54 protein-coding genes and 1 tRNA gene (1 of these 55 cut by a window edge) are annotated in these 57,671 nt (G+C 56.5%); 26 read left to right on the plus strand and 29 right to left on the minus strand.

Annotation, left to right across the window (positions count from 1 at the left end; translation table 11 throughout):
- Positions 1-159: 159 nt before the first annotated feature.
- Together PH7735_RS09310 and PH7735_RS09315 are read right to left on the minus strand one after the other, a co-directional pair.
- Positions 160-1,512 (minus strand): TRAP transporter large permease, encoded by a 1,353-nt coding sequence (locus PH7735_RS09310; protein WP_058310969.1) that lies wholly within the window; start codon positions 1,510-1,512, stop codon positions 160-162.
- Positions 1,509-2,093, minus strand: a complete 585-nt coding sequence (locus PH7735_RS09315) for a TRAP transporter small permease (RefSeq protein WP_082645167.1) — start codon at positions 2,091-2,093, stop codon at positions 1,509-1,511. Before PH7735_RS09315 ends, PH7735_RS09310 begins: the two co-directional genes overlap by 4 nt.
- A gap of 189 nt (positions 2,094-2,282) precedes the next feature.
- Here PH7735_RS09315 and PH7735_RS09320 point away from each other — a divergent pair, with 189 nt between their 5' ends.
- The gene (locus PH7735_RS09320; RefSeq protein ID WP_058310971.1) at positions 2,283-2,861 is read left to right on the plus strand and encodes a YqaA family protein; all 579 of its coding nucleotides are present in this window, start codon (positions 2,283-2,285) and stop codon (positions 2,859-2,861) included.
- Positions 2,858-3,334 (plus strand): disulfide bond formation protein B, encoded by a 477-nt coding sequence (locus PH7735_RS09325; protein WP_058310972.1) that lies wholly within the window; start codon positions 2,858-2,860, stop codon positions 3,332-3,334. The genes PH7735_RS09320 and PH7735_RS09325 overlap by 4 nt, the downstream gene beginning before the upstream one ends.
- Before the next feature lie 27 nt (positions 3,335-3,361).
- Here PH7735_RS09325 and PH7735_RS09330 read toward each other — a convergent pair whose 3' ends face one another.
- Positions 3,362-3,787 carry an Lrp/AsnC family transcriptional regulator gene (locus PH7735_RS09330; protein ID WP_058310973.1) on the minus strand — a complete coding sequence of 142 codons (426 nt, stop codon included), beginning with the start codon at positions 3,785-3,787 and terminating at the stop codon, positions 3,362-3,364.
- A gap of 118 nt (positions 3,788-3,905) precedes the next feature.
- Between PH7735_RS09330 and rocF the strand changes: the two genes are divergently transcribed.
- Genes rocF through ocd form a run of 3 tightly spaced genes read left to right on the plus strand, consistent with a single transcriptional unit; the run spans position 3,906 to position 6,801 of the window.
- Entirely contained in the window at positions 3,906-4,829 is a 924-nt protein-coding gene (gene rocF, locus PH7735_RS09335) for an arginase (protein ID WP_058310974.1), read from the plus strand.
- Complete coding sequence (ctlX, locus tag PH7735_RS09340) at positions 4,829-5,758, plus strand: citrulline utilization hydrolase CtlX (RefSeq protein WP_058310975.1); 930 nt, start codon at positions 4,829-4,831, stop codon at positions 5,756-5,758. The genes rocF and ctlX overlap by 1 nt, the downstream gene beginning before the upstream one ends.
- Positions 5,758-6,801 (plus strand): ornithine cyclodeaminase, encoded by a 1,044-nt coding sequence (gene ocd / locus PH7735_RS09345; protein WP_058310976.1) that lies wholly within the window; start codon positions 5,758-5,760, stop codon positions 6,799-6,801. The genes ctlX and ocd overlap by 1 nt, the downstream gene beginning before the upstream one ends.
- Positions 6,802-6,843: 42 nt before the next feature.
- On the opposite strand, the gene PH7735_RS09350 is transcribed toward ocd, so the two are convergent.
- From PH7735_RS09350 to PH7735_RS09365, 4 genes are all read right to left on the minus strand, one after another.
- Positions 6,844-7,428: an HNH endonuclease gene (locus PH7735_RS09350; protein ID WP_058311220.1), complete on the minus strand. Its 585-nt coding sequence runs from the start codon at positions 7,426-7,428 to the stop codon at positions 6,844-6,846.
- A gap of 266 nt (positions 7,429-7,694) precedes the next feature.
- The gene (locus PH7735_RS09355) at positions 7,695-9,332 is read right to left on the minus strand and encodes a hypothetical protein (RefSeq protein ID WP_145865290.1); all 1,638 of its coding nucleotides are present in this window, start codon (positions 9,330-9,332) and stop codon (positions 7,695-7,697) included.
- Between the two features lie 134 nt (positions 9,333-9,466).
- Entirely contained in the window at positions 9,467-10,135 is a 669-nt protein-coding gene (locus tag PH7735_RS09360; protein ID WP_058310978.1) for an alpha/beta hydrolase, read from the minus strand.
- Complete coding sequence (locus tag PH7735_RS09365; RefSeq protein WP_058310979.1) at positions 10,132-10,761, minus strand: DNA-3-methyladenine glycosylase family protein; 630 nt, start codon at positions 10,759-10,761, stop codon at positions 10,132-10,134. Before PH7735_RS09365 ends, PH7735_RS09360 begins: the two co-directional genes overlap by 4 nt.
- Before the next feature lie 224 nt (positions 10,762-10,985).
- On the opposite strand from PH7735_RS09365, the gene PH7735_RS09370 reads away from it, so the two are divergent.
- Entirely contained in the window at positions 10,986-12,194 is a 1,209-nt protein-coding gene (locus tag PH7735_RS09370; protein WP_058310980.1) for an MFS transporter, read from the plus strand.
- A gap of 29 nt (positions 12,195-12,223) precedes the next feature.
- Here PH7735_RS09370 and PH7735_RS09375 read toward each other — a convergent pair whose 3' ends face one another.
- From PH7735_RS09375 to cysS, 4 genes are read right to left on the minus strand one after another with little or no spacing between them, the layout of a single operon-like run.
- The gene (locus PH7735_RS09375; protein ID WP_058310981.1) at positions 12,224-12,994 is read right to left on the minus strand and encodes a squalene/phytoene synthase family protein; all 771 of its coding nucleotides are present in this window, start codon (positions 12,992-12,994) and stop codon (positions 12,224-12,226) included.
- Positions 12,984-13,967, minus strand: coding sequence for an alpha/beta hydrolase (locus PH7735_RS09380; protein WP_058310982.1), 984 nt, complete (start codon positions 13,965-13,967; stop codon positions 12,984-12,986). The genes PH7735_RS09375 and PH7735_RS09380 overlap by 11 nt, the downstream gene beginning before the upstream one ends.
- A gap of 11 nt (positions 13,968-13,978) precedes the next feature.
- The gene (gene cimA / locus PH7735_RS09385) at positions 13,979-15,610 is read right to left on the minus strand and encodes a citramalate synthase (protein ID WP_058310983.1); all 1,632 of its coding nucleotides are present in this window, start codon (positions 15,608-15,610) and stop codon (positions 13,979-13,981) included.
- Positions 15,610-17,025, minus strand: a complete 1,416-nt coding sequence (gene cysS, locus PH7735_RS09390) for a cysteine--tRNA ligase (RefSeq protein ID WP_058310984.1) — start codon at positions 17,023-17,025, stop codon at positions 15,610-15,612. Before cysS ends, cimA begins: the two co-directional genes overlap by 1 nt.
- Positions 17,026-17,249: 224 nt before the next feature.
- On the opposite strand from cysS, the gene PH7735_RS09395 reads away from it, so the two are divergent.
- Positions 17,250-17,597, plus strand: coding sequence for an MmcQ/YjbR family DNA-binding protein (locus PH7735_RS09395; protein WP_058310985.1), 348 nt, complete (start codon positions 17,250-17,252; stop codon positions 17,595-17,597).
- A gap of 79 nt (positions 17,598-17,676) precedes the next feature.
- Here PH7735_RS09395 and PH7735_RS09400 read toward each other — a convergent pair whose 3' ends face one another.
- Positions 17,677-18,051, minus strand: coding sequence for a VOC family protein (locus tag PH7735_RS09400; protein ID WP_058310986.1), 375 nt, complete (start codon positions 18,049-18,051; stop codon positions 17,677-17,679).
- Positions 18,052-18,129: 78 nt separating this feature from the next.
- On the opposite strand from PH7735_RS09400, the gene soxR reads away from it, so the two are divergent.
- The 4 genes from soxR to PH7735_RS09420 all read left to right on the plus strand — a co-directional run bounded on the left by soxR (position 18,130) and on the right by PH7735_RS09420 (position 22,337).
- The gene (gene soxR / locus PH7735_RS09405) at positions 18,130-18,600 is read left to right on the plus strand and encodes a redox-sensitive transcriptional activator SoxR (protein WP_058310987.1); all 471 of its coding nucleotides are present in this window, start codon (positions 18,130-18,132) and stop codon (positions 18,598-18,600) included.
- Between the two features lie 164 nt (positions 18,601-18,764).
- A complete protein-coding gene (locus PH7735_RS09410; RefSeq protein WP_058310988.1) occupies positions 18,765-19,934 on the plus strand; it encodes a pyridoxal phosphate-dependent aminotransferase in 1,170 nt (389 codons plus the stop codon).
- Positions 19,935-20,167: 233 nt separating this feature from the next.
- On the plus strand, positions 20,168-21,706 hold the full coding sequence (locus tag PH7735_RS09415) for a trimethylamine methyltransferase family protein (protein WP_058310989.1): 1,539 nt from the start codon (positions 20,168-20,170) through the stop codon (positions 21,704-21,706).
- An 88-nt stretch (positions 21,707-21,794) separates the two neighbouring features.
- The gene (locus PH7735_RS09420; protein WP_058310990.1) at positions 21,795-22,337 is read left to right on the plus strand and encodes a CatB-related O-acetyltransferase; all 543 of its coding nucleotides are present in this window, start codon (positions 21,795-21,797) and stop codon (positions 22,335-22,337) included.
- Between the two features lie 206 nt (positions 22,338-22,543).
- Here the strand turns inward: PH7735_RS09420 and PH7735_RS09425 are convergent, their stop codons facing one another.
- The 5 genes from PH7735_RS09425 to pdxH all read right to left on the minus strand — a co-directional run bounded on the left by PH7735_RS09425 (position 22,544) and on the right by pdxH (position 28,828).
- Positions 22,544-26,218: a vitamin B12-dependent ribonucleotide reductase gene (locus PH7735_RS09425; protein ID WP_058310991.1), complete on the minus strand. Its 3,675-nt coding sequence runs from the start codon at positions 26,216-26,218 to the stop codon at positions 22,544-22,546.
- A gap of 765 nt (positions 26,219-26,983) precedes the next feature.
- A tRNA-Pro gene (locus PH7735_RS09430) sits at positions 26,984-27,060 on the minus strand.
- A gap of 28 nt (positions 27,061-27,088) precedes the next feature.
- Positions 27,089-27,568, minus strand: a complete 480-nt coding sequence (locus PH7735_RS09435) for a DUF192 domain-containing protein (RefSeq protein WP_058310992.1) — start codon at positions 27,566-27,568, stop codon at positions 27,089-27,091.
- A gap of 11 nt (positions 27,569-27,579) precedes the next feature.
- Positions 27,580-28,104: a cold-shock protein gene (locus PH7735_RS09440; protein WP_233488285.1), complete on the minus strand. Its 525-nt coding sequence runs from the start codon at positions 28,102-28,104 to the stop codon at positions 27,580-27,582.
- 118 nt (positions 28,105-28,222) lie between these two features.
- Complete coding sequence (gene pdxH, locus PH7735_RS09445) at positions 28,223-28,828, minus strand: pyridoxamine 5'-phosphate oxidase (protein ID WP_058310993.1); 606 nt, start codon at positions 28,826-28,828, stop codon at positions 28,223-28,225.
- A gap of 93 nt (positions 28,829-28,921) precedes the next feature.
- Here pdxH and fabI point away from each other — a divergent pair, with 93 nt between their 5' ends.
- From fabI to trpE, 5 genes are all read left to right on the plus strand, one after another.
- Complete coding sequence (gene fabI / locus PH7735_RS09450) at positions 28,922-29,740, plus strand: enoyl-ACP reductase FabI (protein ID WP_058310994.1); 819 nt, start codon at positions 28,922-28,924, stop codon at positions 29,738-29,740.
- A complete protein-coding gene (gene gpt / locus PH7735_RS09455) occupies positions 29,741-30,259 on the plus strand; it encodes a xanthine phosphoribosyltransferase (protein ID WP_058310995.1) in 519 nt (172 codons plus the stop codon).
- Positions 30,260-30,391: 132 nt separating this feature from the next.
- Positions 30,392-31,570, plus strand: coding sequence for an aminotransferase (locus PH7735_RS09460; protein ID WP_058310996.1), 1,179 nt, complete (start codon positions 30,392-30,394; stop codon positions 31,568-31,570).
- Positions 31,571-31,777: 207 nt separating this feature from the next.
- Positions 31,778-33,622 (plus strand): peptidylprolyl isomerase, encoded by a 1,845-nt coding sequence (locus PH7735_RS09465; RefSeq protein WP_058310997.1) that lies wholly within the window; start codon positions 31,778-31,780, stop codon positions 33,620-33,622.
- Between the two features lie 36 nt (positions 33,623-33,658).
- Positions 33,659-35,170, plus strand: a complete 1,512-nt coding sequence (gene trpE, locus PH7735_RS09470; protein WP_058310998.1) for an anthranilate synthase component I — start codon at positions 33,659-33,661, stop codon at positions 35,168-35,170.
- Positions 35,171-35,254: 84 nt separating this feature from the next.
- Here the strand turns inward: trpE and PH7735_RS09475 are convergent, their stop codons facing one another.
- Positions 35,255-36,718, minus strand: coding sequence for a divergent polysaccharide deacteylase family protein (locus tag PH7735_RS09475; RefSeq protein ID WP_058310999.1), 1,464 nt, complete (start codon positions 36,716-36,718; stop codon positions 35,255-35,257).
- 186 nt (positions 36,719-36,904) lie between these two features.
- On the opposite strand from PH7735_RS09475, the gene PH7735_RS09480 reads away from it, so the two are divergent.
- From PH7735_RS09480 to lexA, 7 genes are all read left to right on the plus strand, one after another.
- Positions 36,905-37,492, plus strand: a complete 588-nt coding sequence (locus PH7735_RS09480) for an anthranilate synthase component II (RefSeq protein ID WP_058311000.1) — start codon at positions 36,905-36,907, stop codon at positions 37,490-37,492.
- Between the two features lie 3 nt (positions 37,493-37,495).
- Positions 37,496-38,518 (plus strand): anthranilate phosphoribosyltransferase, encoded by a 1,023-nt coding sequence (gene trpD / locus PH7735_RS09485; RefSeq protein ID WP_058311001.1) that lies wholly within the window; start codon positions 37,496-37,498, stop codon positions 38,516-38,518.
- Positions 38,519-38,542: 24 nt separating this feature from the next.
- Positions 38,543-39,187 (plus strand): uracil-DNA glycosylase, encoded by a 645-nt coding sequence (locus PH7735_RS09490; protein ID WP_058311002.1) that lies wholly within the window; start codon positions 38,543-38,545, stop codon positions 39,185-39,187.
- Complete coding sequence (gene trpC, locus PH7735_RS09495) at positions 39,184-39,999, plus strand: indole-3-glycerol phosphate synthase TrpC (protein ID WP_058311003.1); 816 nt, start codon at positions 39,184-39,186, stop codon at positions 39,997-39,999. The genes PH7735_RS09490 and trpC overlap by 4 nt, the downstream gene beginning before the upstream one ends.
- Positions 39,999-40,475 carry a cyclic pyranopterin monophosphate synthase MoaC gene (moaC, locus tag PH7735_RS09500; RefSeq protein WP_058311004.1) on the plus strand — a complete coding sequence of 159 codons (477 nt, stop codon included), beginning with the start codon at positions 39,999-40,001 and terminating at the stop codon, positions 40,473-40,475. Before trpC ends, moaC begins: the two co-directional genes overlap by 1 nt.
- Positions 40,472-41,647, plus strand: coding sequence for a molybdopterin molybdotransferase MoeA (locus tag PH7735_RS09505; RefSeq protein ID WP_058311005.1), 1,176 nt, complete (start codon positions 40,472-40,474; stop codon positions 41,645-41,647). Before moaC ends, PH7735_RS09505 begins: the two co-directional genes overlap by 4 nt.
- A gap of 122 nt (positions 41,648-41,769) precedes the next feature.
- Complete coding sequence (gene lexA, locus PH7735_RS09510; RefSeq protein WP_058311006.1) at positions 41,770-42,483, plus strand: transcriptional repressor LexA; 714 nt, start codon at positions 41,770-41,772, stop codon at positions 42,481-42,483.
- Here the strand turns inward: lexA and PH7735_RS09515 are convergent.
- Positions 42,480-44,501: a ComEC/Rec2 family competence protein gene (locus PH7735_RS09515; RefSeq protein WP_058311007.1), complete on the minus strand. Its 2,022-nt coding sequence runs from the start codon at positions 44,499-44,501 to the stop codon at positions 42,480-42,482. The genes lexA and PH7735_RS09515 overlap by 4 nt on opposite strands.
- Positions 44,502-44,580: 79 nt before the next feature.
- Between PH7735_RS09515 and gltX the strand changes: the two genes are divergently transcribed.
- The 3 genes from gltX to PH7735_RS09530 all read left to right on the plus strand — a co-directional run bounded on the left by gltX (position 44,581) and on the right by PH7735_RS09530 (position 48,517).
- Positions 44,581-46,005 (plus strand): glutamate--tRNA ligase, encoded by a 1,425-nt coding sequence (gene gltX, locus PH7735_RS09520; RefSeq protein WP_058311008.1) that lies wholly within the window; start codon positions 44,581-44,583, stop codon positions 46,003-46,005.
- 73 nt (positions 46,006-46,078) lie between these two features.
- Positions 46,079-47,374 carry a citrate synthase gene (gene gltA, locus PH7735_RS09525; protein ID WP_058311009.1) on the plus strand — a complete coding sequence of 432 codons (1,296 nt, stop codon included), beginning with the start codon at positions 46,079-46,081 and terminating at the stop codon, positions 47,372-47,374.
- A 207-nt stretch (positions 47,375-47,581) separates the two neighbouring features.
- Positions 47,582-48,517, plus strand: a complete 936-nt coding sequence (locus PH7735_RS09530; protein WP_058311010.1) for a calcium-binding protein — start codon at positions 47,582-47,584, stop codon at positions 48,515-48,517.
- A gap of 96 nt (positions 48,518-48,613) precedes the next feature.
- Here the strand turns inward: PH7735_RS09530 and PH7735_RS09535 are convergent, their stop codons facing one another.
- The 10 genes from PH7735_RS09535 to PH7735_RS09580 form a co-directional block, all read right to left on the minus strand.
- Positions 48,614-49,390, minus strand: coding sequence for an enoyl-CoA hydratase-related protein (locus PH7735_RS09535; protein WP_058311011.1), 777 nt, complete (start codon positions 49,388-49,390; stop codon positions 48,614-48,616).
- Positions 49,391-49,466: 76 nt separating this feature from the next.
- Positions 49,467-49,919, minus strand: a complete 453-nt coding sequence (locus PH7735_RS09540; protein ID WP_058311012.1) for a cytochrome c-type biogenesis protein — start codon at positions 49,917-49,919, stop codon at positions 49,467-49,469.
- Positions 49,916-51,889 (minus strand): heme lyase CcmF/NrfE family subunit, encoded by a 1,974-nt coding sequence (locus PH7735_RS09545; RefSeq protein ID WP_058311013.1) that lies wholly within the window; start codon positions 51,887-51,889, stop codon positions 49,916-49,918. Before PH7735_RS09545 ends, PH7735_RS09540 begins: the two co-directional genes overlap by 4 nt.
- A 77-nt stretch (positions 51,890-51,966) precedes the next feature.
- Complete coding sequence (locus PH7735_RS09550; protein WP_058311014.1) at positions 51,967-52,488, minus strand: holin family protein; 522 nt, start codon at positions 52,486-52,488, stop codon at positions 51,967-51,969.
- Positions 52,479-53,087 carry a holin-associated N-acetylmuramidase gene (locus PH7735_RS09555; RefSeq protein WP_058311015.1) on the minus strand — a complete coding sequence of 203 codons (609 nt, stop codon included), beginning with the start codon at positions 53,085-53,087 and terminating at the stop codon, positions 52,479-52,481. Before PH7735_RS09555 ends, PH7735_RS09550 begins: the two co-directional genes overlap by 10 nt.
- Before the next feature lie 151 nt (positions 53,088-53,238).
- Complete coding sequence (gene ccmE, locus PH7735_RS09560) at positions 53,239-53,682, minus strand: cytochrome c maturation protein CcmE (RefSeq protein WP_058311016.1); 444 nt, start codon at positions 53,680-53,682, stop codon at positions 53,239-53,241.
- 8 nt (positions 53,683-53,690) lie between these two features.
- Positions 53,691-54,719: an N-acetyl-gamma-glutamyl-phosphate reductase gene (argC, locus tag PH7735_RS09565; protein ID WP_058311017.1), complete on the minus strand. Its 1,029-nt coding sequence runs from the start codon at positions 54,717-54,719 to the stop codon at positions 53,691-53,693.
- Positions 54,720-54,822: 103 nt separating this feature from the next.
- Positions 54,823-55,635 (minus strand): glutamate racemase, encoded by an 813-nt coding sequence (locus tag PH7735_RS09570; protein WP_058311018.1) that lies wholly within the window; start codon positions 55,633-55,635, stop codon positions 54,823-54,825.
- A 19-nt stretch (positions 55,636-55,654) separates the two neighbouring features.
- The gene (locus tag PH7735_RS09575; protein WP_058311019.1) at positions 55,655-56,536 is read right to left on the minus strand and encodes a lysophospholipid acyltransferase family protein; all 882 of its coding nucleotides are present in this window, start codon (positions 56,534-56,536) and stop codon (positions 55,655-55,657) included.
- Between the two features lie 118 nt (positions 56,537-56,654).
- Positions 56,655-57,671: the end of an indolepyruvate ferredoxin oxidoreductase family protein gene (locus tag PH7735_RS09580; protein WP_058311020.1), read on the minus strand. 2,403 nt of this gene lie beyond the right edge of the window; 1,017 of the gene's 3,420 nt are visible here — the last part of the coding sequence; its start codon lies off the right edge, out of view; it ends in the stop codon at positions 56,655-56,657.

A 57,671-nucleotide genomic window follows, 5' to 3' on the forward strand; every position in this document is an offset into this window, starting at 1 on the left:
TTTGAGTTCAAAGGCTTGCATCGAGGTGTTGATGCGATTTGCAGCGACGTAGTAGATTCCGTTCGCCTCGCCAACGCCGCGGAACTTAGCTGCAAACTTCACCAGTGAAAAGATCGAAAACGCACGGTTTTGCATTTTTCCGAAAGTCACCAAGTCTGCCTAGAACATCACCGCGACCAACCATAGCGTGACCGATGGAAACAGCAGCAAGATGACCACGCGTACCAGGTCTGAAACGACAAACGGCGCCACGCCCGCATAGGTGCGCGACATTGGGATGTCACCCGCTACGCCATTGATGATAAACAGGTTTAACCCAACTGGCGGGGTGATCAGACCGACTTCGACCACGATCAATGCCAGAATTCCGAACCAGATTGCGGTCTGTTCCGCACCAAGGCCAAAGTCCAGCACTTCGATCACGGGCAGAAAGATCGGCACCGTCAACAGGATCATCGACAGGCTGTCCATGACACAGCCGAACGCAAGATAGGCCAGCAACATCACGACCAGCACCATCATCGGCACAAACCCTGCCTGAGACACCCAATTTGCCAAAAGGTCGGGCGCGCGCGTCAATGCGAGGAACCCTTTGAAAAGCTCTGCGCCCAGCAGAATGAAAAAGATCATGGCCGTCGCTTTGGCCGTTTCCAGAATGGCGCTTTTGAAGCCCTCCAGATCAAGCCGACCTGCCAGAATGCCGTATAGAGCGGTCGCAACCGCCCCAAAGGCCGCGGCCTCGTTCGGTGTGAACAGGGCCTGTGGCCCCGGCTTGGCCCAGTTCCAGTCGCCGACGATGCCACCCATGGTCAATCCGAAGATAACGATCACGGGCCATGTCGCACCAAGCGTGCGCAGCCTTTCGCGAAACCCGACACGTGGCGCCGTTGTGGCGCTGTCTGGTCTCAGCCGCACATAAACCGCAACGGTGATGATATATCCCAAAGCCGCCAGAAGCCCCGGTATCAGGGCAGCCATGAACATTTTCACGATATTCTGCTCGGCCATGATGGCGTAAATCACCAGAATGATTGACGGCGGGATCAGAATGCCCAACGTGCCGCCAGCGGCCAAAACCCCCGTCGACAGAGCATCGGAATAGCCGCGCTTGCGCATTTCCGGCAGGGCCACCTGCCCCATTGTCGATGCGGTTGCCAGAGATGAGCCGCAGATCGCGCCAAATCCGGCGCAGGCCCCGACCGATGCCATGGCAATCCCGCCCTTGCGGTGGCCTAACCAATCGCTGGCCGCGCGAAACAGGGCCGCAGACATACCGGTGCGCGTTGCAAACTGCCCCATGAGCAGGAACAGCGGCACAATCGACAGGCTTTGTGTTGAAAACGTTTCATATGTCATGGTTTTCAACTGGGCCATCGGCGCATTTGGCGTGCCCAGAACGTACCAGCTTCCGAAAAAGCCCGTCATGGCCATGGCAAGCGCGATGGGAACGCGCAGGAAAATACCCACCAACATGAAGCCAAAGGCGGTCAACGCCAGCAAAAGACCACTCATACCGTGCCCTCCTGCCCGTCCAGCACCCAATTAAGGCTGCGCCATATCGTGTAAAGGGAAACGATCACAAACAGACCGGCCGCAACCAGCGCAGCGCTGTAGAGAATCCAGACTGGGATTTGCAGCTCGTAGGTGGTTTCGGGATAAAATGGTTTATAGCCCATGCCCAAAGCATCGCGCAGCGCATCACTGCCATAGGGGAACTTTTCCCCGAACCCGAGCCACAGCTGGCGCAGGATGATGACAGAGGCAATCGCAATCAGACAATCCCCAACACCCCCCAGCACGGCCTGCACACGCTTTGGCAAATGAGAGGTCAGGATATCGACGGTGACATGTCCACGTTTCAACTGACACAGCGGAAGAAACGAGAAAACCGCCAAGGCACAGCCATTGGCGACCAGCTCGTAATCCCCGGGCACCGGCCCCAGCCCGTAACCGGTAAACATACGTCCGACAATCGAGACAACGGTCATGACAGCCATCGCCGTTAACACAAGGCCACCGCCATAGGCCAACCACCGGCATGCCGCCTCGATGACGCGGCCCACTGTGTGTTCTGCTCGTTTTGCGAGTGCCATTTTCGAATTTACCCGTGCGCGACTGGCGTTTTTATGCGTTTACAGGGGGATCATCCAAGGCTGCAACCGTCTTGTGCCCATATTCAGGGCTTTGCCTTTCTCGGGGAACATGAGAAAAGCCTCGATAAGACTGTGATCCGGGGGCATCCCCGCTTTGTCCCCAACCTTCTCGAGGCAGGCACGAGAGAGATGATACAACGACTTTATAACTGGACCATGAGTCTGGCCGAGCATCCCAACGCGCTTTGGGCTTTGGCACTTGTAAGCTTTGTGGAAAGCTCATTCTTTCCCATTCCACCAGATGTGTTGATGATCCCGATGATCATTGCCCGCCCGAACCGGGCCTGGTTGATTGCGACCGTTGCATTGGTGGCGTCTGTCTTGGGCGGATTGCTGGGCTATGCGATTGGCGCCTTTGCCTTTGAACAAATTGGCCAACCTATTCTGGAAAGCCTTGGCAAAGGCGACGCTGTTGCAGAGTTCAACACGCGGTTTAACGACTTTGGTTTCTGGGCCGTGCTGGGTGCAGGCATCACGCCCTTCCCGTTCAAAGTCATCACGATCATGTCGGGGTGGACTGGTATGCCTTTGGGCGTGTTCATCGCTACATCGATTATCGCACGCGCCATCCGGTTTTACCTTGTAGCCGGTTTGTTGTGGAAATTCGGCTCACCCATTCGTGATTTCATCGAAAAACGTCTTGGGCTTGTCACCACCATCTTCTTGGTGCTTTTGTTCGGCGGATTTCTGTTGGTGAGGTACCTATGATCCTTTCGCGCCGCTTTATGATTCTTTGCCTGACCGGGTTTTCAGTTTTTTCGATCCTCGGGGCATGGTTCTTTCAATACGGCATGGGGCTCGCGCCTTGCCAGATGTGTTTCTACCAGCGCTATCCCCATTGGGTGGCGGCGTTTTTTGGGGCCTTGGCCTTTGCTTTTGGCAATCGCGTCTGGTGCTATCTGGCGGGTTTGAGCGCGCTGGCCACATCGCTAGTCGGGTTTTATCACTCTGGCATTGAACGCAAATGGTGGCTGGGGCCGGAATCCTGCACCAGCCGCGGCCAGCTCGACACCTCTAACCTGTTGAGCATGGATGGTGGCGGCGTTGCGCTGTGTGACGAAATTCCGTGGGATATTTTCGGGATCACAATGGCCAACCTCAATGCGGTTGGGTCCCTGGTTGTGGCCGGTCTCTGGATTTGGGTGGCCCATCAACCAAAAGAAGGCCGCAAGGTCTTTTAACGCCTGTAAGGCGGTCTGAACCCCGCCTTACCCTGCTTTGCGCGTGGCCAGCAAAAGGTTCGTTTCGCTGGTGCTGACGCCTTCGAACTTGCGGATGCGGCCCAGAACATCATCCAGCTCTTCCAGTGTCGCCGTTCCCAGTTCGACAATAATGTCCCAACGACCATTCGTCGAATGAATGGCGCGCACGGCTGGCAATCCGCTCAACTGACGCGTGACACGGTCTGCGCCGCGCCCTTCGATGCCGATCATCATCAGACCGCGCACCGCGTCTCGATGGGCATCCTCTTTCAATACCACGGTAAAGCCGACGATATCCCCCCGCTCGCGCAGGCGTTCAATCCGGCCCCGCACCGTTGTGCGCGACACGCCCAGAAGAATCGCGAGATCCGACAAAGACGCACGTGCATCGTGCCGTAGTGCCGAAATCAATTTTCGATCCAAATCATCCATTTTGAAACTTTACCCGTTCACTTTGATCAATTCACACCCGTAATGGACAATTTGAGGGGTGCAAATCAACACATTTCGAAATCATTTTTGTGATGACACATAATGCGGCGGACAAAACATGACCTCAAATACCTGTATCTTGATCGGAGCACCGGTGGATTCCGGCAAACGGCGTCGGGGCTGTCTGATGGGGCCAGATGCCTATCGCACGGCAGGTCTCGAAGAAAGCCTGACATCGCTTGGGCACACTGTCATCGACAAGGGCAATGTCTTCCCTGCCCCACACGACAAAGACGCGCCGGACCATCCTTTGCATGCGCTGAACGAAACCATTGGCTGGACCAAAGCGCTGAGCGATGCGGCGAATGATGCCATGTCCGAGGGATTGCCGATTTTCCTTGGCGGGGATCATGTGCTTTCGGCCGGCACAGTGCGCGGCGTGTCACAGCACGCGGCCAAGGTGGGCCGTCCTCAGTTTGTTTTGTGGCTTGATGCGCACAGTGATTACCACACACCGTCCAGTTCGGATTCCGGCAATCTTCACGGCACGCCTGTGGCCTATTTCTCGGGTGTTAAAGGCTTTGACGGGTTTCCGGATGTTCCGCATCCCGTTCCACAGGAAAACATCTGCATCATCGGCCTGCGTTCGGTCGATGACGCCGAACGGGCCGCCCTGCAAAACAGCCAGATCAATCGCCACGACATGCGCGAGATCGATGAACACGGGATCGCCCGCCCGCTGGCCGCGTTTCTGGAAAAGGTCGCTGCTGTTAACGGCATGCTGCACGTCAGCCTTGATGTCGACTTTCTGGACCCTGATGTTGCGCCCGCTGTTGGCACAACCGTTCCCGGTGGCGCAACCGTACGAGAGGCCCACCTCGTGATGGAAATGCTGCATGACTCGGGGCTTATGACATCCATGGATCTTGTGGAGCTGAACCCGTTTCTCGACACACGCGGACGTACCGCAAAAGTCATGGTCGATCTGGCAGCAAGCGCGCTGGGCCGTCGCATCTTTGATCGTCCAACGCGGAGCTATTGATGAAAACGCTTCAGGCGCCAGATGCGGTCGTGATGATCCGCCCGCATCATTTCTGTTCAAATCCGGAAACGCGCGATGACAACGCATTTCAAACCCTGTCGAACCACACGGCGACGGCCACTTCCGAGGCTGCGCGCGGAGAATTCGATATCGCCGTAAAAGTGCTGCGCAAAGCAGGCGTTCGGGTACATGTGTTTGACGACACGGGCAAAACCACACCTGACAGCGTTTTTCCGAACAACTGGTTTTCAACGCACACCGGCGGGCATGTCGCGATCTATCCGATGTTTGCACCCAACCGCAGGCTGGAGCGCCGGACCGACGTGATCGAAATGCTGAAACGCGACTATCGCGTGCAGGATGTGATTGATTATTCTGGCTTGGAACAGGATGGGCTGGCGCTGGAAGGTACCGGCGCCATGGTGCTCGATCATATTGGGCGCATTGCCTATGCGGTCCAGTCGAACCGCGCCGACCCTGTTCTGCTGGAACGGTTTTGCACCCATTTCAACTATGAGCCCATCGCCTTTGAGGCGCGCGACGCCCAAGGCAGAGATGTCTATCACACCAATGTGCTGATGGGCATCGGGACGGACTATGCCCAGATCTGTCTGGACATGATTGTGGATGCGCACCGACGCGCCACCGTCGCCCAGCGTCTCGAAGAAAGCGGGCGGCAGGTCATCGATCTGACCCACGCGCAAATCGGCGAATTTGCAGGAAACGCAATCGAGCTGACCGGAGACCGGCGCGTTTTGGCTTTATCCTCGCGTGCACTGCGATGCCTGCGGCCCGAACAATTGGCCGTGATTGAAAAAACAGCCCAGCCCTTGCCGCTGGACATTCCCACGATTGAAACTGCAGGCGGCTCTGTCCGCTGCATGCTGGCGGGCATCCATCTGACCCGTCGCACCGAAAGGAGCCTCTGATGAACACCCCCTCCGAAAAAGCACTCGTCCCTTTTGTCAGCGTCGACAACATGATGCGCCTGATTCACCACATCGGCGTGGAACAGATGCTTCGTGATCTGGCCGACTATATCGAAGATGATTTCAAACGTTGGGAGCTGTTCGACAAAACCCCGCGTGTGGCATCGCATTCCGATGTGGGGGTTATCGAGCTGATGCCAACATCCGATGGCGAGGCCTATGGTTTCAAATATGTGAACGGCCACCCCAAGAACACAGCAGAAGGTCTTCAAACGGTGACGGCCTTTGGCCTGCTGGCAGATGTCTATACCGGCTATCCCGTGTTGTTGACCGAGATGACAATCCTGACCGCGCTGCGCACGGCGGCCACATCAGCAATGGTGGCTAAGCATCTGGCCCCAAAGGGATCTGATACAATGGCCATGATCGGAAACGGCGCACAATCCGAGTTCCAGAGCCTCGCCATGAAGGCCATTCTCGGGCTCAAGACAGTCCGGCTATATGACAAAGACCGGGCTGCTTCGGAAAAATGTGCTGCGAACCTTGCGGGCAGCGGTCTTGAAACCGTGATCTGCGCATCGCCGGAAGAAGCCATCGAGGGCGCGCAGATTTTGACAACCTGCACCGCAGACAAGCAATGCGCGACGATCCTGACCGACAACATGGTCGGAAGCGGCGTGCATATCAACGCCATCGGCGGTGACTGTCCTGGCAAAACCGAACTTGCAAAGGGTATCCTTGAACGCTCGGATGTCTTTGTTGAATTCCCGCCTCAAACACGCGTCGAGGGCGAGATCCAGCAGATGGACGATGACTTCGCGGTGACCGAGCTTTGGCAGGTTATTCTGGGGCAAAAGGACGGCCGCACCAGCGATCGCCAGATCACCCTGTTCGACAGTGTCGGTTTCGCCATCGAAGACTTTAGCGCGTTGCGCTATGTGCGCGACAAGGTCCGCGATACAGAGTTCCATTATGATCTGGATCTGCTGGCCGATCCGGATGATCCACGCGATCTGTTCGGTATGCTGCAACGCGCAGGCTAGGACGTGGGGGCACCGCCCCCACATTTGCCCCACTCACATGATCTAGGCATCAAGCACGGCGTCCCAATACAGGAAATCCACCCAGCTTTCGTGAAGATAGTTCGGGGGGAACCGGCGCCCCATGTTGCGCAACTCTTCCGATTTGGGTTGGCGCGGGGGCTTGCGAAGGTTCATGCCCGCCCTGCGCAGGGATTTCGAACCTTTTTTCAGGTTACAGGGGCTGCAGGCCGCCACTACGTTTTGCCAGCTGGTAATACCACCCGCGGCACGCGGCACCACGTGATCAAAGGTCAAATCCCCCTTGCTGCCGCAGTACTGACAGCGAAATTCATCCCTCAAAAATAAATTAAAGCGCGTGAATGCCACGCGCCTTTGAGGTTTTACATAATCTTTGAGGACAACCACGCTGGGGATCCTGATTTCGGTCGAGGGGCTTCGGACCACATGGTCATATTCCGCAACGATATCGACCCTGTCCATATAGGCCGCCTTGACCGCATCCTGCCATGGCCAAAGCGAAAGCGGGTAATAAGATAAGGGTCGGTAATCTGCGTTCAGCACCAGCGCCGGGTGATGTCGGGCTCCGGCGGGTTGCCTTACGAAATCTGTCCTGAAGTCTCCGTCCATAGTGCGAGTCGTCCTCTGCCTCGTCTGCCTGATTGTGAGCATCGAGGCGGGTTCCCGCCCCATCCTGTATCTTTCACTATATATCGTGGCTTACGTCTGGCAAGCCTCACGATATATGCACGCAAGAAAAGAGCTAGGATGATTCCGTAACGCACATATGACAGGCGCTGGTGTTTGAGGCGGACACAGGATCAGGGGCGAATACAAAAAAGCCGGTCGCTTTTCTCAAGCGCCGGCCCTGTTTGTTTTATTGACTTCAGAAGGGTTTAGAACTTCACACCCTTGGTGCCAAATGTTTTGGACAGTGCAATGGTGACCCGTGGATCATCCTGCGCAATCATGGTGCCAATGCCAAAACGGCCTATGGCATTGCTTACGTTGGCATCCACCGAAAATCCGGAGTTGCCAAAGTTATAACGCACGCCAGCCGCCCATGTCGGCTCGTCATTGTCCATGCCGACAGGTGTCACCTCACCGATCAACTCGAGATCCTCGGTCACGGCATAGTTCAGGCCAAGACCCAGTCCGGCCAACTCGGTATTACCCCATGTGGCAACTTTGGGAGAGACGTTCAAAGTCATCCGGCTGTTGGCTTTGTAGGACCCAAGCAGGTCAACAAAGAACACCCCGATGCCGCCAACGCCGCTCTCGATCTGACGACCGTACAACATACGCGCGCTCAGCGAGAAAGGATCACCGTTGTTTTGATCCATAAAGCGCAGCTTTGGACCCACCATATAGCGGGGCTTGGTTGTTGGAACGATCCCGCCTGGCGCAGTTGTGTTGTCCGAATATTGCTCAAACGCCAGCTGGATTTCGAAATCACGATCCGGGCTAAACGACAGCAGGCCACCTGCGTTACTGTCCTGTCCGCCCCAAGCGCTAAAGTGGAATGTGCCGGGCTCCAGAACATCCGCAGTTCCAAGCGTAAAGCCGTCTTTTTGCAGGTTGGCCTGATGCTGTGTTACAGGGTTCGGTGTGCCGCGATAGGTATCGGGCTTGTTCGCACCCGGCGTATACACAAGGCGCAAACCTGCGAGAACACGGTCCCCGTCGGGCCAGTGAGTCAGAATGCTGGTGGCGGGCGTATAGCCAACACCGTTGGTGACATAGCCTTCCAGCCCGACCTTGGGAGATACGTTATACCGTCCGCCCACGGTCCATACCGGTGTCGATTCATAGGTGGCGGTATTGGAAATGGTGTTTTCGCCGCTGACTGGAGTGTCGACCGACCCAAAGAACGCCAGTCGCTCGGAAGGCTTATAGCTCACACCCGCGCCAATGCTCGCGATTGTGCCATAAAACTGCGCGCCGTTCACAGTGTCGGGAAACACCGAAACCGACGGTGTCAGGTGAAACTGCAGCTGGTTGGAAGCGCGGAACGTGATTGGCGCCTTGATCGACCCCGCCAGTACGTTGTTGCTTTTGCCGCCCCAAAGCTGGGACTCGAGGGTAAAGAAGTTCTCAATCGAGGCTTGAGCCGCAATCGCAACCCGTCCGCTGTCATAAAGTTGGTATTTGCCCCAGAGCGCCCCCAGATGGGTGATGAAATCAGGGAAGCTGCCGTTAATCGGGTCAACGGTGGGATCCTGATAGGAATGGATATCCAGACCAAAGCTGAAGCGATCATTCAGAGCATAGCTGCCACCGCCAAAATACAGCTGGTTACCCGTTGCAACACCGCCGCTTGGGTCGGTTTGAATTGTACCAACGTCTAGCTCGATCGTGCCTGCCGGATTCATGTTGGCGGTTTCAAACGAGAAGATACGCGTCGGGTGGTTATGAAGCGGCACGGTAGATTGCTGGGACACCGCCTGTGTTGCACTGGCGCCCCCGAGCAGCAATGCACCCAAAGGGGCTGCAAAACGGGCCTGCTTAATGAATTCTTTTGAAAAAGGGGCCACATCGAACTCCATTTTGTAATAACGTTGGTTTGAAATGTTTATAGGGTCATCAACGGGTTTCTGCGAAAACCTATTTTGAAAAAAGCCCAGTTTTTGCAATCTGGGCTTTCAATTGTGCACAAAATACCACGCAATTACAGGCCGAGCTTGTCCCGCATAAAGGCAAGAGCCACAGAAAGACCGTCCGGTGCGATACCGTGCGCGGTGCCTTTCATGATGTGGGCGTAAACATCCGTGAACCCTGCGTTTTGAAGGGCTTCGGCGGCTTCCGGCAAGGATTGCGGCGGTACGACGTCATCCGCGTCACCATGAACCAGCAGCACGGGCGGCTTGCTGATCGCTTCGTCGGCCAGAAGATCGGGATGCAACAAACGCCCCGAGAAGGCAACAATACCGGCAACTTCGTCTTCGCGGCGCGGTGCCACATGCAGGCTCATCATTGTGCCCTGGCTGAACCCGAACAGGACAACCTGTTCCGGCAAAACATCCTCGTCCACCATCACCGCATCAAGAAACGCATTCAGGTCTTCGACGGCTGATTGCATGCCGCGCATCGATTCTTCTTCTGACGATCCATCAATCCAAGGGATCGGGAACCACTGGTATCCCCCGAACGGCATACCAGGAACGCTTTCGGGTGCATCGGGCGACAGAAACAGCGTGTCCGGCAAATGTTCACTCAGAGGGTCGGCCAGACCAAGAAGATCCGCGCCATTGGCCCCATAGCCGTGCAGAAAAATCACCACGGAACGGGTGGTGCCGGATTTTGGCTCTTTGCGGCCTGTTGTTAAAACGCGAGTCATCGGAGTCCTTCCCTGTCCTTTGCCACTCTGTAGTAGGCCCAGAGCGCACGCGCCGCAACCGATCGCCACGGCGACCAGTCTTCGGCCATTTGACGCAGTTCCTTTTCGGAAGGGCGTTTGTCCATTTCAAACAGGATGCGCGCCGCCTCTTGCAAGGCCAGATCCCCCGGCGCAAACACGTCTGCCCGTCCCAAGCTGAACATGGCATAAACTTCTGCGGTCCATGCTCCGATGCCCGGAACTTCGGTCAAGATCCTGATGACCTGATCGCTGGGCAGATCACGCAAGGCTTTGAAATCAATGCGCGCTTCTGCCAGAGCCCGTGAATAGCGGATTTTTTGACGACTCAAACCACACGCGCGCAACTCGTCATCGCTGGCCCACATGATTTTGCGCGGGCCGGTCAAACGCGCCTCTTTCAAACGGCCCCAGATCGCGTTTGCCGACGCAACGCTGACCTGTTGACTCATGATAGCGCTTAAAAGTTGGGCAAACCCGTCAGGCCGCAAACGCAAGGGCAACGGCCCCGTCGCCCCAAGCGCAGGCCCAAATCGCGGGTCATGTGCGACCAGCCATTCAGCGCCTTCTGCGACGCAGTCTGATGTTTCGATAACGCGCCCGATCATAAGGATCTCCTTTCAGGCCACACAGCCACAGCCAGAGCCGACTGGCAAGATACAAACCCGGCAACGGCGTCCCGTCAGAAGTAAACATGTGCAGTGTACGATGCCGGATTAGAAACCGGTCTCAGAGCAAAGATTTCAATGATTAGTGAAATTGTGAAGTAACTTCGCAACAAATCGTCCCCGCGCCTCTTTCCTTCCCCTGAAAACGGGACTAGCCATTTCGCATGATCCATGCCGTTGATGACACCCGCGCCAAACGCACCGTAATCATTCTTGTGCTTGCACAAGCGTTTCTGGGTGCGCAGATGCCCATGATTTTCACCATTGGTGGGCTTGCAGGACAATCGCTTGCGTCCAATATCTGTTTCGCGACGCTGCCGATATCGCTGATCGTTGTGGGATCGATGCTTACTGCGACACCTCTGTCGACGTTCATGCAGCGTTATGGCCGGCGCGCCGGTTTCATGGTCGGCACTCTGGGCGGTGCGCTGGGCGCGGCGATCGGGGCTTATGGTCTGTATCTGAACAGTTTTCCCGTCTTCCTGCTCGGCAGTCTTTTGACCGGCGTCTATATGAGCGCGCAAGGGTTTTACCGTTTTGCAGCGGCTGACACGGCCTCTGATGACTTTCGCCCAAAGGCGATTTCCTATGTGATGGCTGGCGGTCTTGCATCTGCCATCATCGGACCACAGCTGGTCAAAGTGACGTCACAGGCCATGGTGATCCCGTTTCTCGGGGCCTATCTGGCTGTGATCGTGATCAACGTCATTGGCTCGGCTCTATTCCTGTTTCTGGACATCCCCACACCCGAAGCCCCAAGCGAAGACGCCCCCAAAGGACGCAGCCGCTGGGAGCTGATCAAGACGCCGCGCATTGCCGTGGCCGTGATCTGCGCGATGGTGTCTTATGCATTGATGAACCTTGTGATGACCTCGACCCCGCTGGCGGTTGTCGGATGCGGGTTCGAACAAAACAGCGCCGCCGACGTGGTGACCGCGCACGTCTTGGCGATGTTTGTACCGTCGTTCTTTACCGGCCACCTGATCGCGCGTTTCGGAGTAGAAAAGATCGTTGCAGCGGGTCTTTTGATCCTTGCCAGTGCGGGGGCCGTGGCGTTGCAGGGTGTCGAGCTTGAGAACTTCTTTATCGCGCTGATCCTGTTGGGCGTGGGCTGGAACTTTGGCTTTATTGGCGCAACAACCATGTTGGCCGGGGCGCACGAGCCGTCCGAACGCGGCCGCATGCAAGGCATGAACGATGTGATTGTCTTTGGTGGGGTGACTTTTGCATCGCTCGCATCGGGTGGATTGATGAACTGCTCGGGTGGGGATGCGGCAACCGGATGGGCCTCGGTCAATCTGGCGATGGCCCCTTTCCTGATGCTGGCCGGTGGCGCACTGATCTGGCTGGTCCTGCGTCCTGAAGAAGACTAGGCAGCGCGCCTGTCAAAGGCAATCACGGCTCACCAGCGGCCTGTGAGGGTACGGCCCGCCAAACCCAGCTTTTGTGCAAAGTCGCTTGCGCCCAACGCCCCTTCTTTTACAAGTTCCGGAGATTTCACCGCTTGCTTGAGAATGGTTTCGGCCTGCCAGCCACAGAGCAACGCCTGACCTGCGGATTTGTCCACCTTTGCGCGTCCCTTGCGGGCATTTCGCAAACGGTCCAAAGCCTTGGCCGCCAATTCTGCAACCGCTTCTGGTCGGCCATCGACCAATGGCACACGTTGATGGGATTCCAGTTCGGGAATGGCACGCAGCCAGTTTGAAATGCCAACCCCGTAGGCAAAGTCGCGCACCACGTTTTCATCGCCCTGCCCCAATGCCCGAACCGCCACCCACAGCAAGTTGCCTGAGGTCTTGTCGATAAAGTCATCAAAGGCCGCGTCATCCTCAAACGGATCGCGGTAGATATCCCATCGTCGCGCCAGAACAAGATCATCCAGCAAAACCGATGCCGGTGCATCCAGAACGTCAGCAAGCGGCGTAACAACCTCGTGACGCCGGACCTGACCACCCTGCCCGATCTCGTCCAGCGCATCGCGCCACCATTGCAGTCGCATCTCTGCAATCATGCTTTCCTGTGTCACCCAAGGCGCGCGCGCGACCTCGAGATTAAAGGCAAACAAGGGAAACAGGATGTCGCGCGCAGCGGGCTGTGCCGCCATGATCGCGGCGAACCTGTCCGGGTCTCCACGATGAACAAGTTCTGCACAGGCGGCGATATCATCTGACATTTTCGAGGAATCCCCGCAACCGGGCCACGGTTTCATCCGCGTGCACCACGCCCAGATGATTGGCCCCCTCGACAACGACATAGGTCCCGTTTTGCGTCACTTCGGACATCAAGGGTTCATAGCCCTCTGCAACAAAGCTTTCGTCCTCTGATCCGACCAAAAGAAGAAAGTCCGGCAGCTTCGCCACATCCACCAAATAGTCGGCGCGTGGCGCAAAGGATTGGTTCAGCCGCCACGAATAGGCCAATGTCGCCTCGTGCCCTTTGGGACCGTTCCGGATTTCCGCGGGCATCGCAAACTGGATCACCGTCAAATGGTCCAGAACGTTGATCCGCGCCATGTTCAACATCGAAAGCCCGATCACACGACGGGTCAGAACATGTGCCCATCCGCCGGAATTTTCGCGCGTTGTCGGGGCGTTATACTTCAGGAACGGCGCCATCAGAACGGCTGCATCAATCAGATCCCGATGCGCGCCCCCTGCGAAACGCACGACAAGCCCGCCTCCCGAACTGTGACCGGCTAGCACGACCTTTTGCCCGTCCTGGCGTCGGGCTTTGATCACGTCGGCCAGATCGTCTTCGAACTGTCCAAGGTAGTCGACATCTCCGCGTGTGCCGGGACCGTTGAAGTGGCCGCGCAGGTTCACGGCCAGCACCTCTGCGGTGCCGTCCAGTTGCGCCGCCAATTGATCAAACTGTGCCCCGTGCCACCCCGATCCGTGCACAAGCACCAGAAGCGGCGCGTTTTCAACGCGCGCCGGAACATGCCACGCCGTCAAAGTGGCGCCATCGCGTGCCGTGTCCTTGACCAGTTGCGCGCTGGCCAGACGTGGGGCGGTGGCCACATCGTCAAAAGACATCGGGCCTTCGGGCAAATCCGTTACCGGGCGCTGCGACAGGATAAGTCCCAAGGCGATGCTTGCGGAAATCCCGACACTGATGGCCGCGAAGGTGATCACTTGCTTCCACATTGGTTTGCCCCTCAGGCTGCGCGCACTGCTCCGTCGCGCAAAAGCTTCCAGTTCAGCGCCTCGAGCAATGCTTCAAAGCTGGCATCCACTATGTTGGCCGATACGCCAACAGTGGCCCAACGACGTCCGGTTTCGTCTTCAAAGTCTATTATCACGCGGGTCACGGCCTCGGTGCCGCCATTGGTGATCCGCACCTTAAAGTCGACCAGCCGCACATCATTGATGATGTCCTGATACGGCCCAAGATCCTGCCTCAATGCCTGCCAAAGGGCGTTCACCGGCCCCTCGTCATTCATCTCGGTCGCGTCTTCATTTTTGAAATACGACGTCATTTTCCGCCCACTGGGCAGCTGCACGGTCACAACGGCTTCGGATTCAACTACAAGATGGCCCCGCGCGTTGCGACGGCGCTCGGAAATCACGCGGTACCGTTCGACATCGAAAAAGCTCTCGGCCATGCCAAGCTCTTGACGCGCCAACACCTCAAAGCTCGCCTGTGCGGTGTCATAGCTATAGCCTTCGGCCTCGCGGTCCTTGATCCGGTTCAGGATACGTCCCAAAGCCGGATCGCCTTTTTCAACGCGCAGCCCCGCATCCGACAGGCGTTTTCGCAGATTGGACTGCCCCGCCTGATTTGACATGGGAATGATGCGCTCGTTGCCAATCACCGACGGGTCAACGTGTTCATAGGTGCTCGGATCCTTGAGGATCGCACTGGCATGCAAGCCCGCCTTGTGCGCAAAGGCCGAGGCCCCGACATAGGCGGCCTGTTTCATCGGCACGCGGTTGAGGATATCGTCCAGCAACCGGCTTGCCCGTGTAAGCCCCTGCAACGCCTCGAGAGATACACCGATTTCGTATTTGCTGGCATAAGGCTCTTTTAGCAGCAAGGTCGGGATCAGGGTTGTCAGATTGGCATTGCCACAGCGTTCCCCCAACCCGTTCAAGGTGCCTTGGATCTGGCGGGCCCCTGCATCAACGGCAGCCAGTGAATTGGCCACGGCATGTTCCGTATCGTTGTGCGTGTGGATGCCCAGATGTGTTCCGGGAATGCCCGCCGCGATCACCGCCTTGGTGGTCTCATACACATCGCGGGGCAAAGCACCGCCATTGGTATCACACAGCACGATCCAGCGCGCGCCAGCGGCATAAGCCGCCAAAACAGTTTCCAAGGCATAGTCAGGATTTGATTTATACCCGTCAAAGAAATGTTCGGCATCGAACAGGGTTTCACGCCCCTTTAAAACCAAATATTCCATTGTTTTCGAAATGTTTGCCGTATTTTCTTCAAGCGTGATGCCAAGGGCCGTATCGACGTGAAAATCATGCGTTTTGCCGACCAGGCAGACCGCTGGCGTGTCCGCATTCATCACCGCAGCCAGAACATCGTCATTCTCGGCTGACATGCCCGCGCGTTTGGTCATGCCAAAGGCCGTAAAGGTCGCGGCCATCTTGGGCTTGGTCTCGAAAAACTCGCTGTCGGTCGGGTTTGCCCCCGGCCAGCCGCCTTCGACATAGTCAATGCCCAGCCCGTCCAGAACCGCAGCAATCTGCGCCTTTTCCGGTGTCGAGAATTGCACGCCTTGGGTTTGCTGGCCGTCTCGCAGAGTGGTGTCATAAAGATAGAGGCGTTCTTTGGTCATCACAAAAGCCCCTCAAGTTTGGTCACATCAAAGCCAAACGCAGCCAACAACTCGACGCCCGCCTTGCTCATTCTGACTTCGACGCCGGCCTCAATCAGGGCGGTCTTGATCCGGTCCACGTCCGAGAAATCTTTGGTTTCCATTGCCTTGGCACGAGTGTCGGCCAGCAGGATTTCATAAGCCGAAAGGTCCACGCCTTTGGCCCATTCTCCCAGTTCATCGGTCAGAAGGCCGACTAGCTTTGCACCTGCCAAGAAGTCTTCGAGTGAGTAGAATGAGGGCCCTTCAATGTCTAGCATTTGGAGAGGCGTACGAGACGCAATTGCGTGAAGAATCATGAGGGCGAACGAAGTGTTCAAGTCATCAGCCAAGGCGTCCACCACTGGTTTGGGCGGAGTTGACGATGGCTCAATGCCATCTGTCAGCGTCCGCCACTTGCGCAACGTCGCCTCGGCCTCGGCCGCCTTTTTCGCGGTCCAATCCATCGGCTTGCCGTAATGGGTCGACAGGAACACAAACCGGATCACCTCGCCCGGAAAGCCCTGATCCAGCAGGTCGCGCACGGTAAAGAAGTTGCCCAGAGATTTGGACATCTTCTTGCCCTCAACCTGCAACATCTCGTTGTGCAGCCAGTAGTTGGCGAACCCGCCGCCGTCTTCGGCATGGCCTGAGGCACAGCAACTTTGGGCGATTTCGTTCTCATGGTGCGGGAATTGCAAGTCGTTGCCACCACCATGGATATCAAAAGTTTCGCCCAGCAGATCCTTGGCCATGGCCGAGCATTCAATATGCCAGCCCGGACGTCCCCGCCCCCATGGGCTGTCCCAACCGGGCAGATCATCCGAGGACGGCTTCCACAGCACAAAATCCATCGGGTCTTCTTTATACGGGGCCACTTCAACCCGTGCGCCCGCGATCATGTCGTCAACCGACCGACCCGACAGCGCGCCATAGTGTTTATACGCCCGCACACGGAACAACACATGCCCGTCCTTGGCATAGGCATACCCGTCGGCGATCAGCCCTTCGATCATCTCGACCATTTGCGGAATATACTGCGTCGCGCGGGGCATGTGATCAGGTTCACGCGCGCCCAAGGCGGCCATATCATCCAGAAACCACTGTGTTGTTTCGCCAGTGATCTCGGCAATCGAGCGTCCACTTTCAGCGGCGCGGGCGTTGATTTTGTCGTCAACGTCAGTGAAATTTCGCACATAGGTGACGTGATCTTCGCCATAAACATGGCGCAACAACCGGTTGAGCACATCAAACACCACCACGGGACGCGCATTGCCGATATGGGCGCGGTCATAGACCGTTGGTCCACAGACATACATCCGCACATTGTTGGCATCGATCGGCTCGAAAACTTCTTTCTTTCGGGTTTTCGAATTGTGCAGCTTAATCGTTGTCATGTCTCGTCCTCGGGCGGCCAAAAGGCACAGTTATGCTCGTGGCGGGCTTAACAACTTCAAGTCATGTTTGGAATAGAAGAACGGCCCGCCAAGTTGTCTTAGCAGGGAATGCAGCAAATAATAATGGTGCGTACAGTGTTCATGGCGCCGACCATAGGCAGCACGATGCCAGCGGTCAAGCGGACAAACTTGCAACGACAATCGCCATGTGAAAAGCTGTGGTCATGTCGCGTGAACTGGTAAATGAGATCTGTGCGCCCTTGCCCGGTGCGGAATGCAACGACCCTTGGGGCGGCGGGCACGACGCGTGGAAAATCGGCGGCAAGATGTTCGCAACAATCGGGGCCAATGGCGTCGGGGTTTCCGTAAAGACGGCCAATATCGAAACGGCGCAAATGCTGATTGACGCCGACGTGGGCATCAAAGCCCCCTATTTTCACAAAAGCTGGATCCTGATACCGTTTGGCGGCGACGCAGAAGAACTGCGTCACCGCATTTTGGTGTCATACGATACTGTGCGGGCAGGTCTGACAAAAAAGTTTCAGGCCAGCCTCGCGCCCCGAGTGGAGTGAAGACATTCTGGCGCGGGTTGCCCGACCTATCGGATAGCCCTGCCCGTTGACGACCCAGGTCGCGACTTTCTCGGCATATCTACGCATAGCTCACCACCTCGAATTCAATGCCATCCGGCCCGTCAAAATAGAACCTCAGACCAGGCTCGTAATCTCCGTGGCTGTGCGGCGTATATCCCGCCTGCTTCACCTTTTCTTCAACGACTTCAATATCTTCCACGACGACACCAACGTGATTGAGGCCCCCAATCCGGCTATAGGTATTTCCGGTCGGCACAAGCGCCAGATTGGGCGCATAAAGGGCAAGATAGCTGTCCTCGTCCCCGACATGCACGGTAAAGCCGTTGTCTTTGGCTTCGCCTTCCCAGCGGACGTGCCATCCAAAGAGATCACACAGGATGGCAGCGCTGGCTTTGGGATCGGGGACGGTGATGTTGACGTGTTCCAGTTTCATCAGATTTCCTTTCACTTGAATCACTGTTGAAACCGTTCTAATTGTTCAAGTTAACTTGAGGTCAAACGGTTTTTTCCTATGCCTAACAATTTTCTTTCCAAAGGCGGACTGACAATCGGGGATGTTTCCGAACGCACCGGTCTTGCCCCGTCCGCAATCCGGTTTTACGAAGAGAAAAAGCTGGTCTTCCCCCTGCGCAATGAGGGTGGTCAACGCAGGTATGACCGATCCGACATTCGCCGCCTGTCCTTCGTAATGATCGCACAGGGGTTGGGCTTTACCCTGCCCGAGATCCAACAGGCGCTGCAAAACCTGCCCGAAGGGCGCACGCCTACAAAACGCGACTGGGAACGTATCTCGACCCGGTTCCGGCGGGACCTTGATGCCCGCATTGACCAGATGCAGGCGCTGCGGGACAAGCTTGATGGTTGCATCGGGTGCGGATGCCTGTCGCTCAAGACCTGCAAGCTCTACAATCCCGAAGACAGGGCCCGCAAACGTGGCTCGGGACCACGGTATCTGATGGGGGACGCGCCAACCGGCAACTAGGGCGGCCTGATGATATTCGGCGAAACCTGATCTGCCCCCCTGTGCCCTGACGGGAACCTACCGAATAGCATTCGAAAGATTTTCGGCCTTTGGTTTTTCGTTTGACCCTGCCCGAAACTTTTGACCACTTTCCGGAAACCAACACGCATCACGGGAGACGGAACATGCAGCTTTCCAATCGGATTACCCACATTACGGGCGGTGGCTCTGACGGATGGGACGTCTTTTACAAGGCCCGCCGCATGGTGGGCGAAGGCCAGCCGGTGATCGAGCTGACTATTGGCGAGCATGACATTCGCACCGATCCGGTAATCCTGTCAGCGATGGATAAGGCAGCCAAAGGCGGCCACACCGGCTATGCGATGGTGCCCGGCATCCAGTCCTTGCGCGAAAACGTTGCCAAACGCATTGAAGAGCGCACAGGCGTGGAAACAACCTTTGAAAACATCATGATCACACCCGGAGGTCAGGCCGCGCTGTTTGCGGCGCATCTGGCCGTTTGTGATGAAGGCGAAACCGCGCTGTACCTTGATCCCTACTATGCCACCTACCCCGGAACGATCCGCGGGATTGGTGCGGTTGCGAAAGCGGTGCAAACCCACGCCGAAGATGCGTTCCAGCCCCGCGCAGAAGACATCGCCGCCAAGGCCAAAGGCGCGGCGTCGCTGTTGATCAACACCCCCAACAACCCCACCGGCACAGTCTATAGCCGCGAAACGCTGGAAGGCATCGCGCAGGTTTGCAAGGACCATGAACTGTGGCTGATCTCTGACGAAGTTTACGACACGCAGGTTTGGGAAGGCACGCATTTGTCGCCCCGCGCCCTGCCGGATATGGCCGAACGCACACTGGTGGTGGGCTCAATGTCCAAATCCCACGCCATGACAGGAAGCCGCGTTGGCTGGATTTGCGGCCCCAAAGACGCCATTGAAAACCTTGTTAACCTTGCGACCCACACGACCTATGGTGTGGCCGGTTTTATTCAGGATGCCGCTGACTTTGCCTTGAACCAAGGGCAGGATCTCGAAGACAAAATCGCCGAGCCCTTCCGTCGTCGCCGCCTGATTGCAAAAGACATTCTGGACGGACAGAACACGGTCGGTCTTATTCCCGCGCAGGGGGCGATGTACATCATGCTGGATATCCGCGCGACGGGCCTGTCTGGCGAAGACTTTGCCAACCGTCTTTTGGACGAACATCTGATTGCCGTTATGCCCGGCGAAAGTTTTGGCCAGTCTGCAGCGGGGCATGTGCGTGTGGCCATGACCGTCGATGACGAGTCGTTTGCGCGCGCCCTCACGCAATTATGTGAGTTTGCGGCAAAAATTGCATGATTTTCCCGCATCTGGACCAAAAACGACCATTTGTCGTTTTTGGTCCAGAAACGTCTCATTTTTGGGGCAAAGATTCCTTGTGAACAGGAGTCGCGAAATGCAGGGCATTCGTAGCAAAATCAAATTGGTCATCGTGACCATAGGAGCCGAACGCGGCCGCGCCGCGCGAGGACGCCCCTCTGTTTAATCTCTGAACCGACCATTTCAGAAATCAAAACAGGACCTTAGAATACATGACTGATGTAATTTCCCGCCGTTCCGGCGGACGCGCGGCGCGTCGCGCTGCCCGAGCTGCCCCCGTCGCTGCCGAAGCACGCTCTATCAAACCCGGCATGTCCGGTGGCCAATACCGCCCCTTGAGCGACGATCAGGTTAAACAAATCCACGAAGCCGCTCTGGAAGCGCTTGAAACCATTGGCCTGTGTGATGCGCCACAAAGCGGGATCGATTGTCTTGTCTCGGCGGGATGTATCGCGGGCGATGATGGCCGTATCCGGTTTCCACGCGCTGTGGTGGAAGACGCGCTTGGAAAGGCGTGCCGTGACATCACCCTATGCGGCCGTGACCCGCAGCACGACCTGCATCTGAACGGAACCCGTGTGCATTTTGGCACCGCTGGCGCCGCCGTGAACATGGTCGACGTCGAGGGACGTGAATACCGTGAATCAACCGTTCAGGATTTGCACGATGCGGCCCGCATCACCGACGTTCTGAACAATATCCACTTTTTGCAGCGCCCGATGGTCTGTCGCGACATTCTGGACAACCGCGAAATGGACTATAACACCGTTTACGCAACGGTTTCCGGCACAACCAAACATATCGGCACCTCTTTTACCGAGCCCGATTTCGTAGGTGATGCCCTCGAAATGCTGCACATGATTGCAGGCGGCGAAGCAGAATGGCGCGCCCGTCCTTTTGTCAGCAATTCCAACTGCTTCGTGGTCCCTCCTCTGAAATTCGCGACCGAAGCATGTCAGGTGATGGAACAGTGTATTGCGGGCGGCATGCCCGTTCTCTTGCTATCTGCCGGTATGGCTGGCGCAACCGCGCCGTCCACGGTTGCGGGCGCGATTGTACAGGCCACGGCAGAGTGTCTGGCCGGTCTGGTCTATGTGAATGCGATCAAACCCGGACACCCCGCGATCTTTGGGACATGGCCCTTTGGTCTTGATCTGCGCACCGGCGCCATGACCGGCGGGTCCGGCGAACAGGCCTTGCTGACGTCGGGGTGTGCCCAGATGCACAATTTCTATGGGCTGCCCGGTGGGGCGGCTGCGGGCATGACCGATGCCAAACTGCCCGACATGCAGGCCGGATGGGAGCAGATGTGCTCAAACGTTCTCGCCGGGGTTGCCGGTTTGAACATGGTCTATGAATCCGTTGGCATGCATGCGTCGCTTTTGGGGTTCTGCCATGAATCCCTCATTCTGGGGGATGATTTGCTGGGCCACGCACAACGCGTGTTGCGCGGCATCGAAGTGGACGAGACCACCCTCGCCCTCGCACAGATGCGCGAAGTCTGCCTTGGCGGGCCCGGACATTATCTTGGCACAAGAGAAACCCTTGCACGGATGGAAACCGACTATGTCTATCCAACGCTTGGGGACCGGTCTTCGCCCAAGGAATGGAACGAAATCGGCAAGCCGGATCTCAATAACAGGGCAATCGCGCGCAAAGAAGAGATTCTTTCGCAGCCGTCCGGAGCGCGGTTTGATCCCGCGCTGGATAAGGCCTTGCGCGAACGCTTCAACATCCACCTCAAACCTTAATCCAGGTCCGGACTTAACAAACACAGTTCAAATCCGGACAAAAACATCCTAAGCAGGAAGCTCTCAGCTTCCTGCCGCGGAAACATCCATGCTCAAGCACTATAAAATGCGAAAACGCTATCCTGACGTCAAAATCGGGCGGCACTCTCAAGTGAGCAAAGACACAACAATTGGCGCCCATTCCTATATTGGGCTGAATTGTTTTGTGACCAAGGCGCAGATTGGCCGGTATGTTTCGATCGGGAATTTCGCGTCAATTGGCAACGGGGAACATGATCTCAACCGTGTTTCAACTGCAAGTATGTTTTACGAAAATGGCTATGACGTTCTGACCAAGGGCGACTGTATCATCGAGGCAGATGTCTGGATTGGTGTTGATGCCATTATCCGGCGCGGCGTGCGCTTGGGTCATGGATGCGTTGTGGGCGCCAACTCATTCGTAAACAAGGATATTCCGCCATTCGCGATTGCGGTTGGATCACCGGCCAAGATCGTTGGATACCGGTTTGACGATGCAGAAACGCGCGAGGCGATTCTTGCCTCGCACTGGTGGGAGAAAGAGCCCGACGCAGCCCGCGCGATCATTGAAAAACTGGAAACCGACCTCGGCCTTTCCGAGTCACCTGCCTAGAAAAAAATTGGGGGGCGCATAGCCCCCCAGTTTCGCCGCTCAGGCTCACTCTTTATGTACCGCCCGTGGTTTATGCCTGCGGCCTGAGCGTCGTATCGGAGCAAGCGCACCCGCTCCGCGTCTGATGGGTATGACATGTCATCCCCGTTTTCATGCGGGAAACTCTTTTCAAAGTTCCCCTGAAACCAATCCCTTACGAGACAGGCTTAACTGCATCCGCTGGTGCCACCACAGGTGTTGCATTTCATGCAAGTCCCGTTCCGCACCAAGGTATAGTTCCCGCAATCGCCACAAGGATCACCTTCGTATCCCTGCATCTTGGCTTTCACGCGGGCATCCATTGCCACCGCACCGCTGGTCACTGCTGCGGCCGACGTTGCGACCTGTGCCACACCCAAAGAACCCGTTTCGGGAACAAGGGTCTGCAAGGTGGCGACCGGATCGCTGCTTCCCAGATCAACACCGCCAGCGTTGCCGCCGTTCATGACGACCAGTTCTTGAGGGACGCGTTTGCGCAGATATCCAGTCGACGAAATCTGCTTCAACACTTCCAACGACCGGTTCGCAGCCGTTTCGGACAGTTCCTTAACGTTGGAAACGCCCTCTTCTTCGCCGCGTCCCAGATCATCAAAGGATGCGCCTTCTGGTTTCACATGCGCCAGATCGGTCCGGTCCAGATAGCTCACCGCGAGTTCACGGAAGATATAGTCAAGGATCGAGGTGGCGTTCTTGATCGAGTCGTTGCCCTGCACCATGCCAGCCGGTTCGAATTTGGTGAAAGTGAAGGCATCTACAAACTCTTCCAGCGGCACGCCGTATTGCAAGCCTACCGAGACCGCGATGGCAAAGTTGTTCATCATCGCCCGAAAGCCTGCGCCTTCTTTATGCATGTCGATGAAGATTTCGCCCAAGTTACCGTCAGAATATTCGCCCGTGCGCAGATACACCTTGTGGCCGCCAACAACCGCCTTTTGAGTATACCCCTTGCGACGTTCGGGCATCTTTTCGCGATGACGTTTGACGATCTCTTTGATGACGACCTTTTCGATCACCTTCTCGGCAAGAACCTGTGCTTTTTCCTGCGGATTCCCTGTTTCCAGGGTCTCGGCGGCTTCTTCGTCATCTTCAACAAGCGCAGCTGCCAAAGGCTGGGACAGTTTGGAACCATCACGATACAGCGCGTTTGCCTTGATGCCCAAGGACCAGCTGAGTTCATAGGCCTTCTGGCAGTCTTCGATCGTGGCGTCGTTTGCCATGTTGATGGTCTTGGAGATCGCACCGGAAATAAACGACTGGGCTGCGGCCATCATTGTGATGTGGCTTTCAACACTCAGATAACGTTTGCCTTTTTTACCGCACGGGTTGGCGCAATCAAAGATCGAGTAGTGCTCTTCTTTGAGGAAAGGCGCCCCTTCGAGGGTCATAGTGCCACATACGTGATCATTTGCGGCATCAATGTCTTTGCGTGTGAAGCCAAGATGCGACAGCAGATCAAAGGTTGGGTCGTTCAGCTTTTCGGTCGGGATGCCCAATACATTGGTGCAGAACTCTTCGCCAAGGGTCCACTGGTTGAAAACAAACCGGATATCAAAGGCCGACGCCAAGGCGGCTTCGATCTTGTTCAGTTCATTTTCGCCAAATCCGTGACCAATCAAGGAAGTATGATTGATGCCGGGCGCATTGCCCAAAGATCCATGACCCACCGCATACGAGACGATCTCTTCGATCTGGGCAGAGCTATAGCCCTGCTTTTCCAGAGCCGCGGGAACGGACCGGTTGATGATCTTGAAATAGCCACCGCCGGCCAGCTTTTTGAACTTCACCAGTGCAAAGTCAGGCTCGATCCCAGTGGTGTCGCAATCCATTACCAGACCAATCGTACCTGTCGGCGCAATAACCGAGGTCTGCGCGTTGCGGTACCCGTGCGTTTCACCCAGCTTGAGGGCTTCGTCCCATGCCGATTGAGCCAAGGCGACAAGGCGCTGATCAGGACAGCTTGCATGGTCAAGTGCGACAGGTTTGATATCCAGACCTTCGTAACCGGAAGTCTCGCCATAGGCCGCACGACGGTGGTTGCGGATCACACGCAGCATGTGGTCGGCGTTGCGTTGGTATCCGCTGAACGCGCCCAACTCGCCCGCCATCTCGGCCGAGGTGGCATAGGCCACACCGGTCATCATCGCCGTCAGGGCACCCGCCAAAGCGCGCCCTTCGTCGCTGTCATAGCTGTGGCCCATGTTCATCAACAGACCACCGATGTTGGCATAGCCCAGACCCAAGGTGCGGAAGTCGTAAGACAGCTGTGCAATTTCCTTGGACGGGAACTGTGCCATGGTCACCGAAATTTCGAGTGTGATCGTCCACAGGCGCGTGGCATGCATGTAATCTTCGGCCTGAAACTCTCCGTCCTTATAGAAGGTCAGAAGGTTCATAGAGGCAAGGTTACACGCCGTATCATCCAGGAACATGTATTCGGAACAAGGGTTTGAGCCGCGAATCTCACCGTCTTCGGGGCATGTGTGCCACGCGTTGACCGTATCGTGGTACTGGATGCCGGGATCGGCGCATGCCCATGCCGCGTGTCCCACATCTTCCCACAGTTTGCGCGCCTTGATGGTTTTGGCAACGCTACCGTCGGTCCGGCGGATCAACTCCCAATCGTCGTCGTTTTCGACGGCTTTCAGGAATGCGTCTGTGACGCGGATCGAGTTGTTCGAGTTTTGGCCCGACACCGATGCGTAGGCTTCGGAGTCCCAGTCTGTGTCATATGTCGGGAATTCGATGCTGTCATATCCCTGCTTGGCATAATCCAGCACGCGTTTGACATAGGTCTCTGGGATCGCAACCTTTTTGGCTTCGCGGATCGCGGATTTAAGACTGTCGTTGGCCTTGGGATCATAGGCATCTTGAGCAGCGCCATCCCACTGGCGGATCGCTGCGAAGATACCATTCAGCTTTTCTTCGTGCATCTTCGAGCCAGCCACGATTGACGCGACCTTTTGCTCTTCTTTGACCTTCCAGTTGATGTATTCCTCAACATCGGGGTGATCTGCATCAACAATCACCATCTTGGCCGCACGACGTGTTGTGCCGCCGGATTTGATGGCGCCTGCTGCGCGGTCACCGATCTTGAGAAAGCCCATCAGGCCCGAAGATTTGCCGCCGCCGGACAAAGATTCGCCATCTGCGCGCAAGGACGAGAAGTTGGTGCCAGTGCCCGAGCCATATTTAAACAGGCGGGCTTCACGCACCCACAAATCCATGATGCCGCCGTCGCCAACCAGATCATCACTGACCGATTGAATAAAGCAGGCATGCGGTTGGGGATGCTCATAGCTTGATTTCGACTTGGTCAGCTTGCCGGACTTGTAGTCGACATAATAGTGACCCTGAGCGGGGCCATCGATGCCATAGGCCCAATGCAGGCCGGTGTTGAACCATTGAGGAGAGTTCGGCGCGGCGCGTTGGGTCGCAAGCATAAAGCGCATCTCGTCAAAATAGGCGCGCGCATCGTCGGTGTCTGTGAAATAGCCACCTTTCCAGCCCCAGTAGGTCCATGCCCCTGCAAGGCGGTCAAACACCTGTTTCGCGGATGTTTCGCCGGAAATCTCGGCGTCTTCGGTCGGAACCGAGCGCCACAAGAACTCTGGAACACCTTTTTCGCGTACTTTCTTCAGTTTCGAAGGCACGCCGGCTTTGCGGAAATATTTCTGGGCGATGACATCACTTGCCACCTGGCTCCATTTTGCGGGGACTTCGATTTCGTCCAGCCGGAACACGATGGTCCCGTCCGGGTTGCGAATCTCGGATTCGGTCGTGACGAAATCCAGATCCGAATATGCACACTGCCCTGCCTTGGTGAATTTTCTTTCAATTTTCATTGTTGCCTCTAAGTCCCGAACTTTTTGTCTTTCCCCTTCCGCCCGTCATTGCGGGCGGCGCAGGTCTCAAGAGTTCCCTGAGCAAAGAAGACAATCCTAAAGGCGCGACCGAATGAGCTTTCGTTCGCTGATGCCAAGACGTTGACGTCTGGAGTGATATTGTAATCTGTCCCTGCCCAGATCATGGCCTAACCACTATATGTTGTGGACTTCCTGATCTGCCCGCACAATCTGGCGTATCGAGCCTTGTCGGGTCAAACCATTTATTTACCCAATATCGAGATTTTTGGAGTTGACGGTGTGGCCCAAATTGAAGCCGCAGGCCCCATAATGATTCCTTTCCGCAGGTGCGAAATACCGATCTGCCGCCAGCAGGATAAAGTGGTCACCGGAAGGTATTAGAAAATAACAAAAATTCAGAAGAGGTTAATTTTCGCGTCAGTTATCCACAACATGTTGTGGGTAAAATTGCAATTTACGCAAGGGAAACACAATATATGTGCATTTGTCATCACACCGACACAAAAACCGAATCGAACCTGCCGAATCCGGAGCGGTGCATTGCAGTCAGATGCCGGGGTGGCACTCAAAGTGGCACGGCGAGGTATGGGAACTGAGAGTAGGTGAAAAACCCACCGGTCGTGATGGCCGGGCCAGATCTGCCCGTTTATTACACGATGTGCGTTGCCTTTTAGGCAAACGCCGAATGACTGTCATGCCGCTTGAAGCAAGCGGCATCGTCATATCGAAGTTGGGAAATTTAAGTGGTCGGGACGGCAAGATTCGAACTTGCGACCCCCTGTACCCAAAACAGGTGCGCTACCAGACTGCGCTACGCCCCGGACCGTGGGGGTGATTTAGCGATAATGTTCACGGGTCACAAGGCCAAACCGCAACTTCTTTTAAAATAGATGAATGTTGTACTTCGCTGCCTGCCACAATCCCCATGCGTTCGGCCAGTCCGCCCTTAATTTCAAGGACATAGCGCACGGGTGAGCCGCTGGGAATGGGGGTCCGGTCCAGTGGTTGGGCATTCGAATGGATACGTGAAACCACGCCATTTTCCGCGATAAAAAGCATGTCGAGGGGAATCAGTGTGTTTTCCATCCAGAAAGAAACCGGTTCCGTTTGTTCAAAAACGAAAAGCATTCCGGCACTGCTGGACATCTGGTCGCGATTCATCAGACCAACGGCACGTTCCTGTGCATCATCCGCAACTTCGACAGAAAATCGGGCCTGTCCCCAATCACCACGCAAAAAAACAGCGTCTTCGCGGCAGTCTTGCGCAAAAACAACTGTACCAGACAGAGTGGCCACCGCCACCGCTGCACCCCTCAGGGGATTAATCATGAGTAAACTTCCTAGATCAAAGCACTTTCCCAGGCGGACACTTCGGTCGCCATGCATCCACGCTTACCTTGGATCACGCGAACGGCCAAGGCTTCTCCGGGTTGCAGATCGGACAAGCCGGACCGGCGCAGTACTTCGATATGGACAAACACATCTTCAGGGCGACCAAAGATATTGGCAAACCCAAAGCCCTTTCCCTTGTCGAACCATTTCACCCGCGCAGGTTCAAGAGGTGCATTGCGCATCTCTGTTTCATCAAGATCTTTAAAATCTTCCAAAGTCGCAGACAGAGCCGTTGCAGGTGCATCAATGCGCAGGATTTCTACGGCCTGCACCCCCCGGTCTGTTTCCTGCACGACGATTTCCACCCGCGCTGAATCTGCAACAGAGCTTTGCCCAAAATTGCGAAGTACATTCGCATGTAACAGAATATCCGGACCGCCATCGTCGGATAGAACGAAGCCAAATCCCTTAACCGGATCGAACCACTTCACCTCTCCGGCGATTCGGACACTCACTTTTTCGTTTTCACTCAACAGATTACCCTTACGTAACATCATCCCCATGACATTAAGAGATTCTGCGACAATTATTACTGCACAGCAAGCGAAAATGTACGTTTTTCAGAGACTTGCTTTTCACGTGACGTGAAAACTAGGGATTCAAACGGTTAATTTTCCATTCTGTTTCGGCTGAATCGCGACGCCAGACGAACCGGTCATGCAGGCGAAATGCACCGTCTGCCCAGAATTCTATTTCAACAGGATCAATGCGATAGCCCCCCCAGAATGGCGGGCGCTTGGGCGATGGTCCCTGTTGTGCGGTGACTTTTGCGACTTCGGCCATCAGGGCCGTGCGCGACGAAAGCGGTTTGGACTGGTCCGAGGCCCAGGCACCTAAACGGCTCTTTAAAGACCGCGAAGCATAATAGGCATCGGCCTGTGGCCCCTCTTCACGGGCCACGGTGCCGCGCACCCGAATTTGGCGACGCAATGATTTCCAGTGCATGACAAAGGCCGCTTTGCCGCCCTGCTCTACTTCCTGTGCCTTAGCGCTCCCGTAATTGGTGTAAAACACAAAGGCGTCATCCTCGATATCCTTGAGCAGCACCATGCGTGCATTCGGCAGGCCATCGGCGTCCACAGTCGACAATGCAATCGCGTTGGGATCGTTGATTTCGGATTTTTCCGCCTCGGCCAGCCACAAACGTGCGATGGAAAACGGGTCGTCCCCTGCAAAAATTCCAGTTCTGTCTGACATATCTTTCCCTTTGTCTGCGTTTTATGCCGCTCTTGATGCGATCTGTTGTATCGCCTAAACGTCCTTCAACCGAATTTGGACGGAGATGACGGAATGTCAAACAATCTGATGGCAGGCAAGCGCGGCCTCATTATGGGCCTAGCCAACGACAAGTCGATTGCCTGGGGCATCGCAAAGGCCTGTGCAGATGCAGGCGCAGAGATGGCTTTCTCTTACATGGGGGATGCGTTCAAGAAACGTGTCGAACCCCTGGCCGAGAAGCTTGGCGTCGAAACACTGATCGATTGTGATGTTTCTGACCCGGACTCGATCGACAAGGCATTTGCAGAAATCGAAGCCAAATGGGGCAAGATCGACTTTCTCGTGCACGCCATCGGTTTCTCAGACAAGAACGAACTGCGCGGCCGCTATGTGGAAACGTCGAAAGACAACTTCCTTATGACTATGGACATTTCGGTCTACTCGTTCACGGCTGTGATGCAGCGCGCCGAGAAGCTGATGAAAGAAGGTGGCTCTGCCCTCACCCTCACCTACTATGGTGCGGAACAGGTGATGCCACATTATAATGTCATGGGTGTGGCCAAGGCCGCCCTCGAAGCGTCGGTCATGTATCTTGCCGAAGATCTGGGCAAAGATGGTATCCGTGTGAACGCGATCTCGGCCGGCCCCATCAAAACATTGGCGGCTTCGGGCATTGGTGACTTCCGCTATATCCTGAAATGGAACGAACTGAATTCGCCCCTGCGTCGCAATGTAACAATTGATGATGTCGGCAACTCGGCGCTTTATCTGCTGTCCGATCTGGGTTCGGGTGTCACGGGCGAAAACCTTCACGTTGATGCGGGATATCACGTGGTCGGAATGAAAGCCGTCGACGCGCCCGATATCGACGCCGTGACCGGGAGAAAATAAATGACCGATCGTTTGCCTCATGAAAAAGGGTTCCACATCAGCTGGGATCAAATCCACCGCGACAGCCGCGCCTTGGCGTGGCGTCTGGACGGGCACGGCCCCGACAATGGCGCATGGAGAGCGGTTGTTGCGATCACACGCGGCGGCATGGCCCCTGCCATGATCGTGAGCCGTGAACTCGACATTCGCACGGTTGATACGATCAGCGTGAAATCCTACCACTCGGGCGGCGGCAAACAGGACGAGCAGCGCGACGCGCAGGTTCTCAAGAGCCCTGACGCCGAACTGATGGGCGACGGCGAAGGGATCCTCATCGTGGATGACCTTGTCGACAGCGGTAAAACACTCGAGCTGGTGCGCGAACTTTACCCCAAAGCGCATTTCGCAACCGTTTACGCCAAACCCAAAGGCGAGCCCATGGTGGATACGTTCATCACCGGCGTGAGCCAGGACACATGGATTTTCTTCCCGTGGGACATGGCGCTGCAATACGTCGAACCCTATCGCGGCACAGATTAATCCCTGCCCGCTTCGAATGGTCATGGTTTCTCGGGGAACATGAATTTCGAACAGAACACGACTTGGCGGATTGCCTTGAGCGAAAGCGGCCCCTAGGGTCGCTTTTGTCGTTTTAACGTTCAGGAGAAATCCATGACCCTGCCCCGCACCGCCACAACCTTTGCCCCCCCTGTGATGGAGGCACGACGCTGGCTTGAGGGCGTGCAGTTTACGCAGGACATGCCCCTGATCAATGTCAGCCAGGCGGCTCCGGTTGATCCGCCCCCCGAAGCATTGCGGCGCCACATCGCCGAAACGGCACTGAATGTGCCCGACGCCCATCTCTATGGGCCGGTTCTGGGTTTGCCGGAATTGCGCGCGGAAGTGGCAAGCCAGTTCTCGGCGGCCTATGGCGGTGACATCGCGGCGGAACAGGTTTCCATCACGTCCGGCTGTAATCAGGCCTTCTGTGCCGCGATCATGAGCCTGTGCGGCGAAGGGGATGAGGTGATCCTGCCAACGCCTTGGTATTTCAACCATAAAATGTGGCTGGATATGTTGGGTGTCACGGCTGTGCCCCTGCCAACTGGGCCAAACCTGTTGCCCGATCCTGATCAGGCTGCAGCGCTGATGACGGACCGCACACGTGCGGTTGTACTTGTCACCCCGAACAATCCGGGCGGCGTCGAATACCCCTCCGATCTGGTTCAGAGCTTTTTCGATCTGGCCCGCGACAAGGGCTGTGCCCTGATCGTTGACGAGACCTACCGCGACTTTGATTCGCGTACAGGGGCCCCGCACAATCTGTTTGCTGATCCCGATTGGCATGACACGCTGATCCAGCTTTATTCCTTCTCCAAGGCGTACCGGCTAACCGGCCATCGGGTTGGCGCGATGATCACCAGCGCCGCGCGTCTGGCCGAAGCCGAAAAGTTTCTCGACACGGTCACGATCTGTCCAAACCAGCTGGGCCAGCACGCAGCCCTTTGGGGCATGCAGAACCTTGGGCAATGGCTTTCGGGGGAACGTGCCGAAATCCTTGACCGTCGCGCCGCCATTTCAGACCATTTCCCGATGCTCGAACCCGAAGGTTGGAAACTGATGGGCGTGGGCGCCTATTTCGCCTATGTGGAACACCCCTTTGACATGCCCTCGGATCAGCTTGCCCAGTCATTGGTGCGCAAGGCACATGTTTTGACACTGCCCGGAACAATGTTCACCCCCACCGGCGATCCTGACGGCAAGAAACAGATGCGCATCGCCTTTGCCAATGTGGACCGCGCGGGCATTCAGACACTGTTCGAACGATTGCAGGGCGTGGGAGCGCTCTGATCCTTCCGACTTATCCCGAGAACCTTGCCGTATCCCCGATACCAACACGATCGGGGGCACGGGGAATGGCGTGTTTGCCCGCAAAACCCGCGCAAATGTGATGCTCTGCGCCCTTGGGCCGCCCGTCACCTCTTGCGACCCCAAGCCATGCAGCGTAGACATCCCCGAAGGGTCTTTTTCACGACCGCCAACGACGGGGAAATACATATGTCCAAGGGAAAAACATCAAGCATTCTGGTCTGGATCCTGATGGCCATGCTCATCGTCGGTCTCGGCGGTTTCGGCGCCTTGAATCTTTCGGGAACCGTGACCACGCTTGGCACTGTTGGCGATGAAGAAGTCACGCTCAATGAATATGCGCTCGAGCTGCAACGCGAGATTGGTGTCATCGAGGCCCAAGCCGGTCAGGCGATCAGCTTTGCCGATGCGCGCGCGGGTGGATTGGATCAGGCGGTATTGGCCAATCTCATTGCACAACACGCAATGGATGCCGAAAACCGGCGCATGGGTCTGTCGCTTGGTGACGAAAACCTGGCGCAAGAGCTTTTCAGCATTCCGGAATTCCAGAACGCGGACGGATCTTTTAACCGTGATGCCTATAGCTATGCCATGGAACAGGCCCGTTTGAGCGAAGCGGAATTCGAAGAAAGCGTACGTGACGAAACCGCCCGCCGCTGGTTGCAAGCCGGTCTGATCACCGGTGTTGCGATGCCTGAAACCTATGCAAACACTTTGTTGAACTATGTCGGCGAAGAGCGTGATGTCACCATTGCACGCCTTGATGCAGATATGCTTGTCGTGCCCACCCCTGCAGCCGATGATGTAACACTGCGTGCGTTTTATGATGCAAACCTCGACAACTACATGCACCCGGCCACACGCAATATTTCCTATGCATGGCTCACGCCGGACATGTTGATCGACACTGTCGAGATCGACGAGACCACCCTGCGCGAAACCTATGAGGCACGCAGTGGCGAATACAATCGCGCCGAACGCCGCCTTGTCGAACGTCTTGGGTTTGCAACCGAAGAAGACGCCCAGCTGGCCCTTGACCGGATGAACCGCGGCGAAGCTTCTTTTGAGACGATTGTTGACGAACGCGGCCTGCAACTGGCCGATGTCGACATGGGCGACGTCAGCCAGAACGAACTGGGCGGCGCGGCTGGAGAAGCGGTTTTTGTTGCGCCAAGCGGATCGATTGTTGGACCGGTCAACTCTGATCTGGGCGCAGCCCTGTTCCGCATCAATGGCATTTTGCCAGCACAGTCGACCACCTTTGAAGACGCCCTGCCCGTCCTGCGCGAAGAACTGGCAGCGGAACGCGCACGCCGGATCATCGACACCCAGATCGGCGATATTGACGATCTGCTGGCAGCTGGCGCCACAGTTGAAGAACTGGCCAAAGAAACCGAAATGGAATTCGGCACGCTGGGATGGCACGCAAATGCGCTGGAACCCATCGCGGGATATGAAGCCTTCCGCGCCGTTGCGGCTCAGGTCAAAACATCCGATTTCCCACAGGTTGAACAGCTTGAGGATGGCGGCATCTTTGCTCTGCGTCTGGATGATGAAACCGACGCGACACCAAAACCGTTTGAAGAAGTGCGCCCTCAGGTTCTGACCGACTGGACCAACTCGGAAACGGTTCGCCGCCTGCAAGAGATGGCAGACGGTCTCGTGACACAGCTCGAAGGCACTGCAGCATTTGATGCCTTTGGTCTGGAAGCGCGTTCCGAAGCCGGTATTCTGCGTGACGGTTTCGTGGCCGAGGTTCCCGCCAATTTTGTGAGCCAGATCTTCGGCCTCGAAGCAGGCAAAGTCATCGCCATTCAGGCACAGGATCACGTTATTCTTGCCCGTCTGGATGCGGTACGCGCACCTGATCTCACCAACCCCAACACGCAACAGATGCGGCAGCTGGTGCTCCAGCAGGCATCAGAAGCGTTGGCGCTGGATGTCTATCAGGCCTATGCCGCCGATCTGCAAAACGTCTATCCTGTCACCGTAAACCAGCAGGCGCTGAATGCGGTGCACGCCCAATTCCAGTAAGACCGGCGTAACACCCGGCCGCAAAAGGTAACTATCGTGGAACTGACACCCTCTTTTGACAGCTTTGCCGCCGCCTATGAGGCTGGTCGCAATCAGGTCGTCTATACCCGACTGGCGGCGGATCTGGACACGCCTGTGTCCCTCATGCTCAAACTGACCGGCGCCCAGAAAGACGCATTCATGTTGGAATCCGTCACCGGAGGCGAGGTCCGCGGGCGTTATTCGATCATCGGAATGAAACCCGATCTGGTCTGGCAGTGTCACGGCACCCAATCTCGCATCAACCGCAGTGCGCGGTTTGATCCCGATGGATTCGAAGATCAGGATATCGAACCACTGACAGCCCTACGCGCCCTGATCGAGGAAAGCCGGATCGACCTGCCGGAAGACCTGCCTCAGGCAGCGGCCGGGCTGTTCGGGTATCTTGGCTATGACATGATCCGTCTTGTCGAACATTTGCCCAATGTGAATCCCGACCCTCTGGGATTGCCGGACGGATGCATGTTGCGCCCCTCTGTTGTGGCGGTTCTGGACGGCGTCAAAGGCGAAGTCACCGTGGTAAGCCCAGCATGGGCGAACGACGGCATGACCGCCAAGGCCGCCTATGCACAGGCCGCAGAGCGCGTAATGGATGCGGTGCGCGATCTGGAACGGGCGATGCCACAGGCCGCGCGTGATCTGGGCGATGCGGACGAGATTGCCCCACCGGTCAGCAACTTTACCAAGTCCGGCTATATGGCGGCTGTGGAAAAGGCCAAAGACTATATCCGTGCCGGTGACATCTTTCAGGTGGTGCCAGCGCAACGCTGGACACAGGATTTCCGCCAGCCTCCTTTTGCGCTTTATCGCAGTTTGCGGCGCACCAACCCGTCGCCGTTCATGTTCTATTTCAACTTCGGCGGATTTCAGGTTGTAGGCGCGAGCCCCGAAATTCTTGTGCGGGTCTTTGGGGACGAGGTCACCATTCGTCCGATCGCCGGCACCCGCCCTCGCGGTGCCACGCCCGAAGAAGACAACGCGCTGGAAGCAGATCTGCTGGCCGACAAGAAAGAACTGGCAGAGCATTTGATGCTGCTTGATCTGGGCCGGAATGACACCGCACGTGTGTCCAAAGTTGGCACGGTACGTCCAACCGAAAAGTTCATCATCGAACGCTACAGCCATGTGATGCACATCGTGTCAAATGTGGTGGGTGAGCTGTCCGACGACAAAGATGCGCTGGATGCGTTTTTTGCAGGCATGCCCGCAGGCACGGTTTCCGGTGCACCCAAAGTGCGCGCAATGGAAATCATTGACGAACTCGAGCCTGAAAAGCGCGGTGTCTATGGCGGCGGTGTCGGGTATTTCAGCTCGGGCGGTGATATGGATATCTGTATTGCCCTGCGCACAGCCATCGTGAAAGATGAAAAACTCTATATTCAGGCTGGTGGCGGTGTCGTTTACGACAGCGATCCAGAGGCCGAATATATGGAAACCGTGCATAAATCGAATGCCATCCGACGCGCAGCGGCAGATGCGGCACGATTTACCGGATCCGGCAACAGCTGACCAACAGTCTGTTTTGCAAAGAAAAAGCCCCGAAACCGGATTCTGGTTTCGGGGCTTTTCTATTTTGGAAGGACCTCTATCGGATCAGAGTTCTTTCTGGCGCAGCAATGTGGACACCGGTGCCAGAGACACGGTGTTGGCCCGGTCTTGCAAGCCCCACAGCAACAATGCGGAAACGGTTTCGTCGCGGACACGGCCAACCATGATCACGCCGCCTTCCTGACCGGCTTTGAACGCCGCCTGATCAAGGAAGCGCCGGATGACGGTTGCGTTCTGGCCTTTGCCGTCAAAATCGCGAAACACAGTTGCGGCAGGAACCCCGTCGCGAGAGGCCAGTTTTTGCGCCGTGTTCAATCCTTTGGGGAACATCACGAGCCCATGCCCCGACCCAAGCAGCACGGCGCGAGTCTGGTCAGAGACCACTTTGGAACCTTGCAGGCCGTCTGCGACACCCTCAAGCACGCCGACGGCTTCGGGTATGGCGGACAGGTGGGCATCCAGAGCCACTTCAACATCGCCCGCTGCCGCGCCCGCAGGAAGGTCAATCATGGCCAAAACTTCGAACCCCATGCCGCGATACTGTGCAACACGGTCAGCAACATCCGGTGCGAGGGTGTTTACCGCGAAGCTCAGCGGATAAGGAAAGCTGCCGAGTGCCTGAACATCGATGTTTGCAGTGCCATCGTCGATCAGCACGATAGACATCACAGGCTTGCCCGGGTCGGCCTCAAACGGTTCGGCGTTGACATCAAACGGGCGCGTCTTTGCCATTTCTTCAACGGCATCCGCGCCTTCGCCCTCGTCAGAAACAGTCGGCAGTCGTGAGGATTCAAGCTGTGGGAAGGTTTCTTCCAGATTGCCTGCTGGCTTTAGCATCGACTCGCCATCTGCCGACGCTTCTGCTTGTTGCATTTCGGCTTCTCCCCCTTCGGCCGAGGGGGTCACATCCTGTTCGGGCGCAGGGTCTGGCGTTTCAAATGCGCCTTCCTCGGTCAACAAGGCTTCGCTGTCACTTTGTGGGGCTTCCATGCCCTCTTCGTCCGTAACGCCGTCAGCAGAGGAGGAAAACGCGCCTTCGGTCTCGGGCACGGCTGGGGCCATTGGCTGTGCGGGGTTGGTGGTGATCGACAACTCATCCGCCCCAACGGGCGCCGACGGCACCTGTGCCTGCGTTTCGGGCAAGACGGGATCGGACATGGCATCACTGCTCATTTCAGACGAGGACGCACCGGTATCGGGCGCAACCATCCCTGTTCCGGGTGTCGAAATCTGGGGCTGGGGCGCAGATTCGGTGTCCGCAAGCGGGGGCTGATCGCCATCTGCAGAGGCCGAAACCTCTGGCAGGTCTGCTTCGGGAACAGTTTCATCTGCCTGTGATCCGGTACCCATTGCGGCGCCTTCAGAAGATTCTGTGCCGGCCACGGGTTCTGTTGCATCCGTTTGAAGTGTGACCGTCGCAGGCAGCGGTGCCAGCAAAGACGCAAGCCCCACAACAATTGCCACGATGATTGCGCCCCAGAAAACGCCGGATATCAAACCTCTGAACATGCTTTTCGCCCCCTTGCCTGCTCTTTTCGACCCTTCTGGTCGCCTGTTTCTCGTGCGATTGACGGGTTTGCGGGGTGTGAACCTGTCCACACCCTCTTGACCCTACGCGCCAAGCCTGAACATGTATACCGCGACCATGGCCAGGGTCTCTACCCTGTTTCTCATCTTTGGACAAAGAACTGTAACATGCTGCTCCTGATCGATAACTATGACAGCTTCACCTACAATCTCGTGCATTATCTGGGCGAGCTTGGCGCGGATGTGAGCGTTTACCGCAATGATGCCCTGACGGTTCAGGACGCAATGGGATTAAAACCCGCCGGGATCCTTTTATCTCCGGGTCCTTGCGATCCGGATCAGGCCGGAATTTGTCTGGCCCTGACCGAAGCGGCCGCCGAAACCAGGACACCGTTGATGGGTGTGTGCCTCGGCCACCAGACCATTGGTCAGGCCTTTGGGGGCAACGTGGTGCGCTGTCATGAAATCGTACATGGCAAAATGGGCACGATGCATCACCACAACAAAGGCCTGTTCAAGGGGCTGCCCTCTCCGTTTGAGGCCACGCGGTATCATTCCTTGATCGTGGAACGCGAAACCCTGCCTGAGTGCCTTGAAATCACCGCAGAACTTGAAGATGGCACCATCATGGGGCTGCAGCACCGCGAATTGCCCATTCAAGGCGTGCAGTTCCACCCCGAATCCATCGCTTCGGAACACGGCCACGCCATGCTGAAGAACTTTCTTGATACGATGCCAGCAACAGAAGAGGCCTGATCCATGAGCGACGCAATCAAACCGCTGATCGGAAACGCGGCTGACCGCCCCTTGACGCGCGACGAGGCAGAACAGGCCTTTTCAATCCTGTTTGATGGCGCCGCCACCCCAAGCCAGATTGGCGGTCTTTTGATGGCGCTGCGCACACGCGGCGAAACCGTTGATGAGTATGCCGCCGCTGCCGCCGTAATGCGGGCCAAATGCAACGCCGTCAAAGCGCCGGACGGCGCCATCGACATCGTTGGCACTGGTGGCGACGGCAAACACACGCTGAACATTTCGACTGCAACGGCCTTTGTCACGGCTGGTGCGGGCGTCGCCGTGGCAAAACACGGAAACCGCAACCTGTCCTCCAAATCTGGTACCGCAGATGTTCAAAGCCAGATGGGCATCAATGTGATGGTCGGGCCGTCGGTCGTGGAAAAAGCGCTGGCCGAGTGTGGCATAGCCTTCATGATGGCGCCCATGCACCATCCCGCGATTGCCCACGTCATGCCCACCCGACAAGAGCTGGGCACGCGCACAATTTTCAACATTCTCGGGCCGTTGACCAACCCCGCTGGCGTCAAGCGCCAGCTGACGGGCGCATTCACCCGCGACCTGATCCGTCCTATGGCGGAAACACTTGGCCGTTTGGGCAGCGAACGCGCATGGCTGGTGCATGGATCGGATGGCACAGATGAATTGACGATCACGGGCGTGAGCTGGGTCTCGGCGTTGGAAACAGACGGGTCGGTCGTCGATGTCGAACTTCATCCCGAAGATGCCGGCCTGCCGGTCCATCCTTTCGAGGATATTGTCGGGGGCACGCCAGAAGAAAACGCGATGGCCTTTCGTGCCCTGCTGAACGGGGCACAAAGCGCCTATCGGGATGCGGTTCTTCTGAATTCTGCGGCAGCACTGGTTGTGGCGGATGCCGCAAGCGACCTGCGTGTTGGTGTCGACATGGCACGCGAAAGCATCGACAGCGGCAAAGCCCTTGAAAAAGTCGAAGCTTTGGCTCGCATCACATCGGCAGCGTCATAAAGCACGACGAGGGGGGCGGCTTTCATGCAGATACCAGAACGCTGGTCTTTCTTGCCGTTCTTTTCCGAGTCCCTTCCGGGGATCGAAGCCGCCTTGCAAGAGGACACGCGCGAGATTCTTCCGCCCGAAGAACACCGTTTTGCGGCCCTGATGAACACTGCGCCGGAACAGGTGCGTGTCGTGATTCTGGGACAGGACCCCTACCCGACTCCGGGCCATGCGCACGGGCTGTCTTTTTCGGTCGAGCCTGATGTGCGTCCACTGCCCCGCAGCCTGAACAATATTTACAAGGAAATGGTCGACGATCTGGGGCAAGCTCCTGTGAATGGCGACCTGCGGCATTGGGCCAACCAGGGTGTTCTTCTTTTAAACACCGTGCTGTCCGTTCCCGCAAAAGAAGCCAATGGCCACAAAGGCTTGGGGTGGCAAACCCTGAGCCATCAGATCCTTGACGAAGTGTCCAAACGCCCCACCGCTTTTGTGCTTTGGGGCAATCATGCACAGGCATTGGCCAAACATATACGTCCGGGTGATCACCTCTTGATCGAAACCGCACATCCATCCCCTCTCTCTGCGCGAAAAGGGTTCTTCGGTTCTCGTCCGTTTTCGCGTATCAACGACTGGCTTGCCGCTCGGGGCGAGTCCCAAATTAACTGGATCACCGCATGACCCAAACCGTTCTGGACAAAATCAAAGCCTATAAACTGGAAGAGGTTGCAGCCGATAAAGCCGCGAAACCTTTGACCGAAGTCGAGGCCGAAGCGCGCGATGCATCGCCCATTCGCGGCTTTGCCGACGCGCTGTTCCAAGCCAGCCGCCAAGGCTATGGCCTGATTTCCGAGGTCAAGAAAGCCTCGCCGTCCAAAGGTTTGATCCGCCCCGACTTTGATCCGCCCGTGTTGGCCAAAGCCTATGAAGACGGTGGCGCGACATGTTTGTCGGTTTTGACTGACACCCCCAGCTTTCAAGGCGCAAAAAAATATCTGACCGCCGCACGCGAGGCCACAAACCTGCCTGCGCTGCGCAAGGATTTCATGTACGACACCTATCAAGTGGCCGAAGCCCGCGCATTGGGTGCGGACTGTATCCTGATCATCATGGCCTCGGTCAGCGATGCGCAGGCGCAGGAACTGGAAGATGCCGCCTTTGGGTGGGGCATGGATGTGCTTATCGAAGTGCACGATGCGATCGAACTGGAACGCGCAACCAAGTTGAAATCGCCCCTTATGGGCATCAACAACCGCAATCTGAAAACCTTTGAAACATCACTGGATACCACACGCGAGCTGTCTAAACTGGTGCCTGCAGACCGCTATGTCGTGTCCGAAAGCGGGCTGAACACGCCAGCCGACCTTGCGGATATGGCACGTTATGGTGCGCGCATGTTCCTGATCGGGGAAAGCCTGATGCGCAAGGATGATGTCGCCACGGCCACACGCGAGTTGCTTGCTGATCCATTGATGCAGCCGGGGGCGTTTTAATGTCGGGTTTGACCCATTTTGACGGCAAGGGCGATGCCCATATGGTGGATGTTTCGGAAAAAGCCGTCACATCACGCGTGGCTGTCGCAGAAGGCTGGGTGCGTATGAAGCCCGAAACCCATGCGATTATTGCCGAAGGTCGAGCCAAAAAGGGCGATGTTCTCGGGGTTGCCCGTTTGGCTGGCATCATGGGGGCCAAGCAATGTGCGACATTGATCCCGTTGTGCCATCCGCTTCCCATCACGAAGGTTTCGGTCGAGTTGACCACCGATGCCGATCTGCCCGGAGTACGCATCGAGGCCACGGTTAAGACAACCGGCCAGACCGGTGTCGAAATGGAAGCGCTGACGGCGGTGAATGTCGCCGCCTTGACGGTCTATGACATGTCAAAGGCCGTTGATAAAGATATGGAAATCGGCGGCATCCGCGTCATCCTGAAAGATGGTGGAAAATCAGGGAGATACGAGGCGACATGATCTCGGTTTCAGAGGCCCTTTCCCACCTGTTTGCCCTTGCCGGACCTTTGGAAAGCGAAAGCGTTCCGTTGTCCAAGGCAAACGGGCGTGTACTTGGCCAGGACGTTTTTGCGCGCCGCGACCAGCCGCCCTTTTCGGCCTCTGCTATGGATGGATATGCCGTTTGCGCCAAGGATGTCGTGTCTGGTGCCACCCTTGAGGTGATCGGCGAAGCTGCAGCAGGACACGGGTTTTCGGGCACTGTCACAACAGGTCAGGCCGTACGGATTTTCACAGGCGCACCTGTGCCTGTGGGGGCGGACCGCGTGGTCATTCAGGAAGACGTGAGCCGGGACAGCAGCACGATCACGCTTGGTGATAAGATCGACGCCGGTTTTCACATCCGCCCCGCCGGAGGGGATTTTTCCGAAGGCGATCGTTTGTCGGCGCCGCGCGTTCTGACGCCGTCGGACATTGCGCTCATGGCGTCCATGAATATCGCAAATGTCCCCGTCATCCGCAAACCGCGCGTGGCCATCATGTCGACGGGTGATGAATTGGTCATGCCCGGTGAGACACCCGGCCCCGACCAGATCATTTCCTCGAACAGCTTCGGGCTTCAGGCCTTGTTGCGCGATCTAGGCGCCGAAGCGCGCCTGTTGCCAATCGCAAAAGACACCCGCAGTTCGCTCGAGACAGCCTTCTCGATGGCGGATGACGCAGATCTGGTGATCACAATCGGTGGCGCCTCGGTCGGTGATCATGATCTGGTGGGCGACGTGGCCGTTGATCTGGGCATGTCGCGCAGCTTTTACAAAATCGCGATGCGGCCCGGCAAACCCTTGATGGCCGGCCGACTGGAAAATGGTGCGGTCATGATCGGCCTGCCCGGTAACCCTGTTTCGGCCATGGTGTGCGGACATATCTTTATGGCCCCTGTGATCCGCCAAATGCTCGGGCTTGGCCCGTCAGCGCCACAAGAAGAAACCGCTTTGCTTGCTGCGCCCCTTTCTGCAAATGGGCCGCGCCAACACTATATGCGGGCACGCGTCGAAGCAGGCCGCATCACCGCATTCGAGCGTCAGGATTCATCTTTGCTGACGATTTTGTCCCAAGCCAATGCCCTTTTGATCAGGCCACCGCATGATCCCGAACGGGTCAGTGGCGAAACGGTCCGCTACGTCCCCTTATAGCATTCCAAGACACCTCATCTTGAGGCATGTTCTCAAATGTTCGCAAAATATTTGACACAAAACGAGAACATGCGTAGAACAAAGGTAATATACCTGTCGTTCAAGAACCCCGGGGATTTGTCATGCTGACCAAAAAACAACTCGATTTGCTGGAATTTATTCATACCCGCGTGCAACGCGATGGTGTGCCCCCCAGTTTTGACGAGATGAAGGATGCGCTGGACCTACGGTCCAAGTCTGGCATTCACCGGTTGATCACGGCACTTGAAGAACGCGGGTTCATCCGGCGGCTGGCCCATCGCGCCCGCGCGATCGAAGTTGTCAAACTTCCAGAGAGCATGGGCGGTGTCCCGAGTGCGCCGACATCCGGTTTCCAGCCCAAGGTCATTGACGGACCGCACCCTTCGCCTACCCAGCCCGCAAATGTCACGCCGGAAGAGATTGTGATGCATGCGCGCGAATTGCCCGTGATGGGCAAGATCGCGGCGGGTGTCCCGATCGAAGCGATCAGCCATGTTGACCACCACGTCGCCGTGCCCGGTCAGATGTTGCGCGCCACAGGCAGCCATTATGCGCTGGAAGTCAAAGGCGACTCGATGATCGACGCTGGCATCAACGATGGCGACACGGTGATTATTCGAGAAGCAAGCACCGCCAATAATGGCGATATCGTCGTTGCGCTGGTTGAAGATCAGGAGGCAACCCTGAAAAAATTCCACCACAATGGCACGTCGATTGCTTTGGAAGCGGCCAATCCGGCCTATGAAACCCGTGTTTATCCCGAAGACATGGTCAAGGTTCAGGGCTGTCTGGTTGGACTTATCCGCACCTATTAATCCGCAGTACGGATTTCTGGCGTGTTCCAAAGACGCCGCCCGCTAGCGGCGCGGGCCGTGTGTTCCTGCCACGTCCCGTCCGAAAGACGATACAGGGCAATTGCGCCCGTGCGTCTGAGGCTGTTGGCGTCATAGACCTGACAGGGCAAGGTGTTGGCGAGCGGATAATTTGCCACCACGACCATCTGGGGCGGACATGTTTGAAACGCCGCCACCGCCCGCTTGCCCTTAACATGCGTGATCTGTTGCGCCGCCACTTCGGGCCACCGCGTTGCAGCCTGTGGCTGGGTGATGTTTTCGCCATCGTTTGCCAACCAGTTGAGGGCCACAAACCCCTGCCCGCGATCTTTGCTCAGGGCGCGCCCTTTGGGTGTCAGGACGCCCACTAACCCACCCGTGTCAGAAATCAGAACGTCCGGGCGATTTGTGTCGGCCCACAGCCCCAGCCCCACAACCGCAACCGCCACGCCCATCCAACGCAGATGCCCCTGCCACAGGATCAGCCACAACATACCCAAACTGAAAACGGGTAAAAAGGCCGGTGGCGGGCTTGGGATAAACCCTTGGGCTCCGTCTTGTTCGGACACGAGCTTTGCCACCGTCATGATAACGCGCAGCCCCTGCTCCATGGCCCAAAGCCCCACCCCCTCGAGGCCCAATGGCACCAGACACACGGCAAGAACCGCCGAAGGCGCCACAACCAGTCCCATCACGGGCATGGCGACAAGATTGGCCGGCAATCCATAGTGCGACACCACATTGAAATTTGACGCCGCATAAGGGGCTGTCGCCAATCCGGCCACCAAGGAAGACAGAAACAATGTTGCAAAGGCACGCACCCACTTGGGGCCGAGGCGCACCTCTTGATCCCGCATCACAGCAAACACCGCCACCAGTGCTGTTGTGGCTGCAAATGACATCTGGAACCCCGGGCTCAGCAATGCTTCGGGGCGCAGGCACAAAATGACCAGACCCGCCAAAGCCACCGCTCTTAACGACAAGGCACGCCGATCCAAAATGACCGCGATCAGCGCGACCGCAGCCATGACAAAGGCGCGTTGCGTCGCGACGCTTCCTCCGGACAGGACGAGATAGGCCGCAGCCGCGCCAAGTGCTATGCCCGCTGCGATTTTCTTTGCCGGAAGCCTGAGTGAAACCGCGGGAAGCAGCGCAAACGCCAGACGGGCCGCAGCAAACACCACCCCGGCGAGCAACCCCATATGAAGGCCCGAAATTGCAAGAAGATGGGCAAGGTTGGATGCGCGCAACGCCTGAACCGTGGTCTCGTCCAGACCGCTGCGGTCGCCGGTTGTAAGTGCGGCGGCAACCCCCGCAACATCCGGCGACATGCGCGCCTGAACGGCCTTGGACAGCTTCATGCGAAAGGCAAAAACCGATGCCCCGTTTTGTCGTGGTGCCGCCGTTAACACAGGGGTTCGGGTATAGCCGACAGCCCCAATGCCCTTGAACCAGGCATGCCGTTGAAAATCAAAACCGCCCGGTTCAACCGGACCGGACGGGGGGGACAAATGCGCGGTCATCATGACGCTCATTCCCGGTGACGGGGTTATGAACCCCTGTTCGCCGTGCATGGCCACCCTGACTTTCGCAGGGGTTTGATCGGGCCGCATGTTTTCAAGGGTCACATCCGCCAATGTCAGACGCAGCGCATCCGACGCCGAGCGATCCATACCTATGATGCGGCCCTGAACAGCGCCATAGTAGCGCCATTCAAGAACCGGTGCCCCCACCCAATGCGCACGCCCCGCAGCCAGACCAAATCCCAAAGCCAGCAAGGCGCATAGCCAGATCAAAGGCGCAAAAGCCCGTTTTTGAAGAAAAGCCAAAACCGCGCAGAAAAATCCAAATATCACCAGCGCGCCGACAACCAAACGGTCCGGTTCTTCCGGCATCAGGAAATACAGGCCAATCCCGCCCCCCAGACCAACAGGTCCCCAGGCAAACAGATGCCCTCTTTGGCCCAGAAGGGCCAAACCAATCCCTTCAAAAATGCGCAAGCCTTGTCCTCTCTCGGGCAGGTCGCTAGACAGGCCCAAACGCTAGTCCATTCTAGGTTACGGAAAGGTTAATCCCCTCATGACAGGCCAGGTCGTCACCCGCTTCGCCCCATCTCCTACAGGTTATCTGCACATTGGCGGAGCCCGCACGGCTCTGTTTAACTGGCTGTATGCGCGCGGGCGCGGCGGCAAGTTCTTGCTGCGCATCGAAGACACCGATCGGGAACGCTCTACGCCCGAAGCCACCGCCGCCATTTTGCAAGGCATGGACTGGTTGGGTCTGGACCACGACGGTGAGGTCATCAGCCAGTTTGAAGGCGCAGCGCGTCACGCCGAAGTGGCCCATCAACTGCTGGCCGAAGGCAAAGCCTACAAGTGTTTTGCCACCCAGGATGAAATCGCAGCCTTCCGTGATGCGGCGCGCGCCGAGGGCAAATCAACACTGTATCGCTCGCCGTGGCGTGATGCGGACAGCAGCACCCACCCGGATGCGCCCTTTGTTGTGCGGATCAAAGCCCCTCAGGAAGGCACAACCGTCATTCAGGACGAAGTGCAGGGCGATGTCACCATTCGCAACGATCAGCTGGATGACATGATCCTGTTACGTTCGGATGGCACTCCCGTTTATATGCTGGCCGTTGTAGTGGATGATCACGATATGGGCGTGACACATGTCATCCGTGGGGATGATCACCTGAACAATGCCGCACGCCAGATGATGATCTATACCGCGATGGGCTGGGACCTGCCGGTCTGGGCACACATCCCGCTGATCCACGGCCCTGATGGCAAAAAACTGTCCAAGCGGCACGGCGCTCTTGGTGCTCAGGAATACCAGGCCATGGGCTATCCCGCCGCTGGCATGCGCAATTATCTGGCCCGTCTGGGCTGGAGTCACGGAGATGACGAGTTCTTTTCCGATGCGCAGGCTCTGGAGTGGTTCGATCTGGATGGAATCGGCAAAAGCCCTGCCCGTTTCGATACAAAAAAGCTCGAAAACCTGTGCGGACAGCATATCGCTGTTAGCGATGACGCCGCACTGCTGCACGAATTGGTGGCATATCTGGCCGCTGTTGACGCGCCGGAGCTGTCTGACGACAAGAAGGACGGTTTGTCGCGGGCAATGTATTGCCTCAAAGAGCGGGCGAAAACTTTCCCTGAACTCATTGAAAAAGCTGAATTTATTTTAGTTGACCGCCCACTTCAACCAGACGCCAAGGCGCAAAAGAATCTCGATACAGTATCCCGTGGTATACTGAAAGAATTGACGCCGCAGCTGCAAAATGCTAGCTGGTCGCGTGACGGATTGGAGGCTGTCACCAACTCTTTCGCAGAAGCCAAAGAGATTAAATTCGGCAAGATGGCCGGCCCTCTTCGGGCGGCGCTTGCAGGACGATCGGTGACACCCAGCGTATTTGACATGATGCTCGTTCTGGGCCGCGATGAAACACTCGCCCGCCTGGAGGACGCATCACATTATGAGCCGGAGGTGAAGGAAGGTTAACCAAACCTGAACCACCGACAACGTAAAACGCCCGGATGATCCGCATTCCGGGCATGAGAGGAAGGGAACACGAATGTCTGACACCCAGAAAACAGCGACTTTGACGATTGACGACAAGTCCTTTGAACTGCCGATCCACTCGCCGACCGCTGGTCCGGATGTATTGGATATCCGTAAGCTGTACGGCCAGGCCGGTGTGTTTACCTATGATCCGGGTTTTACCTCGACCGCATCTTGTGAATCGACCATCACCTATATCGACGGCGAAGAAGGCATCCTGCTGCACCGCGGGTATCCCATCGACCAGCTGGCTGGTAAATCGCACTATCTCGAAGTTTGCTTCCTGCTGCTTTACGGCTATCTGCCAACAGCGACCGAGCTGGAAAACTTTGAAACCACCATCACGCGTCACACAATGGTGCATGAGCAGATGATCAACTTCTTCCGTGGGTTCCGTCGCGACGCGCACCCAATGGCGATCATCGTGGGTGTCATCGGTGCGATGTCGGCGTTCTATCACGACTCGACAGACATCAATGACCCGCGCCAGCGTGAAGTTGCCTCGCATCGTTTGATCGCGAAGATGCCAACCATTGCTGCGATGGCCTATAAGTACACCGTGGGTCAGCCGTTTGTGTATCCGCGCAATGATCTGGATTATGCGTCCAACTTCCTGCGCATGTGTTTTGCTGTTCCGGCAGAAGAGTATGAAGTGAACCCGATCCTCGCCCGCGCGATGGACCGTATCTTCACGCTGCACGCCGACCACGAGCAGAACGCGTCGACGTCGACTGTTCGTCTGGCTTCGTCTTCGGGTGCGAACCCGTTTGCCTGTATCGCTGCTGGTATCGCTTGTCTCTGGGGACCGGCACACGGTGGTGCAAACCAGGCGTGTCTCGAGATGCTGAAAGAAATCGGCACACCGGACCGTATTCCTGAATTCATCGCACGTGCCAAAGACAAAGAAGACCCCTTCCGTCTGATGGGCTTTGGTCACCGCGTTTACAAAAACCACGACCCGCGCGCGACCGTGATGAAGCAATCGGCAGACGAAGTTCTCGATCTGCTGGGTGTTGAAGACAACCCACTGTTGCAGGTTGCCAAAGAGCTTGAGCGCGTCGCGCTGAGCGATCCATACTTTGCAGACAAGAAACTGTTCCCGAACGTCGATTTCTACTCGGGTATCATTCTCGAAGCGATGGGTTTCCCAACCTCAATGTTCACACCCATCTTCGCTTTGTCGCGGACTGTTGGCTGGATTTCGCAGTGGAAAGAACAGCTGTCTGATCCAGCACACAAAATCGGTCGCCCTCGTCAGCTGTACCTTGGCGAAACCGAGCGTGACTATTCGGATATCGAAAACCGCTAAGTCCTGTTTTTCGAAGATTTTGGAACGCGCCACCGCTTTGCTGTGGCGCGTTTTTCTTTGTTTCGGCAATAAGTTGAAACGATGCGCCCCCTAGCCTCAAACTGTTTCCAAAAGGTTAACAAAAATTAACTTTCTTTGACTCATCGCGGCGTTTGTCCATAATTAAGGCGATTTTATGTCAAATATTTGGCTCTTGGGGGGCGGAAGATGATCGCACTATCTGTTGTATTGGGCGTTGCGTTTTGGGGTTGGGCCCTGACCGAGATTTTTGATGACGACGACGATAATTCCGAAAACCAGTCTGACGATGACAACATGAGCATGGCGGATGACGACGCCGAACAAATGTTGGACGAGGACGAAGAGTCGGATGACGATGAGGACGCCGACGAGGATTCTGATGAAGACGACACTCAGATCGTAGCGGTCAAAGGCGATCAAGGCGACGATAGCATTACCGGCACTGATGAAGACGACCGGATTATCGGCAAAGGCGGCGAAGACACCCTCAAAGGTCTTGAAGGCGATGACGAGCTTCTGGGCTGGGCCGGAAACGACTCGATCAACGGCGGCCCGGGGGCTGACACGATTGACGGCGGGTCGGCGAATGACACCTTGTTCGGCGGCGGCGGCTTTGACCAAATGACTGGTGGTACCGGCGATGACGTCATGGACGGTCACACGTCGGACGATATGCTGGACGGGGAACAGGGCAACGACAGCCTCTTGGGCGGCTCTGGCCTCGACACTCTCTTGGGTGGTGAAGGTGACGACACCCTTGATGGCGAAGAAGACGCGGACTCGCTGGATGGCGGTGAAGGCGTCGACATGCTGTACCTTGGCGGCAATGATACCGGCACCGGCGGCGCGGGCGAAGATACCTTTGGCCTGTTTGCGGACGAATACGATGGCGAGGAGCAATCTTTGGTCACAGACTTTGAAGACGGTGACCAACTTCTGGTCATCTACCCCTTCGGAGAGGCAGAGCCCGATCTGAGCGCCACCCAGGAAGGCGAGGATGTCCATCTTATGGTGAACAACATCCATACCATGACAATCGCAAATGCCACGGCGGCGACTGTATTGTCGTCCACCTCGGTCGCAGAGGATGCTGCCGAAGAAGAAACAATGGCGGCGGTCTGACCCAAGACACATCAGACAGGACCCGACAAAACCAAAACGCCGGTGCAAATGTTTGCATCGGCGTTTTGCGTCAACTCGGAAAAGCGTTTTTAGGGGTCAGCGCCCTTCAAACTTGGCAGATCGCTTGTCAAGGAAGGCCACCACGCCTTCTTGGAAATCCCGTGTTCCACCGCATTTGCCTTGCAGCTTCGCCTCAAGCGCCAGCTGCGCATCCAAAGAGTTCTCCATCGAGGCCTGCAAGGCCTGCTTGATCCGGTGATAGGCCTTGGTTGGTCCATTCGCCAGATGTGCCGCACGCGCCTTCCAATGCGCCTCGAACGCGTCATCGGGAACATGTTCCCAGATCATGCCCCAGTCATCGGCCTGTTTGGCCGTAATCTTATCCGCAAACAACGACGCCCCCATGGCCTTGGCCGATCCGATCAAACGAGGTAGCACATAGGTGCCACCCGCATCCGGGATCAGACCAATGCGTGAAAATGCCTGCATGAAATAAGCGCTGTCTGTTGCGATCACAACGTCGGCAGCCAGTGCCAGATTGGCCCCTGCCCCTGCAGCGGCGCCATTCACGGCACTGATCACCGGCACGTCGCATTCCGAGATGGCCCGGATCATCGGACCATATTCGTCGCGCAAGGTGCGTTCCAGATCCATATTTGCGGCGTCCGCCCCATCGCCCAGATCCTGTCCCGAGCAGAAGGCGCGGCCTTTGCCCGTCAGGACAACAACGCGGGCTGTTTTGCCTGCCTCAATCACGGCATGTGTGATTTCGGCGCGCATCGTTGCCGTCAGAGCGTTCATCACATCAGGACGGTTCAGCGTGATCACCGCGATACCATCTTCCAGCGTGTAGGTGATTGTTTCAAAGTCCATTGGTATTTCCCCTCGCGTCGTCCTGTTCGGGACCAACCTTACTTTGTCGGGATTTCACTCCAAGCGAAACCCCGCGTCATTTTTCCATGATCTTTTTGAGACGCGCCTGTTCCTCGTCGCTGAGACCGTCCTCACCCGAAACCGGCGCAACAGACCTGCGGCGCAGATAAACAGCGCCCACGCCGCCCGCAAGCAAAAGCATCAAAGGCCCGGCCAGCCAAAGGACGAGGTTGGACCCGCTGGTTTTCGGGTTCAACAGAACATATTCGCCATACCGGTCCACGATAAAGGCCATGGCCTCGTCGTTGCTGTCCCCCGCCACCAGACGCTCACGCACCAAAAGGCGCAGATCCCGCGCCAAATCAGCATTGGAATCATCGATGCTCTCGTTACGGCACACAAGACAACGCAGGTCTTTGGACAACTCGCGGGCACGCGCCTCTAGCGCTGGATCGTCCAGCACCTCATCCGGCTGAACGGCCCACACCGGGGACGCCACCAGAACCAGGATCATCAACAAACGTTTCATTCTGCGGGCACTCCTGCAGAGGGCGCCTTGCGCGCACCGGCCGCAACACGATACCGCCTGTCAGACAGGCTAAGTACGCCGCCAAGAGACATCATGAGACATCCAAGCCAGATCCAGTTCGTCAAAGGCTTGATATAGGTGCGCATGGTAAATCCACCATCATCTTGAGCGTCACCAATCACCACATAGACGTCCCGCAGGAACCGATAGTCAATCGAAGCCTCGGTCGTGGGCATCGACCGCACCGGATAAACGCGTTTTTCCGGATTGAGTTCGGCAACAAATTCCCCGTTTTTAAGAAGCGTGACATCACCCATGGTCGAAATATAGTTCGGGCCTTCAACGGTGTTCACGTCGTTCAAGACCAGTTCGTATGCGCCAACCTCAAAGGGTTCTCCGATATAAGCAACGCGAATATCTTCGCTTTCCCACGCCATCAAACCGGCGATGCCCACCATAGTGACACCCAGACCCGAATGGGCAGTGGCCTTGCCCCAGTCTGCACGAGGCAAACGCGCAAGACGTCCCAGACGGCTTCCCAAGCTGCCACGGCCCGTACGGCTCATGACATCAACCAGCGAGCCGACAACAAGCCATGTGCCGAGGAACACGCCAACCGGCCCCATCAAGCTTTTGCCGGACTGCAAGGACCATGCCAAACCGGCCAGTGCGACAGCCAGAACAAAGGCTGGCAAAAGCGGCTTTGTTGTGCGGGCAAGGTTCGCCCGTTTCCAAGGCAGCATCGCCCCAACAGGCAGGATAAAGCCAAGGATGACCATGAACGGCGTAAAGGCCATGTTAAAGAATGGCGCGCCAACGCTCAGCTTGCGATCAAAGAAAATCTCGGAGATCAGCGGCCAGATGGTGCCGATGAACACCACGAAACACGCAACAGCCAGCAAGATATTGTTCAAAACCAATGCGCTTTCACGGCTGACGGTTCCAAAAATACCTTTGGCCTCCATCGCGCTGGCACGGGCGGCAAACAGGGTTAATGCACCGCCCATGAACACCGCCAGAATGGCAAGGATAAACACCCCACGTTCAGGGTCATTGGCAAAGGCATGCACCGAGGTAATCACGCCAGAACGCACGATAAACGTGCCGATCAAAGAGAAGCCGAACGCGAGGATCGCTAGCAAGATGGTCCAGCTTTTCAACGATTCCCGTTTCTCGACAACAATGGCGGAATGGACCAGCGCAGCGGCAAGCAACCACGGCATGAAGGACGCGTTTTCAACCGGATCCCAGAACCAGAAACCGCCCCAGCCGAGTTCGTAGTAGGCCCACCAGGATCCCAGCGCGATACCGATGGTCAAAAAGACCCACGCGGCGAGCGTCCATGGGCGCACCCAGCGGCCCCATGCGGCGTCGACCCGGCCTTCGATCAGGGCGGCAACGGCAAAACTGAATGCCATGCTCAGCCCGACATAGCCGAGATACAGGAAGGGAGGATGGAAGGCCAAGCCGGGGTCCTGCAACAGCGGGTTAAGGCCTTCGCCATCAAACGGCGGCACGCCCAAACGCAGGAACGGGTTCGATGTGAACAGGATAAATGCAAAGAATGCCAAAGCGATCCACGCCTGCACTGCCAAGGCCCGCGCCCGCAAGCTTGGCGGCAGGTTGCCACCAAACCAAGCCAGCGTTGCACCAAACAACGTCAGGATCAGAACCCACAAGAGCATCGACCCTTCGTGGTTGCCCCAAACACCGCTGATTTTATACAGCATCGGCTTGAGCGAGTGGCTGTTCAAAGACACGAGCCGCAAGCTGAAATCCGACACCACAAAGGAATAGGTCAGCGCCATAAATGACGCAAAGGTCATAATGAACTGCACGCCTGCGGCAGGTTCGGCAACAGCCATCCAGCCCGGCCAGCGCTTGTGCGCTCCGATAAGAGGGACGATTGCCTGAACCAGGGCGGTAAAGGCGGCGAGTATAAGGGCGAAATGGCCAAGCTCTGCTATCATGGCTTCGTATATATTCCGCGCGGCCCTCCGGGCCAATGGCTTTCGTACAGGCTGCGTTCACAATGTCGCGGATCGGCTTAACCCTGCTTGCGACGCCAGTCCTCAATCGCTGCGTTCTTGTCTTGATACTCTGCTTCCAGCCCTCTGATTTCTTTGATGTTTTCCACGACGACGGGGATGTTTTGCATGGTTTGCGCAATCGACCGGTGAAACTCTTGCCCCTTTGCCTGATGGCGTGCCCCGAAATAGAAGCTGACAACTACCCCCAGCAACCACCACAGAGGTTGCGGCACAAGCGAAATGCCCACCATACGTTCGGCAAACCAAACCGGATTCGCCATCGCCGAAACAAACAGCCCCAGACATCCCAACGCCATCATCGGGCGTGGCAACCGATTGATCCCGTCCATGACCCTGTCAAACCGGCCCCTCTGAGTTTGCCTGAACTCGTTAGAAAAGCTCTCCATCGCAGCCGTTTGAATATGCACGCCGCGTTCGGCGCCGGCCTCTGCGTTTTCGCGAAAAACCTCTGCGGTTTCACGCAGGACATTACGCCCATCACCAAAAACAAAAGACAAAATCGATCCAATCATCCCCATGAGGCCACCCTCTTTTGAAACTCGGCGGCACTAAGGTGGTATCGCGGGGAAATGAACTCTTCCGCGCGTTTGATCCACCCGCCTTTGCCCCCTGCCCGCGCGCGCGCATATTTGCGGCTTGCCGGACGTCGGTCGGCCAGTCTGAAATAATAGTTACGACGGGCAATGCCGTAGGCATCCGCCAAATGCGCGGGTGCGTTCTGGCTGGCCAATTGCGTGGCGTCGATGGTCTTGGGACCGATCACGCCATCAACAGAAACCGATTGCCCCATATCCCGCAGCAAAGTTTGCAGAATTTTGACCGCATTGGCACCGGCGTTGACGTACATATCAAACACACTCGGCTGTAGCATTTCGGGCAACTGGTGAATACGGGGGCGCCGGAAATAGTGTTCCAGGAAAATGCTCTCGGCCTTGTCGCGGCTCAACCGTTTGACATCCGCCGCATCCACATCACCGTCCGCATCAAGATCAAGCCCCAGCTGCCGCATCGTGTGAATGGTCACACCGTATTTTGTGGCGCCTCCGGGATCATCCGGATCATTCACATATCCGCCTTCGCGGGCCACGATTTCCCGCGCAATTTCTCGTACGTCCATGCCACACCCTTTCCACATGTTTCGTGTGAAAATCTTCGGGCAACAGAGTTAACGGCCCCTCATGGCACCGTACGTGGCGGCATCCAAACGAAAAACGACCCGCCGCCAGAGGCGACAGGTCGTTCCCATTCATCCAGTCAAAGATGTGGCGTCAGGATTCAGGCTCTTGATAAACACCCTGCTCTTTCAACGCATCCACAACTTCTTTTGGCATATAAGTCTCGTCGTGTTTGGCAAGGATTTCAGAGGCTTCGAAGACACCGTTGACGTAGCTTCCCGTGCCGACCATACCTTGGTTTTCTTCAAACAGATCCGGCAAAACACCCGTGAACGATACAGGTATGGACGCACCGCCATCGGTCACACTAAACAAAACGGTTTCGCCTTGCCCACGCACCAATGTGCCTTCTTCAACAAGCCCGCCAATGCGAAAAACCTCGTTCGCTTCGGGCGGTTGTTCCGCAATCTGGCTGGGTGACCGAAAGAAGTTGATTCCGTCACGCATCGCATACCCGATCAACGCGGTAGATACCGTCAAAGCCACAACGGCCAAAACGATGACTTGAATACGACGTCTCTTTTTAAGGTTCTTCATTGTCTCTCCTACGGGAAAACAGGTGCGAGCATGAGCCCTTCTGTTTCCTCTTCACCCAGCATCAGATTGGCGTTCTGCAACGCCTGTCCACTGGAGCCTTTGGTCAGGTTGTCCAACACAGCAACCACAATAACCCGTCCCTCGATCCGATCGGCCACAACGCCGATATGACAGAAATTGGACGCCCTCACGTGTTTTACATTCGGCGTCTCGCCTTTGGGCAAGACTTCGACAAACGGTTCATCCGCATAAGCCGCTTCCAAGGTTGCAAGAACCTCGTCCGCATTGCCATGCACATAGGCCGTCGCCAGAATTCCGCGGTTCGCAGGCATCAGGTGCGGTGTAAACTGGATTTTCACCTCGCGCCCGGCAACCTTGCTAAACTCCTGATCGAACTCACCCAAATGCCGGTGCGTGCCACCAACAGCATAGGCGCTGTAGCCTTCGCTCAACTCGGCATGCAAAAGGTTTTCTTTCAACGACCGACCTGCGCCCGATACAGCACATTTCAGATCAAGAATGATATGATCCAAATCAATCACACCTGCCGCGATCAACGGGCGCAATACAAACTGGCCTGTGGCCGCATTACATCCGGTGCCCGCAACCAAGCGTGCAGTTTTGATGTCATCCCGATAAAACTCGGTCAGGCCATAAACGGCTTCTTGCTGCAGCTCTATCGCATCGTGCTGCCCACCATACCATTTGGCATATTCCTCAGGGTCGCGAATCCGAAAATCTGCTGACAGATCAACGACTTTGACGGTATCAGGCAGAGCTTTGATCACCCGTTGGCTTGTGGCATGGGGCAATGCACAGAAGCACAGATCAACATCTGCGAAATCGATCTCTTCAATCTTGCAAAGTGTCGGCAGATCGAGGTGGCGCAAATGCGGGAACACAGCCCCCATTTCCATGCCGGCCTTACGATCTGCAGACATGGCGACAATGTCCATGGTCGGATGCGTGGCGATCAGCCGGACAAGTTCGGCACCGGTGTATCCGCTGGCACCCAGAATTGCGATCTTGTGGGTCATTTCGGACCTCTTCCTTTCTTGGTCATGCACCAAAGCGCATGGTCCCTTTGCATTTGGGACGAAATGTAAGTCTTGAATGTGGGAAATGCGAGAGGCGCGTTTGTCACGCCTTCTGAAAGGTGATTTTTCGTCGGAGAAACTGTGTCGCCCGATCCGACACTTTCGACGGATCACCTGTGGTCAGAAACAACGACTCGGTGCCCCCGCCAATCATGTTGGGATGCCTGCCAAGGTAATCGGCCAAAGACTCGGCCACCAGATTGGCTTGGGAATAGACCTTCACATCGGCCCCAAGCGCATCCTGAAACGTGTCATGCATCAACGGATAATGGGTACAACCCAAAATGGCGGCTTGGGGGTCCGGCATCTTGCGTTTCATGGCGTCAACATGCGACCGCACCAACGCTTCGGCAAGGATCAAATCCCCTTCTTCGATGGCGTCAACCACACCACCACAGGCCTGCGCTTCGACATCCACACCTATCGCCCGGAAGGCCAGTTCACGTTGAAAAGCCCGGCTTGCCACCGTGGCCGGAGTTGCGAACAGCGCCACATGTTTGACTTCGACTTCGCGTGGAGGAGAGTTGTCGCCCCAGCTTCGCTCGGTCAGGGCTTCGATCAACGGAACAAAGACACCCAGAACACGCTTGTCTGAGGGAATCCAGCTTTCCTGCATCCGGCGCAATGCTGCGGCGCTTGCGGTGTTACAGGCCAGAATGATGAGGTCACAGCCTGCGTCCCACATACGGTCAACCGCCGCAGTGGTCAGGTTATATACGTCATCCGCATCCCGCACCCCGTAAGGTGCGTGCGCGTTGTCGCCAAAATACACAAACGGAACATCCGGCAACCGCTTGGTCACCGCGTCCAGAACCGTTAGACCACCCAGCCCACTGTCGAAAATGCCAACTGCCATTTCATCCTCTCACAAGGCCTCACTGTGCCCTGTATTTTCCATCAAATTCAAATCCATACCCGTTGGCAGGAATTGGTTTTGGGGACAAAGCATAGGTCTGCTGTCGCAAGAAGTCCATCAAGGCTTTGGTGTCTCTGGATTTCTCGCGTAAAATGTCTGCATCAATCGGCTTGCCAACGGCAATCTGGACGGGCCGGTCGACCCGTTTCTTGAACTCGCGGATCAAAAAACCCATCCGCAGTGTGACATGCACATGGCTGGCAATCTGGAACAGGCGGCTGGTTGTGCCGTCAAAAAAGATCGGCACCACGCTGGCCTGGGACTTGGCCACCATTCGTGCGGTGAACCCGCGCCAGCCGGGATCAAGCGGATGGCCAAAGGGACGCACCGCCGTGGACACTGTACCACCCGGGAAAATGCCGATCGCGCCCCCTTCTTTCAAATAGTCGAGAGCAACTTTGCGGGTTTGCAGGTTCAGCTTCAGCGCATCTTTGGTTTCGTCAAAGGATACCGGCAATACAATACGATCCAGATCTTCGGCTTTGCTGAACACCTGATTGGCCAGAATGCGAAAATCTCCACGCGTCTCGCTCAGGATATGCCCAAGCATCAATCCGTCAAGAATGCCATATGGATGGTTTGCAATCGCAATCAAAGGGCCGGTTTGGGGAATGTTGGACAACGAGCCCCCCACCACTTCGAGTGTCAGGCCATAGCGCTCTTTCATGACTGCCCAAAAATCTCGACCCGCCGCAACCTCGTCTTCATAGCCTTGAGCGCGCTTGATAAGGCCAATCCGTCCAGTTGCATTTTCCATCACGCGGATCAGGGCACGACCACTTTTGGTCGAAGCGGAATACGCATAGCTGATTTCTCGAGCGACCTGGTTCTGGCGTGACATGGCGATACCTTACAATTTGCCGACTTCATAAGAAGGAAACGAAATCCTGACCAGACATTAAGACGCTTTTGAAACAAACTGATGACCCCGCGGCAACAATTTGCCGCGGGGTTGGGCGTTACTCGGCTGCTTTTTGCGCAATTGGGTCTTGTTTCAGCGCAATGAGCAGTTCTTCACGGCGTTTGGCCGCTTTGGCTTCATTCTCGTGTTTGACCGGACCAAAGCCTCTGATTTGCTTTGGCAAATCTGCCAAAGCCACGGCCGCGTCGGGTGCCGATTTGCCATGTTCCGCGATGATTTTTTGCATGTCAGTTTCATACTGGCGGATCAAGGCGCGTTCCATTTTACGCTCTTCCGTCCGACCAAAGATATCAAACGGCGTTCCACGCAGCCCCTTCATCCCCGCAAGAAGTTTGAACCAACGCTCCATCCCCGGTCCGTATTCCTTTTTGGAGGGGCGACCGTTTGGTCCCATTTTCGAGACCATAGGAGGCGCAAGATGGTACTTTACCTTAAAGTCACCTGCGAACACCTCTTCCGCCTTTGCGCGGCTTTCGAGATGCAGGCGCGCAACCTCGTATTCATCCTTATAAGCCAAAAGCTTGTGATACCCGATCGCCACCGCTTCTTTCAGACGATCATCTTCAACGCGGTCGACCATTTTGCGGTACTTTTTCGCCAGTCTCTTGCCCTGATATTTGACAAGATGATCCATGCGGAAGGTGATCTTTTCTTCCAGCGATTTGGGCAGGCTGACAACGTTTGGCGTGACCAAACCCGCCGCCTGTTCCGGATAAAGCATTGCCCAACGACCAATTTCGAACGCCCGCAAATTGCGCTCAACCGCGGCGCCATTCACCTCGATGGCTTGGCGGATGGCGTCAAGGCTCACAGGGATGAGACCCTGCTGCCAGGCGGCGCCAAAGATCATCATATTCGAGAAAATCGAGTCCCCCAGAACAACACGCGCGAGTTCGGACGCATCAAACAGCGCCAGATCATCACGCAAACGTGCCTGCAACGCCACTTCAAGACGGCTTGTCGGCAACTTGAAGTCCGAGTCATGGGTGAAATCACCGGTGATGATTTCGTGACTGTTGACCACAGCCCCCGTGCGACCGGAACTGGTCAACCC

Source organism: Shimia thalassica (assembly GCF_001458215.1).
Classification (GTDB): Bacteria; Pseudomonadota; Alphaproteobacteria; order Rhodobacterales; family Rhodobacteraceae; genus Shimia; species Shimia thalassica.

Bases quoted from the DNA above. Each gene is read 5' to 3' on its own strand.
- PH7735_RS09310 (WP_058310969.1), bottom strand. From the start codon at position 1,512: ATGAGTGGTCTTTTGCTGGCGTTGACCGCCTTTGGCTTCATGTTGGTG.
- PH7735_RS09350 (WP_058311220.1), bottom strand. From the start codon at position 7,428: ATGGACGGAGACTTCAGGACAGATTTCGTAAGGCAACCCGCCGGAGCC.
- PH7735_RS09415 (WP_058310989.1), top strand. From the start codon at position 20,168: ATGACTGATGTAATTTCCCGCCGTTCCGGCGGACGCGCGGCGCGTCGC.
- PH7735_RS09545 (WP_058311013.1), bottom strand. From the start codon at position 51,889: ATGATAGCAGAGCTTGGCCATTTCGCCCTTATACTCGCCGCCTTTACC.
- PH7735_RS09320 (WP_058310971.1), top strand. From the start codon at position 2,283: ATGATACAACGACTTTATAACTGGACCATGAGTCTGGCCGAGCATCCC.
- lexA (WP_058311006.1), top strand. From the start codon at position 41,770: ATGCTGACCAAAAAACAACTCGATTTGCTGGAATTTATTCATACCCGC.
- PH7735_RS09540 (WP_058311012.1), bottom strand. From the start codon at position 49,919: ATGAAACGTTTGTTGATGATCCTGGTTCTGGTGGCGTCCCCGGTGTGG.
- ctlX (WP_058310975.1), top strand. From the start codon at position 4,829: ATGAAAACGCTTCAGGCGCCAGATGCGGTCGTGATGATCCGCCCGCAT.
- PH7735_RS09375 (WP_058310981.1), bottom strand. From the start codon at position 12,994: ATGTCAGATGATATCGCCGCCTGTGCAGAACTTGTTCATCGTGGAGAC.
- PH7735_RS09550 (WP_058311014.1), bottom strand. From the start codon at position 52,488: ATGGGGATGATTGGATCGATTTTGTCTTTTGTTTTTGGTGATGGGCGT.
- rocF (WP_058310974.1), top strand. From the start codon at position 3,906: ATGACCTCAAATACCTGTATCTTGATCGGAGCACCGGTGGATTCCGGC.
- PH7735_RS09420 (WP_058310990.1), top strand. From the start codon at position 21,795: ATGCTCAAGCACTATAAAATGCGAAAACGCTATCCTGACGTCAAAATC.
- PH7735_RS09570 (WP_058311018.1), bottom strand. From the start codon at position 55,635: ATGGCAGTTGGCATTTTCGACAGTGGGCTGGGTGGTCTAACGGTTCTG.
- PH7735_RS09460 (WP_058310996.1), top strand. From the start codon at position 30,392: ATGACCCTGCCCCGCACCGCCACAACCTTTGCCCCCCCTGTGATGGAG.
- PH7735_RS09330 (WP_058310973.1), bottom strand. From the start codon at position 3,787: ATGGATGATTTGGATCGAAAATTGATTTCGGCACTACGGCACGATGCA.
- PH7735_RS09315 (WP_082645167.1), bottom strand. From the start codon at position 2,093: ATGGCACTCGCAAAACGAGCAGAACACACAGTGGGCCGCGTCATCGAG.
- PH7735_RS09435 (WP_058310992.1), bottom strand. From the start codon at position 27,568: ATGATTAATCCCCTGAGGGGTGCAGCGGTGGCGGTGGCCACTCTGTCT.
- ocd (WP_058310976.1), top strand. From the start codon at position 5,758: ATGAACACCCCCTCCGAAAAAGCACTCGTCCCTTTTGTCAGCGTCGAC.
- moaC (WP_058311004.1), top strand. From the start codon at position 39,999: ATGTCGGGTTTGACCCATTTTGACGGCAAGGGCGATGCCCATATGGTG.
- gpt (WP_058310995.1), top strand. From the start codon at position 29,741: ATGACCGATCGTTTGCCTCATGAAAAAGGGTTCCACATCAGCTGGGAT.
- PH7735_RS09475 (WP_058310999.1), bottom strand. From the start codon at position 36,718: ATGTTCAGAGGTTTGATATCCGGCGTTTTCTGGGGCGCAATCATCGTG.
- PH7735_RS09400 (WP_058310986.1), bottom strand. From the start codon at position 18,051: ATGAAACTGGAACACGTCAACATCACCGTCCCCGATCCCAAAGCCAGC.
- PH7735_RS09535 (WP_058311011.1), bottom strand. From the start codon at position 49,390: ATGGACTTTGAAACAATCACCTACACGCTGGAAGATGGTATCGCGGTG.
- PH7735_RS09555 (WP_058311015.1), bottom strand. From the start codon at position 53,087: ATGGACGTACGAGAAATTGCGCGGGAAATCGTGGCCCGCGAAGGCGGA.
- PH7735_RS09465 (WP_058310997.1), top strand. From the start codon at position 31,778: ATGTCCAAGGGAAAAACATCAAGCATTCTGGTCTGGATCCTGATGGCC.
- cysS (WP_058310984.1), bottom strand. From the start codon at position 17,025: ATGACAACGATTAAGCTGCACAATTCGAAAACCCGAAAGAAAGAAGTT.
- PH7735_RS09490 (WP_058311002.1), top strand. From the start codon at position 38,543: ATGCAGATACCAGAACGCTGGTCTTTCTTGCCGTTCTTTTCCGAGTCC.
- gltA (WP_058311009.1), top strand. From the start codon at position 46,079: ATGTCTGACACCCAGAAAACAGCGACTTTGACGATTGACGACAAGTCC.
- PH7735_RS09410 (WP_058310988.1), top strand. From the start codon at position 18,765: ATGCAGCTTTCCAATCGGATTACCCACATTACGGGCGGTGGCTCTGAC.
- fabI (WP_058310994.1), top strand. From the start codon at position 28,922: ATGTCAAACAATCTGATGGCAGGCAAGCGCGGCCTCATTATGGGCCTA.
- argC (WP_058311017.1), bottom strand. From the start codon at position 54,719: ATGACCCACAAGATCGCAATTCTGGGTGCCAGCGGATACACCGGTGCC.
- PH7735_RS09575 (WP_058311019.1), bottom strand. From the start codon at position 56,536: ATGTCACGCCAGAACCAGGTCGCTCGAGAAATCAGCTATGCGTATTCC.
- PH7735_RS09370 (WP_058310980.1), top strand. From the start codon at position 10,986: ATGATCCATGCCGTTGATGACACCCGCGCCAAACGCACCGTAATCATT.
- ccmE (WP_058311016.1), bottom strand. From the start codon at position 53,682: ATGAAGAACCTTAAAAAGAGACGTCGTATTCAAGTCATCGTTTTGGCC.
- gltX (WP_058311008.1), top strand. From the start codon at position 44,581: ATGACAGGCCAGGTCGTCACCCGCTTCGCCCCATCTCCTACAGGTTAT.
- trpC (WP_058311003.1), top strand. From the start codon at position 39,184: ATGACCCAAACCGTTCTGGACAAAATCAAAGCCTATAAACTGGAAGAG.
- PH7735_RS09365 (WP_058310979.1), bottom strand. From the start codon at position 10,761: ATGATCGGGCGCGTTATCGAAACATCAGACTGCGTCGCAGAAGGCGCT.
- PH7735_RS09380 (WP_058310982.1), bottom strand. From the start codon at position 13,967: ATGTGGAAGCAAGTGATCACCTTCGCGGCCATCAGTGTCGGGATTTCC.
- PH7735_RS09530 (WP_058311010.1), top strand. From the start codon at position 47,582: ATGATCGCACTATCTGTTGTATTGGGCGTTGCGTTTTGGGGTTGGGCC.
- PH7735_RS09360 (WP_058310978.1), bottom strand. From the start codon at position 10,135: ATGACTCGCGTTTTAACAACAGGCCGCAAAGAGCCAAAATCCGGCACC.
- PH7735_RS09395 (WP_058310985.1), top strand. From the start codon at position 17,250: ATGTCGCGTGAACTGGTAAATGAGATCTGTGCGCCCTTGCCCGGTGCG.
- cimA (WP_058310983.1), bottom strand. From the start codon at position 15,610: ATGACCAAAGAACGCCTCTATCTTTATGACACCACTCTGCGAGACGGC.
- pdxH (WP_058310993.1), bottom strand. From the start codon at position 28,828: ATGTCAGACAGAACTGGAATTTTTGCAGGGGACGACCCGTTTTCCATC.
- PH7735_RS09480 (WP_058311000.1), top strand. From the start codon at position 36,905: ATGCTGCTCCTGATCGATAACTATGACAGCTTCACCTACAATCTCGTG.
- PH7735_RS09505 (WP_058311005.1), top strand. From the start codon at position 40,472: ATGATCTCGGTTTCAGAGGCCCTTTCCCACCTGTTTGCCCTTGCCGGA.
- trpD (WP_058311001.1), top strand. From the start codon at position 37,496: ATGAGCGACGCAATCAAACCGCTGATCGGAAACGCGGCTGACCGCCCC.
- PH7735_RS09425 (WP_058310991.1), bottom strand. From the start codon at position 26,218: ATGAAAATTGAAAGAAAATTCACCAAGGCAGGGCAGTGTGCATATTCG.
- PH7735_RS09325 (WP_058310972.1), top strand. From the start codon at position 2,858: ATGATCCTTTCGCGCCGCTTTATGATTCTTTGCCTGACCGGGTTTTCA.
- soxR (WP_058310987.1), top strand. From the start codon at position 18,130: ATGCCTAACAATTTTCTTTCCAAAGGCGGACTGACAATCGGGGATGTT.